Source organism: uncultured Tissierella sp. (assembly GCF_902479755.1).
In the GTDB taxonomy this organism is placed as follows: Bacteria; Bacillota; Clostridia; order Tissierellales; family Tissierellaceae; genus Tissierella; species Tissierella carlieri.
Genome location: NZ_CABSQO010000007.1, coordinates 1 through 57671, shown reverse-complemented (window position 1 = coordinate 57671; position 57671 = coordinate 1). Strand labels below are relative to the sequence as shown.

69 protein-coding genes (1 of these 69 running past the window's edge) are annotated in these 57671 nt (G+C 30.0%); 2 read left to right on the top strand and 67 right to left on the bottom strand.

Annotated elements, in window-relative coordinates; translation table 11 throughout:
• The 3 genes in view from lepB to RDK80_RS05585 are tightly spaced (at most 48 nt apart) and all read right to left on the bottom strand, a layout consistent with a single transcriptional unit that may run on beyond the window.
• Positions 1–129, bottom strand: partial view of a signal peptidase I gene (lepB, locus tag RDK80_RS05595; RefSeq protein ID WP_308523748.1) — the beginning only. Its footprint begins 516 nt before the window's first position; the window shows 129 of its 645 coding nt (coding positions 1–129); the start codon lies at positions 127–129; its stop codon lies off the left edge, out of view.
• Entirely contained in the window at positions 119–508 is a 390-nt protein-coding gene (locus RDK80_RS05590; RefSeq protein ID WP_216557303.1) for a DUF2500 domain-containing protein, read from the bottom strand. Before RDK80_RS05590 ends, lepB begins: the two co-directional genes overlap by 11 nt.
• Before the next feature lie 48 nt (positions 509–556).
• Positions 557–1171, bottom strand: a complete 615-nt coding sequence (locus RDK80_RS05585) for a hypothetical protein (RefSeq protein WP_216557300.1) — start codon at positions 1169–1171, stop codon at positions 557–559.
• Positions 1172–1468: 297 nt separating this feature from the next.
• Between RDK80_RS05585 and RDK80_RS05580 the strand changes: the two genes are divergently transcribed.
• Complete coding sequence (locus tag RDK80_RS05580; RefSeq protein WP_216557297.1) at positions 1469–1798, top strand: 4a-hydroxytetrahydrobiopterin dehydratase; 330 nt, start codon at positions 1469–1471, stop codon at positions 1796–1798.
• A gap of 54 nt (positions 1799–1852) precedes the next feature.
• On the opposite strand, the gene RDK80_RS05575 is transcribed toward RDK80_RS05580, so the two are convergent.
• The 31 genes from RDK80_RS05575 to RDK80_RS05425 all read right to left on the bottom strand — a co-directional run bounded on the left by RDK80_RS05575 (position 1853) and on the right by RDK80_RS05425 (position 27938).
• Positions 1853–3931, bottom strand: coding sequence for a methyl-accepting chemotaxis protein (locus RDK80_RS05575; RefSeq protein WP_216557294.1), 2079 nt, complete (start codon positions 3929–3931; stop codon positions 1853–1855).
• A gap of 128 nt (positions 3932–4059) precedes the next feature.
• The gene (locus tag RDK80_RS05570; RefSeq protein WP_094902242.1) at positions 4060–5238 is read right to left on the bottom strand and encodes an SAM-dependent methyltransferase; all 1179 of its coding nucleotides are present in this window, start codon (positions 5236–5238) and stop codon (positions 4060–4062) included.
• Between the two features lie 153 nt (positions 5239–5391).
• Positions 5392–6114, bottom strand: a complete 723-nt coding sequence (locus RDK80_RS05565) for an NAD-dependent protein deacylase (RefSeq protein ID WP_308523740.1) — start codon at positions 6112–6114, stop codon at positions 5392–5394.
• Positions 6115–6118: 4 nt separating this feature from the next.
• Positions 6119–6916 carry a cysteine-rich CWC family protein gene (locus RDK80_RS05560; RefSeq protein WP_216557290.1) on the bottom strand — a complete coding sequence of 266 codons (798 nt, stop codon included), beginning with the start codon at positions 6914–6916 and terminating at the stop codon, positions 6119–6121.
• A gap of 58 nt (positions 6917–6974) precedes the next feature.
• Positions 6975–7343, bottom strand: a complete 369-nt coding sequence (locus RDK80_RS05555) for a zinc ribbon domain-containing protein (protein WP_216557287.1) — start codon at positions 7341–7343, stop codon at positions 6975–6977.
• A 96-nt stretch (positions 7344–7439) separates the two neighbouring features.
• Positions 7440–8054, bottom strand: a complete 615-nt coding sequence (locus RDK80_RS05550; RefSeq protein ID WP_216557284.1) for a hypothetical protein — start codon at positions 8052–8054, stop codon at positions 7440–7442.
• 188 nt (positions 8055–8242) lie between these two features.
• Positions 8243–9325: an FAD-binding protein gene (locus RDK80_RS05545; RefSeq protein WP_216557281.1), complete on the bottom strand. Its 1083-nt coding sequence runs from the start codon at positions 9323–9325 to the stop codon at positions 8243–8245.
• Between the two features lie 32 nt (positions 9326–9357).
• Positions 9358–9750 (bottom strand): hypothetical protein, encoded by a 393-nt coding sequence (locus RDK80_RS05540; protein ID WP_216557278.1) that lies wholly within the window; start codon positions 9748–9750, stop codon positions 9358–9360.
• A gap of 71 nt (positions 9751–9821) precedes the next feature.
• Positions 9822–10418, bottom strand: a complete 597-nt coding sequence (locus RDK80_RS05535; RefSeq protein WP_216557275.1) for an AAA family ATPase — start codon at positions 10416–10418, stop codon at positions 9822–9824.
• Positions 10419–10654: 236 nt separating this feature from the next.
• Complete coding sequence (locus RDK80_RS05530) at positions 10655–11434, bottom strand: GNAT family N-acetyltransferase (protein WP_216556139.1); 780 nt, start codon at positions 11432–11434, stop codon at positions 10655–10657.
• Positions 11435–11582: 148 nt separating this feature from the next.
• Positions 11583–11795, bottom strand: coding sequence for a hypothetical protein (locus tag RDK80_RS05525; RefSeq protein WP_216556136.1), 213 nt, complete (start codon positions 11793–11795; stop codon positions 11583–11585).
• Complete coding sequence (locus RDK80_RS05520; protein ID WP_216556133.1) at positions 11795–12901, bottom strand: endospore germination permease; 1107 nt, start codon at positions 12899–12901, stop codon at positions 11795–11797. The genes RDK80_RS05525 and RDK80_RS05520 overlap by 1 nt, the downstream gene beginning before the upstream one ends.
• Positions 12902–14074: a Ger(x)C family spore germination protein gene (locus RDK80_RS05515; RefSeq protein ID WP_308523739.1), complete on the bottom strand. Its 1173-nt coding sequence runs from the start codon at positions 14072–14074 to the stop codon at positions 12902–12904.
• A 10-nt stretch (positions 14075–14084) separates the two neighbouring features.
• Positions 14085–15668: a spore germination protein gene (locus tag RDK80_RS05510; protein WP_308523738.1), complete on the bottom strand. Its 1584-nt coding sequence runs from the start codon at positions 15666–15668 to the stop codon at positions 14085–14087.
• 91 nt (positions 15669–15759) lie between these two features.
• Positions 15760–16218 (bottom strand): GNAT family N-acetyltransferase, encoded by a 459-nt coding sequence (locus RDK80_RS05505; RefSeq protein WP_308523747.1) that lies wholly within the window; start codon positions 16216–16218, stop codon positions 15760–15762.
• A 230-nt stretch (positions 16219–16448) separates the two neighbouring features.
• Entirely contained in the window at positions 16449–16985 is a 537-nt protein-coding gene (locus RDK80_RS05500) for a GNAT family N-acetyltransferase (protein WP_216556124.1), read from the bottom strand.
• 47 nt (positions 16986–17032) lie between these two features.
• Entirely contained in the window at positions 17033–17545 is a 513-nt protein-coding gene (locus tag RDK80_RS05495) for a GyrI-like domain-containing protein (protein ID WP_216556121.1), read from the bottom strand.
• A gap of 35 nt (positions 17546–17580) precedes the next feature.
• Positions 17581–18123 carry a GNAT family protein gene (locus RDK80_RS05490; protein WP_308523737.1) on the bottom strand — a complete coding sequence of 181 codons (543 nt, stop codon included), beginning with the start codon at positions 18121–18123 and terminating at the stop codon, positions 17581–17583.
• 22 nt (positions 18124–18145) lie between these two features.
• On the bottom strand, positions 18146–18751 hold the full coding sequence (locus RDK80_RS05485) for a histidine phosphatase family protein (protein ID WP_308523736.1): 606 nt from the start codon (positions 18749–18751) through the stop codon (positions 18146–18148).
• 60 nt (positions 18752–18811) lie between these two features.
• Positions 18812–19372: an AAA family ATPase gene (locus RDK80_RS05480; protein WP_308523735.1), complete on the bottom strand. Its 561-nt coding sequence runs from the start codon at positions 19370–19372 to the stop codon at positions 18812–18814.
• 10 nt (positions 19373–19382) lie between these two features.
• Positions 19383–20258, bottom strand: coding sequence for a GNAT family N-acetyltransferase (locus RDK80_RS05475; protein ID WP_308523734.1), 876 nt, complete (start codon positions 20256–20258; stop codon positions 19383–19385).
• 56 nt (positions 20259–20314) lie between these two features.
• Positions 20315–21115 carry a GNAT family N-acetyltransferase gene (locus RDK80_RS05470; RefSeq protein ID WP_308523733.1) on the bottom strand — a complete coding sequence of 267 codons (801 nt, stop codon included), beginning with the start codon at positions 21113–21115 and terminating at the stop codon, positions 20315–20317.
• A complete protein-coding gene (locus RDK80_RS05465; RefSeq protein WP_216556102.1) occupies positions 21096–21524 on the bottom strand; it encodes an NUDIX domain-containing protein in 429 nt (142 codons plus the stop codon). The genes RDK80_RS05470 and RDK80_RS05465 overlap by 20 nt, the downstream gene beginning before the upstream one ends.
• 163 nt (positions 21525–21687) lie before the next feature.
• Positions 21688–22446 (bottom strand): class I SAM-dependent methyltransferase, encoded by a 759-nt coding sequence (locus RDK80_RS05460; RefSeq protein ID WP_308523732.1) that lies wholly within the window; start codon positions 22444–22446, stop codon positions 21688–21690.
• A gap of 208 nt (positions 22447–22654) precedes the next feature.
• A complete protein-coding gene (locus RDK80_RS05455; protein ID WP_094902203.1) occupies positions 22655–23191 on the bottom strand; it encodes a GNAT family N-acetyltransferase in 537 nt (178 codons plus the stop codon).
• A gap of 41 nt (positions 23192–23232) precedes the next feature.
• On the bottom strand, positions 23233–23919 hold the full coding sequence (locus RDK80_RS05450) for a 5'-methylthioadenosine/adenosylhomocysteine nucleosidase (RefSeq protein ID WP_094902201.1): 687 nt from the start codon (positions 23917–23919) through the stop codon (positions 23233–23235).
• A gap of 47 nt (positions 23920–23966) precedes the next feature.
• Positions 23967–24536 (bottom strand): class I SAM-dependent methyltransferase, encoded by a 570-nt coding sequence (locus RDK80_RS05445; protein WP_308523731.1) that lies wholly within the window; start codon positions 24534–24536, stop codon positions 23967–23969.
• A gap of 196 nt (positions 24537–24732) precedes the next feature.
• Entirely contained in the window at positions 24733–25770 is a 1038-nt protein-coding gene (locus RDK80_RS05440) for a P1 family peptidase (RefSeq protein ID WP_308523730.1), read from the bottom strand.
• Positions 25771–25843: 73 nt separating this feature from the next.
• Positions 25844–26647: a bifunctional 2-polyprenyl-6-hydroxyphenol methylase/3-demethylubiquinol 3-O-methyltransferase UbiG gene (locus tag RDK80_RS05435; RefSeq protein ID WP_216556084.1), complete on the bottom strand. Its 804-nt coding sequence runs from the start codon at positions 26645–26647 to the stop codon at positions 25844–25846.
• A 290-nt stretch (positions 26648–26937) separates the two neighbouring features.
• Positions 26938–27678, bottom strand: coding sequence for a SagB/ThcOx family dehydrogenase (locus RDK80_RS05430; RefSeq protein ID WP_308523729.1), 741 nt, complete (start codon positions 27676–27678; stop codon positions 26938–26940).
• Between the two features lie 86 nt (positions 27679–27764).
• Positions 27765–27938, bottom strand: coding sequence for a hypothetical protein (locus RDK80_RS05425; protein WP_158220130.1), 174 nt, complete (start codon positions 27936–27938; stop codon positions 27765–27767).
• A gap of 163 nt (positions 27939–28101) precedes the next feature.
• Here RDK80_RS05425 and sfsA point away from each other — a divergent pair, with 163 nt between their 5' ends.
• Entirely contained in the window at positions 28102–28803 is a 702-nt protein-coding gene (gene sfsA, locus RDK80_RS05420; RefSeq protein WP_094902191.1) for a DNA/RNA nuclease SfsA, read from the top strand.
• Between the two features lie 85 nt (positions 28804–28888).
• Here sfsA and RDK80_RS05415 read toward each other — a convergent pair whose 3' ends face one another.
• The 33 genes from RDK80_RS05415 to RDK80_RS05255 all read right to left on the bottom strand — a co-directional run bounded on the left by RDK80_RS05415 (position 28889) and on the right by RDK80_RS05255 (position 57611).
• Positions 28889–29446 carry a signal peptidase II gene (locus RDK80_RS05415; protein ID WP_308523728.1) on the bottom strand — a complete coding sequence of 186 codons (558 nt, stop codon included), beginning with the start codon at positions 29444–29446 and terminating at the stop codon, positions 28889–28891.
• 13 nt (positions 29447–29459) lie between these two features.
• Positions 29460–29771, bottom strand: coding sequence for a hypothetical protein (locus RDK80_RS05410; protein ID WP_308523727.1), 312 nt, complete (start codon positions 29769–29771; stop codon positions 29460–29462).
• A gap of 36 nt (positions 29772–29807) precedes the next feature.
• Positions 29808–31316, bottom strand: coding sequence for a M3 family metallopeptidase (locus tag RDK80_RS05405; RefSeq protein WP_308523726.1), 1509 nt, complete (start codon positions 31314–31316; stop codon positions 29808–29810).
• 196 nt (positions 31317–31512) lie between these two features.
• A complete protein-coding gene (locus RDK80_RS05400) occupies positions 31513–32280 on the bottom strand; it encodes a Nif3-like dinuclear metal center hexameric protein (protein ID WP_094902183.1) in 768 nt (255 codons plus the stop codon).
• 33 nt (positions 32281–32313) lie between these two features.
• Complete coding sequence (locus tag RDK80_RS05395) at positions 32314–34077, bottom strand: S41 family peptidase (RefSeq protein ID WP_308523725.1); 1764 nt, start codon at positions 34075–34077, stop codon at positions 32314–32316.
• A gap of 59 nt (positions 34078–34136) precedes the next feature.
• Entirely contained in the window at positions 34137–35024 is an 888-nt protein-coding gene (locus RDK80_RS05390; protein ID WP_308523724.1) for a phosphotransferase, read from the bottom strand.
• A gap of 22 nt (positions 35025–35046) precedes the next feature.
• Positions 35047–35610 carry a histidine phosphatase family protein gene (locus tag RDK80_RS05385; RefSeq protein ID WP_094902177.1) on the bottom strand — a complete coding sequence of 188 codons (564 nt, stop codon included), beginning with the start codon at positions 35608–35610 and terminating at the stop codon, positions 35047–35049.
• 189 nt (positions 35611–35799) lie between these two features.
• On the bottom strand, positions 35800–36420 hold the full coding sequence (locus RDK80_RS05380) for an SDR family oxidoreductase (protein WP_308523723.1): 621 nt from the start codon (positions 36418–36420) through the stop codon (positions 35800–35802).
• A gap of 9 nt (positions 36421–36429) precedes the next feature.
• Positions 36430–36969 (bottom strand): flavodoxin domain-containing protein, encoded by a 540-nt coding sequence (locus RDK80_RS05375; protein ID WP_094902173.1) that lies wholly within the window; start codon positions 36967–36969, stop codon positions 36430–36432.
• A gap of 269 nt (positions 36970–37238) precedes the next feature.
• A complete protein-coding gene (locus tag RDK80_RS05370; protein ID WP_094902171.1) occupies positions 37239–37541 on the bottom strand; it encodes a hypothetical protein in 303 nt (100 codons plus the stop codon).
• Between the two features lie 17 nt (positions 37542–37558).
• The gene (locus tag RDK80_RS05365) at positions 37559–38155 is read right to left on the bottom strand and encodes a hypothetical protein (RefSeq protein WP_308523722.1); all 597 of its coding nucleotides are present in this window, start codon (positions 38153–38155) and stop codon (positions 37559–37561) included.
• 116 nt (positions 38156–38271) lie between these two features.
• Entirely contained in the window at positions 38272–39498 is a 1227-nt protein-coding gene (locus tag RDK80_RS05360; protein WP_308523721.1) for a B12-binding domain-containing radical SAM protein, read from the bottom strand.
• A 245-nt stretch (positions 39499–39743) separates the two neighbouring features.
• A complete protein-coding gene (locus RDK80_RS05355; RefSeq protein ID WP_308523720.1) occupies positions 39744–40718 on the bottom strand; it encodes an NAD-dependent epimerase/dehydratase family protein in 975 nt (324 codons plus the stop codon).
• Positions 40719–40765: 47 nt separating this feature from the next.
• Complete coding sequence (locus RDK80_RS05350) at positions 40766–41410, bottom strand: DUF1905 domain-containing protein (protein WP_308523719.1); 645 nt, start codon at positions 41408–41410, stop codon at positions 40766–40768.
• A 13-nt stretch (positions 41411–41423) separates the two neighbouring features.
• Positions 41424–42305, bottom strand: coding sequence for an AraC family transcriptional regulator (locus tag RDK80_RS05345; protein ID WP_308523718.1), 882 nt, complete (start codon positions 42303–42305; stop codon positions 41424–41426).
• 113 nt (positions 42306–42418) lie between these two features.
• A complete protein-coding gene (locus RDK80_RS05340) occupies positions 42419–43351 on the bottom strand; it encodes a N(4)-(beta-N-acetylglucosaminyl)-L-asparaginase (RefSeq protein ID WP_094902159.1) in 933 nt (310 codons plus the stop codon).
• A 17-nt stretch (positions 43352–43368) separates the two neighbouring features.
• Entirely contained in the window at positions 43369–44124 is a 756-nt protein-coding gene (locus RDK80_RS05335; protein ID WP_308523717.1) for a copper homeostasis protein CutC, read from the bottom strand.
• 241 nt (positions 44125–44365) lie between these two features.
• Entirely contained in the window at positions 44366–45829 is a 1464-nt protein-coding gene (locus tag RDK80_RS05330) for a sodium:alanine symporter family protein (protein WP_308523716.1), read from the bottom strand.
• Positions 45830–46001: 172 nt separating this feature from the next.
• The gene (locus RDK80_RS05325; RefSeq protein WP_308523715.1) at positions 46002–46838 is read right to left on the bottom strand and encodes a response regulator; all 837 of its coding nucleotides are present in this window, start codon (positions 46836–46838) and stop codon (positions 46002–46004) included.
• Positions 46835–48112, bottom strand: coding sequence for an ATP-binding protein (locus RDK80_RS05320; RefSeq protein WP_308523714.1), 1278 nt, complete (start codon positions 48110–48112; stop codon positions 46835–46837). The genes RDK80_RS05325 and RDK80_RS05320 overlap by 4 nt, the downstream gene beginning before the upstream one ends.
• Before the next feature lie 117 nt (positions 48113–48229).
• The gene (locus tag RDK80_RS05315) at positions 48230–49168 is read right to left on the bottom strand and encodes a dipeptidase (RefSeq protein WP_308523713.1); all 939 of its coding nucleotides are present in this window, start codon (positions 49166–49168) and stop codon (positions 48230–48232) included.
• A 128-nt stretch (positions 49169–49296) separates the two neighbouring features.
• A complete protein-coding gene (locus RDK80_RS05310) occupies positions 49297–50109 on the bottom strand; it encodes an N-formylglutamate amidohydrolase (protein WP_308523712.1) in 813 nt (270 codons plus the stop codon).
• 134 nt (positions 50110–50243) lie between these two features.
• Positions 50244–50807, bottom strand: coding sequence for a YdcF family protein (locus RDK80_RS05305; RefSeq protein WP_308523711.1), 564 nt, complete (start codon positions 50805–50807; stop codon positions 50244–50246).
• Positions 50808–50965: 158 nt separating this feature from the next.
• Positions 50966–51643, bottom strand: coding sequence for a DUF1905 domain-containing protein (locus RDK80_RS05300; protein WP_308523710.1), 678 nt, complete (start codon positions 51641–51643; stop codon positions 50966–50968).
• Between the two features lie 70 nt (positions 51644–51713).
• A complete protein-coding gene (locus RDK80_RS05295; RefSeq protein WP_308523709.1) occupies positions 51714–52706 on the bottom strand; it encodes an effector binding domain-containing protein in 993 nt (330 codons plus the stop codon).
• A gap of 118 nt (positions 52707–52824) precedes the next feature.
• Positions 52825–53712 (bottom strand): GNAT family N-acetyltransferase, encoded by an 888-nt coding sequence (locus tag RDK80_RS05290; protein ID WP_308523708.1) that lies wholly within the window; start codon positions 53710–53712, stop codon positions 52825–52827.
• A 49-nt stretch (positions 53713–53761) separates the two neighbouring features.
• Positions 53762–54265, bottom strand: coding sequence for a GNAT family N-acetyltransferase (locus RDK80_RS05285; protein WP_308523707.1), 504 nt, complete (start codon positions 54263–54265; stop codon positions 53762–53764).
• Between the two features lie 37 nt (positions 54266–54302).
• Positions 54303–54821, bottom strand: a complete 519-nt coding sequence (locus tag RDK80_RS05280; protein WP_308523706.1) for a CHAP domain-containing protein — start codon at positions 54819–54821, stop codon at positions 54303–54305.
• Between the two features lie 47 nt (positions 54822–54868).
• Entirely contained in the window at positions 54869–55738 is an 870-nt protein-coding gene (locus RDK80_RS05275; protein ID WP_308523705.1) for an alpha/beta fold hydrolase, read from the bottom strand.
• Between the two features lie 142 nt (positions 55739–55880).
• Positions 55881–56129: a TIGR04076 family protein gene (locus RDK80_RS05270; protein ID WP_235601413.1), complete on the bottom strand. Its 249-nt coding sequence runs from the start codon at positions 56127–56129 to the stop codon at positions 55881–55883.
• A gap of 65 nt (positions 56130–56194) precedes the next feature.
• Positions 56195–56635, bottom strand: a complete 441-nt coding sequence (locus RDK80_RS05265) for a GNAT family N-acetyltransferase (RefSeq protein WP_308523704.1) — start codon at positions 56633–56635, stop codon at positions 56195–56197.
• Positions 56632–56841 carry a hypothetical protein gene (locus RDK80_RS05260; RefSeq protein ID WP_308523703.1) on the bottom strand — a complete coding sequence of 70 codons (210 nt, stop codon included), beginning with the start codon at positions 56839–56841 and terminating at the stop codon, positions 56632–56634. The genes RDK80_RS05265 and RDK80_RS05260 overlap by 4 nt, the downstream gene beginning before the upstream one ends.
• Positions 56842–56936: 95 nt before the next feature.
• Positions 56937–57611: an NAD(P)H-dependent oxidoreductase gene (locus RDK80_RS05255; RefSeq protein WP_308523702.1), complete on the bottom strand. Its 675-nt coding sequence runs from the start codon at positions 57609–57611 to the stop codon at positions 56937–56939.
• Positions 57612–57671: the final 60 nt, after the last annotated feature.

The window sequence follows — 57671 nt, the reverse complement described above, 5'->3', positions numbered from 1 at the left end:
AAATATATTTCCTAAAACAAATAAAGTTACTATAATTGTAATTCCAATAGTCATTATCCACTCCAATACTTCCCTTAAAAAGCTCTTATTTGCTTTTTTATAACTAGTTATAGATAAATTATTCTTCATCACTTGATCCAATCCTTTCAAATCCATGATATCTAGTTCCCTGAAATGTAAGTTTTCCAATATCACCTTCAACTAACATTCCATATTCCTTACCTGATATATGAAACTCCATCCTATCTCCAGATTCAACTTCAAAGGTAGCATAATAAGATGTGCTAGTAGACGAATGCATATTATTATGGTTATTATGATGTGAAGTATTAGTTCTTTTAGTAACTAGTTTAGCTACTACTTTTAGAACTGGTTGTTTATTATTTGAACTCCATTCACTAATTCCTTTTATAATAGTAAATATAATAATACCAAAAACCAATAAAAAAAATATTGGGAAAATAGCCCCCATAATTGAGAATGTATCAAATGGTGAATATCTATACATAATACCCCTCCTAAATTTTCCTTTATTATATCATATTACTAATATAAATTATTGCAGCTCATGATAAATTCTTATTTCATTAGTAATTCCATCTTCAACTTCAAATACAATAAAGTTAGGTTCAACATCATCTTTAAATATATAAGCACAGTTATTCGAATCTGTTCTTCCATCTTTTAAGATTTCAACATTTCCATAAAGTTCTTTTATCCTATCTAACTTATCTCCTATAGTTAACCCCTTCTCTGTAGAATAATTTTCATTTGTAACCGTCATAGATAAAATCCAGAAACCACCATTTCCTGCTTTTTCTGGTGAAAACTCTTCTATTATTAAACCATCATAAGTTAAGGTTTTAATGCGAGAACCATTAAATGTATCAGATTCTTCACCTAATATTTCGATTTCTTCTGATATTGGAGTACCTAGTATACTACTTAAGTTGTTATGGTGCTCTCTTATTGATATATATTTATCCTCAACTTTAATAGAGAAATCAGAGACTATTTCATCAACTGAATCTTCCCTCTGAATAGATTTGTCTAAAGAAAAATTATTGGAATTTGATAGAAAATCATCTACATTATCTTCTGATCTTTTTATGATTCCTATTACAGTTGCTGTAAGCACAATAGCTACTATAATAAAAACTATCTTCTTCATCTTTTTTCCTCCGCGTATTCATGTAATTGTACAAATTATACCTAATTTCTCTTTATTATATCATATTGCTATTATACAAGATGTTACAAAAAAATTAAATCTTCTTCTGCCAGTAATAAATTTACATATTATAACTTTTCATAATCCATAGAAAAGTCTGATTTACTTTTAATTTTATGAAAATTCACCTCGATGGATTACAGTAAAACTACCTATAATCTTTCAATAGAAGCTTTTTATCTCTTATTATTGGGTATAGATAGAATAAAAGTAATTTCTTATGTCGGAGGTGTTTATATGAATGATTTATTATCTAAAAAGTGTATTCCCTGTAACATAGGTGCAGCTCCTTTAAATCAAGAGGAGATTTATGATTATTTGAAAAATCTTAAAGATGGTTGGCAAGTAATGGAGAGAAAATACATCGAAAAGACATATAAATTTAAAGACTTTATAGAGGCATTAAATTTTACCAATAAGGTAGGTGAACTAGCTGAAAAGGAAGGGCATCATCCTGATATATATCTTTCTTGGGGTAAGGTGGTTTTAAAACTTTGGACACATAAAATTAAAGGACTTCATGAAAATGATTTTATTTTAGCAGCCAAAATTGATAATATAGTTTAAGAAGAAAGCTGAGCTAATGGAAACTCTCTAGCTCAGCCTTTTTATAGCTTATTACTATAATTTAAATCTGTTGACTAATTCATTTAACTTTTGTATAGTATTGGATAAATTATTTGTATTATTAGCTACAGTTTCCATTGTTGCAGCCTGTTCCTCCATAGAAGCTGATAATTCTTCTGTAGATGCTGCAGTCTCTTCCGTTACAGAAGATATACTTTGAATAGCCAGTATTACATCTTCTTTTTCATTATCTACTACTTCTAATCTTTCATCTAATTGTTTTATAGCTTCCATAGATATTAATATGGCTTTATATATTTCATCAAAGCTTTTTTTAACTTGTTCTAAAGTATTATTTGCATCATTTAATGATTCCTCTGATTCATCCATACTTACCTTTGTGGTTTCAACTTCAGATTGAATTGCATTTAATATATCTTCTATACTCTTAGTAGCATGACCTGTTTGCTCTGATAATTTTCTTATTTCTTCTGCTACTACAGCAAATCCTCTTCCTGCCTCACCCGCCCTAGCTGCTTCTATCGCAGCATTTAAGGCCAATAGGTTGGTTTGTTCGGAAATACTAATTATAGTATTTAATATACTTCCAATGGATTGAGATTTTTCTGATAGAGAGTTGATATTCTCTGCAACCATAAGAGTAGATTTATTTGTTATATTGAATTTCTCTACCATATTCTCCATAGATTTCGAGCCTTCTTCACTTATTCTTTGAGCCTTTGCTGAGCTTTCTACTAATGTTTCACCGTTTTCTACTGCTGCCTTTATTTCATTAGCTAATCTATATAATTTTTCCGAACCTGTTTCTGCATCTTCAGCTTGTCCCATAGAAGCTTGTGCCAGTTCTTCTACAGTTTTAGCCATATCATTTATCGATTGAGTAGTTTCATGAGTAGCTGTAGTCAGGCTAGCAGTATTTTCTACAATATTTATTGTAGTATCTTCTATTGATTTTATTGCTTTTCTCATTTCTTCCCTCAAAGCTCCAGTAGCTCTAAATATAGAACCCACTTCGTCTTTTCTATTAAGTAGATCCCTTATTTCCTTAGTTTCTTCAATATGAGTTAAATCCAACTTAGATGTCGTATTCAATATCTCTGCTGAAAACACTATTGGATTAGAAATCTTTTTTCCCAAAACAAAAGAAATAAAAGTTGTTAATACTGCTGCTATAAGAACAACCCCTAAGATAATATAAATAGTATTATACATTTCCTTTAATATTTCGTCTTTTGGTACAGTCATGATTATAATTTTATCATCATATAGCTTTGAAAAAGCCATAACTTTTCCTTCACCTCCAAATTCAACATCTGTCACTCCTGCACCTTTACTCTCTATTTCATCTACGATATAACTATATTCTCCATCATTCATGGTTTTCAAATTACTACTACTATCTAATGTTGGATGAATCAAGTAATCATAATCCTTATTAAGCAAGAAAGCATATCCTGTATCATATAGCTTTATATTTTTAACAGTATTTACCAATTCCTCTACACTAAGGTCTATGCCTATTGCACCAATAGGTGTATTATTGATAATAATAGGCATCGAATATGTAATTACATTTAAGTTGGCATTACTAATATACATATCACTCCATAATCCCTTACCTAGTTTTATGCAATCAAAATACCAAGAAAATTTTGGATTATTTTCATCTTTACTAGTAAATCCTGTAGGCAGTGCCTTTTTCACATTTCCCTTTTCATCAAAGTGAGCCCATACTCCCTCTGTTCTTCCAGTATATTTAGAATCAAATGCTATAAATATTCCAAGAGATTCTTTAGCATCTTTGGACATTCTCGCTACTATTGGCCCTAAAAAGGTGTCACTATAGTTAGAAAGATATCCTTCTTCATGTAATCTATTTATATCAATAGTAGTATCAATATTTTGATATATAGCAGTTGCTGTCGTTTCATAAAAAGCTAAATTTAAATTATAATCTTTCATATAGAGTTGTGTCTGATAATCGAGGGCAGACTTCATCTCTTTTTCTATTACACTTGTACTCCTAAATATACTAGTCACACCAACTAGCATAGACATTGCTATAGCACAGCTTAGAACTGTTATTACGATTCTTGTACTAATTCTCTTCATTTTATCTCCTCTTTCTCTGATTGTATAAATGATTGTTAATATAATTACTATCGACATTATCAGACAATTATTTAGTTTTACAACTCTCTAAATAGATTAAAGACCCTAATATTAGGATCTTTAATAGTCTATTTATTTAGCTGTGACTCTAATCTCTCTCCAAACTCCTTTTCAATATATAAATCTCTTAATCCCCAGAATTCTTTAAACTTCATGTATTTATCTATATATTCTTTATTATCCTTATCGTTATTTTTTACTGCCCTTATCAATATATTTTTAGGCGTATGTTCCATATCTATGAATTCCAGCAATTGTACTTGATAACCTAAAATTTCTAAAACATTGGCTCTTAGACTATCTGTCACTAAAGATGCTAACTTTTCCTTTATTATTCCATGCTTTAACATTGGTTCTAATGTTACATTGTCAATTTTATCATAGATTTCATGCTGACAACAAGGTACCGAAAGAATAGCCTCTGCCTCCCAATTTACAGCCTTAACTAACGCTGCATCAGTAGCAATATCGCAAGCATGAAGAGTAACAACCATATCTACATTACTAAATGCTTCATAATCTTTAATATCCCCATAAACAAATTTTAATCTATCATAATTTAAATCAATTGCTACTTCGTTACAAAAATTAATTACATCTTCTTTCAAGTCAAGACCTATTATATTTACATCTAAACCTAAAATATTTACTAGATAATAATATAATGCAAAAGTTAAATATGATTTTCCACATCCAAAATCTATTATATTTAATGTTTTATCCTTATCTATCTTTGAGATAACATCAGCTACCATCTCTAGAAATCTATTTATCTGCCTAAACTTATCGTATCTTTTAGAAACTACTTTACCTTTTTCATTCATTACGCCTAGTCTTATTAGAAAGTCAACTGCTTCTCCATCTTCAATTATATAAGACTTTTTTCTATTATGTGATAGGTCTGCTTTCTCTTTTGTAGGCTTCTTTTTTAAAATAGAAGCTTTCCCTTTCTTATTTATCAATATCTGGTAATCTGCTTCCCTTGTAAAAATTACTCCCTGCCTAAAACTTTGTATTAATAGATTTTCGATTTCCTTTATCGCTTCCGAAGCATCGAGATTTTTATGCAATACTTTGTTTTTATATTCATACACGAATTGCAATTTTATTTCTTCTCTTATAAGTACAGGTTTTATGGTTACTTTATTAAAGCAGTCCTCATCTTTCTTTCTTAAATTACTAAGTACTCCATATATTATTTCATCACTAAAAATAATTTCCTCTAATAATTTTATGACTTGATTCATTGAAAATCTCCTTATATTTCATAATCAACTACTACTCTAGACTCTCTTACTTTTCTCATATATTCAGCTATTTTTACATGATTAGGATGTTTTTAATAAATATTTTATCATCTTCCCCTACTCCTTTATAGCGTTTTAATTTTAATCTTTATTTTATAATATACTGCCTAATACTTCTCCTATGCTACTATTAAAGTTAAGTAAAGCTCTTCTATCATATTGTGTCTCGGATTTGTTGATTAAAATTAATTTATTTCCTCTATAATATTCAACTAAACTTGCAGCTGGATAAACTGTTAGAGATGTTCCACCTACTATTAAAACGTCAGCATTCCTAATATATTCTATGGCTTTATTTAATATATTCATATTTAAGCTTTCTTCATAAAGAACTACATCTGGTTTTACGATTCCGCCACATATATCACACGTAGGTACTAGATGAGATCTAAGTACATAATCTAAGGAAAAGAATTTATTACATCTATCACAATAATTTCTATGCACTGAACCATGAAGTTCTAGTACATTCTTTGCCCCTGCCATCTGATGAAGCCCATCAATATTTTGTGTAATTATAGCTTTAAGATTTCCTCTATTCTCTAGCTCTGCCAATGTAATATGTGCTAAGTTTGGTCTTGCTTCTGTATATATCATTTTAGTTCTGTAAAACTCAAAAAAATCTTCAGTATCTCTTTTATAGCATGTATGACTTAACATATATTCAGGAGGATACTTTAAATTCTTAGAGGTATTATAAAGACCTGCTGTAGATCTGAAATCAGGTATATGACTTTCAGTAGATACTCCTGCGCCCCCAAAAAATATAATATTGCCACTATCATTAATTATTGATTTCAATTTTTCTATAGTCACATTATCAACTCCTATATTTATCAATACAAGATTTGCATATGCAAGCCTTTCCCTTCTTATCTTCAGGAATTATATCTAAAATTCCCTTTGGTATTACAACATTATGACACCAGCATTCTTTACTATGTCTACAGTTATTATTTTTACCACAAATAGGACATGTTACTTGTTCTAAATATTTTTCTATCACATCACTGTATACTTCCTCGATATCTTTATTATCTTTAGCTGCCTGTAGGAAATATCCAATTCTATTTAACTCTTTTCCAAAATCTATAGCTAAATTATTCGTTTCTCTCCATGTATTTAATATATCTTCCATTCTAGGATGTTTCCGCTCATATTCATAAGCAGCCTGTAATATTAGTTGGAAAACCTCTATCTCATCTTCTCCTTTTTTCGCGACTATTTTCTTATTTTTAATATAATCAAGTTTATCGTTTAATGATATAGCACCTGCAAATCTATCTTGTGCTCCGTATTGTATATTTCGTATATTCATCATAACCATTGTACCAAAACACATGGGACAAGGCTCCATAGTTGTATATAATATGTAACTTCTTATATCAGGATGATTATTCTCTCTCAATCCTAGCATTGCATTTATCTCAGCATGAGCCATATTAGTTCCTGCAATTGAATTGTCACTTATTTCATCAAAAATCTGATTTTTCCCTCTAGATACTATATTACCATCTTTTGATGTAATTACACATCCAATTGGTATTGTTCCTCTTTTATAAGCTTCCCATGCTAACTTAAAAGCTTCTTGCCATGGTTTATCTAATTTATTCCACACGGCTCTCCCCCCATATTTCATCTAAATTCATAATATCATATTTTCCTATAAAACCTTATTAAAGCTTTCTTCCGCATTTAGGACAATACTCAAAATCAGTATCAATTGAATAATTACAATTTGGACAAACTTGCTCCTTATTATAATTTATATTTATAGGATATAATTCAGATTCATCAATCCTACTCTTTTTCCCTCTTTCAATAGCTTTCCCTAAATCTTCATTTATAGTAAATAGACTACCACAGCAAGTACTTCTTACATAATATTTTTTATTCCATTTAAAAATTGGAATGAAAAACAAACTAAAATATGTATAAGTCATAAAAACTTCCAATCGTCCATAGGAACTACAATTTGGACATATCATAGTTTGAACAAAATCAATACTTTTTTCCTTTGTAGATATTCCAAATACAAAAAACATTTTCTCCCTCTTCTCCTATACTTTGAAATTTAACAATACTATCATTCTAAATGTGAAATATCAGCTTCCAAATATAACACTAGCTTTATTTGTCTTTTACTTCAATGTAATCTCTGGACCTTCATCATATGCCGAACCCATTATACAAAGTTTATCTAATACCAATGCAAATAGCATATATAAACTCTTAAGTCTCTCAATATCTTTAATTACTCCCATGGTTTGGAAATAGAGTTCATCAACTCCTTCTGGAAAATCTGTACCAAACCAACCTTCATCATTTTTTACTTCAAGATATATATTATCTTGAGAACTTATAAGTTCACGAATCTTATCACTTGAAAATAGTTCTATTAGTTTTGCCTCATCATTTCCTTTTATAATAAATTTCTCATCAAATTCTGGATATCCTATTTCTACATCCTGCATGCCTAAAGTTTTTCCTATTTCACTAAACCATCCACTTTTATATATCTTAAAATTAAACCCATCTTTATTTACATAAGGTGCTCTTATCCTAGTGTATGTTGTACTTGTTTTTCCGGTGGATTGTGTATATGTATCCAATGTAACTACCCAATTTTCAAATCTAGCAACTACCTTTTTGGATTTCCAAAATCCCTCATTTATAAAATCTGCTCCTATCTCATTTGCAAATTGACTCCATATTTCTTCTTGACTTGGTCCGAAAATACTTCTTAATAGACTCATAATATCACCTCTGCTTTATTTTATACCCTATATCTGGGCTACTAAAGCTGCTTTCCTCTGTTTTTTCCTTTATTTCTTTTTAAAAACATATGTCACTAAAAAGCCTCTCTCACCTTCATTTTCAATGTATTTAATAAGTTCAAAGGAACTCTCTAGTACTTCAAAATCTGTTGGTTGAATTAAACCTTTTAATATCTTTTTTCGAAATTTTCTACTTTAACGCTTAGCACTCCTGTCTTCATAATAAGATTTCTTAAATGTTTATTGTACATAGCAGGGATCTTTATATTCTTCATTCTAATATTCCATAGCAATGATTTAGTGTAGGAGTTATATAATATATTATATTTGGAAAAATCTTCTCTTAATGCCTTTGCAAGTGCTAAGGAACTTCTAAAAGCATAACTTAATCCCTCAGCAGAGCTAGGGCTTATAAAACCAGCAGCTTCTCCAATTAATGCAATTTGATTGTTACCAGTGCATACTTGATTTGATTTCTTAGGTCTTAATAAATGTGTTCCTTCTATCTTAATACTATTCTCTAATCTAAATCCCTGTTTTTTTAATTTTTCCTTTAATAATTGAAACTTTTTATGCACATTGTCATTTGGCTTTAATGCAGAACCTACAATCAGATGATCTTCTTTTGGAATAGTCCAAGAATAAAAATCAGTTATCTCCCTATCAAAGATTGCACCATAATAATCTAAATCACAATCAGTCTTAAACCATTCTTGTATAGATATGTAAATGTTAGGATCGGGGAAACTCTTAAATCCTTGTTTCCTGACTTTTGAAAATGCTCCATCTGCACCGACTATTATCTTTGCCTTCTCTTCACATTCTTTTCCATTGTAAATAAACTTTACTATAACACCATCATCAGTAGTCTTATAAGATTTATACATACAATTATAGATAATGTCGGTCTGGGATGGTATCAAACTAGCTAGCCATTTATCAAATCCTTCTCTATCTATGTTAATATAGTTTCTCTGATAATATCTTTCATTGGAATTGTCAAAATCTAAAACACGAACTGCAAATAGCTGAGGACTCATAAGAACAGACTTAGGCACACCTAATCCAAACTTTGCCAGCATTAATTGAGCGTCTGGTGCTATTAATCCGCCACAGGGCTTCACTCTGTTATATTCGTAACTTTCCTGAAAATCTCTTCTTTCTAATACTAGGACTTTATAATCTTTTCCAATTAACCTTGCTAATGTTGCTCCTGCTGGTCCGCCACCTATGATTATAATATCATACACACTATTACCTCCATTTACCTATTACATTTTATTTACAGAAATTTATTAAATAACCTATCTATTTCTTGGTTATCATCATAGAAAAGTATTTTTTTAGATATGCCTTCTAATGTCTCAGATATATCTGACCCCTGTTTGGCTAGGGTAATAATCGGTATACCTCGCGCAAAAGCATATCCTGCTTCGATACCTAGACCTACTCCCTTTTCACTTAATTCAATAATAACTAAATCACATTCATTAATTTCTTTAAAGGTTAATTGCATTAGCTCATATGGACTATATTCAACTTGGTCATTGTTTTGTATATCTCTGACAATACAACTAGTCTTATATCCTATCTTTTCAAGAGCTACTAAAATCTTATCAATAATTGCCCTATTTCTATAATCTTTATAATATTTAATTCCTACATATGCTTTCATATAGTTCCCTACTTTCTATAATTTTACAACAATTAATCTTGATTGAGCAACCATTCTAGGATTTTATAATGCTACTTCAATAGTCTTATATGTCTAACCCATATTTTAAACTTATCTAGTTTTTTCCTAGTTAAGTTTCTATTATCAGGTAACAAGTCAATTCTACACGATTTACCTATATAATCAACTACTTCATAAACTGTCATTTTATTTGTATCAATATGCTCTTTAAAAATAGGATTATCTAAAGAATTTATGCATCTGTCTATTTGCTTAGCAGCCCATGAATTCTTGCCATCTCCTCTTTTTCTTAATCTTCTAATCAATATTTCTTTATCAGCCATCAAAGTAAAGTGTTTAATATTAACACCTCTTTGCCTTAATCTTTCCAGTATTTCATTATAATATAAATCACTTGTCATTGTCATGGGTACAATGATAATACCATTATAATGTTTGCTCATATATTCAAGCATTTGATAATTAAAGTCTCTCCAAATTGGAAAGTCTTGAAAATCATCTAGTTTCAATTCTTTAGGTATATTATCTCTAATAAAATATCCTATTTCTTCTGGATCATATACATATGAACTCTCTATCCGTCTATTTAATTCATATGCTACATTGGTTTTTCCGCTTCCAAATGCTCCATTAATCCAAATTATCATAAAAGTTCCTCCAAATATATAAATTCTATAAGAAAATCTTCTAATAAAGCATTATAGGTAACTCTTCTTGCCCAGTGCATAAGCAACTTGCACGAAATCAAAGATTTCGGCAATCTGCTTAAAACTCAATTAGGTCAAGCTTAATATAGGGCATTAAAGTAGAGCTTTCCTACTCGTTATGAAAATATTGCTATATCACTAATAATCTCTCTCCTTATTAATATAGTTCATCTATGTCATCTTCTCATAATATGCCAAGTATCATCTCCAACAAACCCACAGCTTCTGTATAGTCTTTCCGGATTGGTTATGTTATCTACTTCTCCTGAGACTATAGTAAAGTCAGCATATGGTTCTAACCGTTTCAATAGCTCTATAACCAATACCTTACCTAGTTTATTTCCATGATAAGATGGTAATACTTGGATCCACTCTAATGCTCCTTCTTTAATATTCATATCTAGTTCAGCAATTCCAAGTGCAACTGGCTTTTCTATTTTTTTCTCTATTATCCATATCCATAAATTATTATGAAATACAGGATGTTTCGTCCATTTTAGTACTTCGTCCACATTTGGCTTGATATCATCATAACAATTACATATTAAATCTGAAACCATTTGTATCTCTGTATTAATATCAACTTCTCTAATATAATAGTTTTCTGGTATATTGATATCTATAATATCTTTATTATTATGTAGCAGCTTGAAATATGATTTTTTATTAGGGAATTGTTCTTTTATATTGTCATTAAATTGAGATTGATGAACCAGAATCATATTAAATTGCCCTAAATCTTGCTCATCTATATAATTTTTATTTGTATTCCAAAATGTATGTAACATTCTTTTATTCCAAAGCTTTAAACTTTTCACCTCATCTTTTTCTATTGTAAAATTGCTATGGAAATTACCAATTTGTTCAAGTGTTTTCCATAGAGCAGTAGCCTGAATTCTACATGGATTATCAATATAAACTTTAGTCAATGCCTCTGAAAAGGTTTCTATATTCATTAGAATCTCCCCCTTAACAAACTAAGATAGCAGTCATTGTCTAAATTATACAATATTTTGGCAATACTTGCTGAAGAATTTAATAAAAGTAGCTAAAAATAAATAACTATAAAATTTGATATCAAGAACCAATTTTTATAGTTATTTATTAATACCCTAATCCTAACACTTCTCTGACAAATTTGTCTAATGCAAGCATGGGGCTAGGCAATCTATAATCTAATGCATATAGAGTAGATAAAATGAAAGCTACAGCCATTACTAAAAGAGTTACTTTAAATTGTTTTTTTTTATTTGATTTTATTAATCCTCCCAAATCCATAAATCCTATTATTATAAATACTACTAACACATATAACATTAAATCATTCCTTTTTTCAATTTAGGTAATTTTCTAATTCTGGCAACCATTATGGTAATAAGCGGTAAAATGGTTTCAAACATAAACCATTCAAACGGAGCTGTTTTACTTGCTGAATTAATATGTGCTATTATAGAAGGATATATATTAAAGGAATATATTATAATAATTATTCCTACACTTATGACCAAAGATTTAAATGATTGTAGTTTAAATATATATGCAATGCTCATAACTGTAACATAGTATAATATACAAATTTTAAAAAACATAAGCATAATTAGACTAACTGCAAAAAGAACTTCCACTCTACTCAGTGCAGAATGTATACTTATCAGCCGAAGAGTTTCAAAAGGTGGTAAAGCAAATATCTTTATTGTATTTCCTAGTACTGCCGTATCTCTAAGAACTATAATTAATAGAGTCAGACCTCCGACTATAAATCCATAAAAAAAATATTTTCTTCTTTTCTTAGGCTCAATTTCTAAGTTTGGATTAATCATTAAAAACACTATAAGTTCTCCAAAAGGAATAGTTGATATAATATGAGTCCCCTGAATATATACCATTTTAGGTTGTTCTAACATAGGTAAAAAATTATCTATTTTCATTTGGTTTATAGTAAAAAAAATTGTCGATAGAACTATTAATATTGCAATTAATGTAAAAAACATACTATATCTAGTCACAACTTTTACTCCGTTTCTTACCGCCCAAGCACATAATAAAATAAATACTACTAAAATAATTATGGGGGGAGTATTTTGCATTGTTGTTTTTTGTACAAAGTCTCCCAAGTCCTTTGTATTTAAAGCGGATAATGTTAAGAAAAACCATAAATACAGAACTGAAACCACTTTTCCTATAATAGGACCGAAAACTATATTATTAATCTCCATTAAATTTTTATCTGGAAATATTTTCATAATGTATGTGTATATCAGTAAAGAAGGTATTGACATTACAAAGCCTAATATCACAACTATCCACGAGTCTTGCTTTGTAATAGATGTAAAAAACGATGTCAGCAAAGATGAAGATTGTATAAAACAAGCTACAGTAAACATAAATTGAATCCCTGAAATTTTCCCTTTGTCTATTTGCATCTAATTTCCCTCTTTCATATTTAAAGAATTTACAATCTTACCAGTATCTATTAAATTTAATTTAATATTTGTAGATAATTTAATTTCTGGATACATACTATCCCAATCATTTTTTATTTGCTCTGATTCTTTAGGAAATCTTTTATAGAATTCCACACCGAATCTTAGAAAATCTGCGTTTAACTCTTGACTTTTATTCAAACAAGCTTGTATCTCTTTATTTATTGTTTTTTTCCCTTCTTCCACTAATATGTCTGTTACCTCTTTCACAGTCATATTATTAAATCCTTGTATCTCAGAAATTATTATATCTCCAATAATCTCCAAGGATATCACTAATTCACCTCCATTTCTAATTTCAGGTTTCATCTTATGCTTAATATTGGTTATATTCAGGTTTGAAAAACCCTCTTTTATATTTACCTCTATAAAAGTTATTTTAAATTTATCCATAATCCAAGTATATCCCCTAGTTTCGGTTTCATTTAATTCACCAATGAGTTTTCCATCATTAAGAACAGCCAATCCAGATAAAAATAGCCTTGAATATTCTCCATTATCCTGTAATTTCACTATGGGAATTACAGGAGCTGTAGTTTTATCAATTATCATAGAGGTAAGATCCAATATTCTAATTGAATAAGATTCATAATATCTATTAGCCGCTTCAACCATTCTGGTAATTCCTAAAGAAGATATTTTTTCCTGCTCCATAGTGTTATGAAGAATATCCTTAGCCTTACCTTCTGCCATAAATACTAAGGTTTCCATTCGCATATCATGTTGTCTGAGAAGTGCATCTATATAAGGCTGAATTCCTTTTATTGTCTGATCTTTTCCAAATATAACTACTTGATTATGATGCATAAATAAATCTCTAGTAGTTTGCTTCTGAAGCTTATCTATGGCAGATAATATGCCTTTATCTTCTGTTGCTAAAATTATTGAATCATCAGTAACACTTTCACTTCTAAATGAATCGGAATTACTTTTGTTTATTTTTCCTATTTGCAATATAAGATCAATTTTATCCTCATCATTTGCTGCATCTATACCAACACCAGTTACTATTGAAATAGTATCCAATTCTTTATTATCCCAGCACCCTACTAGAATAAATCCAATTGATATAATTATAATGATTTTAAATAATCTTGTTTTCTTAGTTTTCATATACTGCCCTCTATTTTTCTTTATTATTATTTTCTCCGTCTGGAGGGATAAAAGTTTTTTTCCTTTTCTTATCTATATAAGTTAATTCCTCTGGTCTATCCTCCATGATCCAAAGTGGTAATCTAACAAAACTATCCTGTTGATCTTTTGAAAATTCTATAGATGCAAAATATGGTATACCAAAAGGTTCCAATATAGATAGATGTACAAGCATACCTAAAAATCCTACGGCTATCCCAAATCCTCCCAACACAGATGCTAGTATCATCATAATTATCCTAAGTATAGAGATAGAATCTGATTGTTCTGGTATTATAAATCCAGCTACAGCTGCTATTGCAACAGTTATAACCATAGGTGCCCCCACTATTCCAGCAGATACTGCAGCATCTCCCATGACTAAAGCACCTACTATACTAATTGCTTGACCTACAGGACGAGGTAATCTCAAACCAGCTTCCCTCAATATTTCAAAGGATATTACCATTATTAATGCTTCCAATAGAGCTGGAAATGGGGTTCCCTCTCTAGCATTTGCTACTGTAAATAAAAGAGTTGTTGGAATCAATTCTTGATGAAAAGTCGTTAATGCAATAAAACCTGGAACTGCAAATATTGCAATGAAATATGCAAAGAATCTCATCATTCTAATGATAGATGCATATATTGGTCTTACATAATAATCCTCTGCTGTTTGAAAACTTTCCACAAATAGCATTGGAACTGTCAGTACAAAAGGACTTCCATCTACTACTATAGCAATACGTCCTTCAAGTATTTTGGCAGCAATCACATCAGGTTTTTCACTATATCCTATTGTTGAAAATATTGAAAATGGATAATCTTCTACATATTCTTCTATATAACCTGAATCTATTATAGAGTCCACATCTATATTCCTTAATCTATCTCTTAGCTTTTGAAGCACTTCTGGTTTTACTGTTCCTTCTATATACGCAATGCATATATGTGTGTATGTTTTTTTCCCAATTATCATATTTTCCATTTTGAATCTAGGACTTTTAATTCTTCTTCTTAGAAGAGAGGTATTTGTCCTAAAATCTTCAGTAAAGCCTTCCCTTGGTCCTCTAACTACAGATTCTGTCTGAGGTTCTGTAACACTTCTTTTCTCCCATCCTTTTGTACTAACAATTAATCCTGTAGATAACTTATCTACTAATAATATTGTATTTCCTGAAAGACATCCTTTAAATAAATCTGAATATCTGTTGCTTTCCCCAATATCTCCTGAACAAATAATACATTTTTTAAAATCTCTTATCTTTAAATTTTCCATCATATCTTCTTTAAAATCTTTATTTAATATAATAGGTTTTAATATGCTCTCTGTAATTTCAAGATTATTTACAAGTCCATCAATATATATTAGTGCTCCATTAAACTCACAGCAATCACCAAACATGAATTCATGTATTTTTATATCATTACTATTACCTAAAATCGCCTTAAAAAATTCTATATTTTCTTCTAAATTACTTGATATGTCTTTATCTAAATAATCCTCATTATCATGTTCTCGATTATTATGATTTTGCCAAAATACAATTTTCCTCATAAAATAACTAATCAGCATTTATAACAACGCCCTTCCCATTATGTTATAAATATTGTTAGCACTTTCATCTTCATTATTCAATAAATAATAAAAAAATAGATAGCAATTGCTATCTATTGTGTTGTCTATAAAAATCTTCTCTTAGAATTCCATAACTCTTCAAATCTATGGATACTCCATCTTTAATAACATTCTGTCTACGGATTCCTTCATACTTCATCTTTACTTTTTCCATTACCCTCCATGACCCAGCGTTCTCTACCATTGCTAGGGCATATATCCTATTCAGATCTAATTCTCTAAATCCAAATTCAATAATACTTTGAGATGCCTCTGTACAATATCCTTGACTCCAATAAGGAGCTCCTATCCAGTATCCTAATTCTGCTTTTTTATGAGTTTTATTTAGCATAAGACTTATAGATCCGATTAATTCATCAGTATCTTTTTTGACTATTGCATAGGTAATATTTTTTCCACTATTTAGATTATCCCTATGGGTACTAATCCATGATTCTGCTAAGCCATCTTCATAGGGATGAGGAATATTTAATGTTGTTTTAGATATTTTTGAATCTCCAGCTAGCTCTTATACTCGCTTTGAGTGTGATAACTCAAATGGTCTTAATATTAGCCTTTCAGTTTTTATTATTGGTTGTATTTCCATTATATTTCCTCCTTATAATCTAAAGCAATTATCATTCTATTCATTCCTTTTATAAAATCCCCATCTTTATTATGTTATAAAATGCTTCTCTAACTTTGCACTAATTTCTTCAATTTTGAGTTTGTATATCATCACTTTAACTCTAAAATATAGGAATATCCATTTTTATTTTCTTTGTACTTTCTAAATCCTGCTTTTTCAAAGGTTTTTTGTGATGATATATTATATGAATATATTTCATTAACATATATTTTATCATAATTCAGTATCTTTGCTCTCTGTATTAAGGCCTTAATAACTTTGTATCCTATTCCTTTCCCTCGATAATTTTTATTTCCTATTACTATTGGCATATCTTCTTTCCAAAATGTCACATCTCCTATTGGGATATATTCATTGCCCATATTAACTTCAATAAAATACAGTTCTCCCTTATCATTTAAATAATCATACATCCTTTTAAGTCTATCAGTATCATATAACTCAGCATCTTTTCCATCTACTAGTTTCACTGTTTCCTCGTCTTTATACCATTCCAAGGCAAAATCAAATTTACCATCAAATTTCCTTAAACGTAGACCTGTATCTATATCTATATATTTAGGCTGATTAGTCTTTTTATTATTTATATTGTTACGTATTTCCACTACAATCATATCCTTTCGCATGTCTTGCTCTCAATATCTAAGAATATAGGATATTTCTATTATATAGTTTATACTGTCTCACAGGGTATATAATAATCTAAAATTATTTCTCCATTATCCATTGGAGTTGTAAATCTTGGGCAATTATATAGTTCCATACACCAAGAAGCAGATTCATCTAACCTATATCCTTTTTCTTCCATTGCTTTTTGTGTAAACTCGTGGGATACTGGATAAACATCCTTTTCCATTCCTTGAATCCATCCTATTGCTACTTTTGAAGAAGGAATATCTTTATAAATAAATCCCTCTGGTACAGGAGCTCCTAGTTTCATAAGCATGCCGCAAATATATGTGAATTTTCCATTGTCTATTCCAAAATCACCCATCCAACCGACATAAGAACTGTCAATATGATATTCTTTTAGTTCTTCTAATTTAGTAAAAGTACCATCTTCAAAGCACTTCTTCCAAAATTCAGGAATAGGATTTTCTTTCATATCCATCTTCAGATATATAACTTTACCTATGATTTTAGCCTCTGGAAGTTGATTAATTTGCAGATTAACTAACTTTGCCATAATGTAGCCCCCTTGTAAAATTTAATTTAGTAATGCTACCTATTCCATTCTCTTCTCAATATTCCATAGACAACACAGTCTACATAGCCATGATTAAGCAATTCTCCATCTCGGATTACACCCTCCTTAGTAAATCCAAGTCTCTCTGGAATAGCTCTGCTCTTAAGGTTATCTTCTGCACATCTAATTTCTACTCTATTTAATTCCAAGGTATTGAATGCATAATCAACAAATTCTCTACATGCTTTTGTCATTATTCCTTTACCTATATATCTTTCATCTAACCAATAGCCTATACTCACTTCTTTTTTACTATGATTTATATCGTGATATCCTATAACACCTGCAAACTGTCCCTTATACCATATACCAGCATTAAAACCATTATTTGCAGCATATTGCTTTTTACTGCTTTCTATAAATGCTTTCGTATCATCTGAAGATTTAGTAATATCAACCCATGGTAAATATTTTCTCAAATGTTCTCTACTTGAATCGATTGATTTAAACATATCCTCTGAATGATCCCTGTCAACTAATCTTAATTCAATATTATCATCAATTACATGCCTAAACATTAATTATCCCTCCATTCTCCCATTACTCTAGATGGGAAGTATCAGCTTCCAATATGATATTGATTTCGTTCTCTTCCACTTCAACTATAGTAAGTGAAGTACCTTGTAAAAAAGGAGGAGTCCATAGCTCTTCTAAAGGATATTTTTTTATAATAGCATAAATTGCCTTAATAACAACTGCATGAGATACTATTAAAACATTCTCTAATGATGAATTGCTAATTATCTGATTTAATACACCTTTCACTCTTTCAAATAACTCCTCAAAACTTTCTCCTTCAATTGGACTATATAAATGAGGTCTGTTCCAAAAATTAAAATGTTCTGTCGGATACAATTCCTTTATAGTATCATGCCCCATTCCCTCCCATTTTCCAAATCCCATCTCCCTAAGAGAATCAACTAAAATTATTTCTGTATCTTTATCTTGTCTAATATGCTCTGCTGTAGCTACAGCCCTACCTAAAGGACTGCAATATATACAATCAAAATCAATATCTCTTAATCTATATCCAAGTTTTTTCGCACCTTCAACACCATTTTCGATTAAGTCAGAATTCTGCCATCCCTGCATTCTTCCTTCTTTATTCCATTTGGTTTCACCGTGTCTAGTTATATATATTTTCAATTATGTCCCTCCATTCTTTCTGCTAAGTTATAATCTTAACTATATTTATACTCAGTGCATTTATAATTCAAACCTGTTTTTAATCATTTGGGCTACTTCTAATGGACTTAACTCTGTATTATTTATTCTAATATAATTTTCCTTTTTAATTTCATCCTCTATTGAATTCAGCCTATGTTTCTCCATTGTGCTTATTAAATCTCTTTCTGAAAACTCTATATCTCTCTTAGTTGGTTTATGTTCTAATCTAAGAGGACTTCTATTCCGCTCTAATCTTTCCTCTAACTCTGCATCTAGCTCTACAAAGTATACTTCGCCACCTCTAGATTCAAAAATATTACATACCTTATCTATATAATCCCAATCCTCTTGCATATCAAATGCCCATACATAGGTAAATATTAATCCTTCCAAATCACTCTTTGCTACTTCTTCAAATATTTCTTGGCGAAATAAACTGACTAATCTTTTTCCTTCTTTTGAACCATAGCTAAAAAAATGGGATACCAATTCAATTGTCATATGATTATGAAAAAGTTTTAGTCCAGTTATTTTTTCAAGTTCCTGTCCAACTGTCATTTTTCCAACTGCTTGTGGTCCAAATATTAAAACTAATTTCATGTAGCTCCTCCTATTCCCTCTTTATGAAGTAACTTAACTGGTGTTTTTCTTTAAAACCTGCCATTTTATATAGATTAATTGCCTTTTCATTTTTTGAATTAACGCAAAGACTAATCGAATCTATAGAATTAAATGAAAATAGCCATCTTAATGCCATGGTTAATAAATAACATCCTATTCCTTTACCTCTTTGTGATTCATTCACTGCAAAAAATTCAATATTTCCTTCGCCAAATTCAGGCTCAGCCTCAACATAAATATATCCAGTTAATTCCTTAGCTTCTTTACAGACAAATACTTTTCTATGATTATTTAATCGTGATATTATTTCTTCTCCACTATAATAGGTATTGGGAAAAGTTTTATCATGAAGCTCTTTCATAGCTTCAAAATCCTCTACAGCCAATTCTATCAAACATACTTCATCTAAATTATTTAAATCACTCTTTTTAAATTCCAATATGATTTCTTCACTATTTTTACTAAAACCAAGGATATCTGCTAACCCTAGGCAATTATAATTTTTATTATTGACAAACATACTAGTCGTTACTATTCCTTTGGGAATCAATTGTAACATCTTGTCCCACATATCAGTTGCAATGCTCCATTTCCCCTTCTCGATAAAAGGTCCCCAGATTTCAGCATTATTTCTTTCCATATCTGCATCAAATCCTAATACACCAACTATTTCATTTTCTTCTGTAGCGATTACAAAACTTTTATCAAACTGAATATCTGTTATATCTTCTTTTAATGAATTCTCTATTTCTTCACTATCATCGCCACAATAAGCAATATGACTTTCTTCTTTTCTATTCAATTTTGCTATAAAATTACTGATTTTATTAATATCTTCTTCTTTAGCTAAAGTAAACTTCACCATATTATATCTCCCAAGCATTTATTATTTTTACCTAGCATAACATTAGGCAAATTTCTTTACTTCTTAATTACTTTCTTCCATATATACACAGGATATCTCTCTAATTTTTCAAATCCAAGTTTTTCTGCTACCCGTAAAGACGGTATATTGTCTTCCCTAGTTTCCCAGAGTGGTTTCATGCCTTTATTTTTTTGTTTTTTTATTAGTTCATATGCTACTATTGATGCATAACCTTTTTTTCTTTTTTTTTCATTAAAAGTATCAAGGTCTATAAAATATTTGCTATCATATTCAAATCCGTTATTTACACACTGAGATACTGTTTTCCCTTCAACTATGAAAATCATACCCTCTGTTTCTTTATTCATCCCAGTTATTTTAAAATGATTCTTATATTCTTCTGGTATAATTGGAAAACTCTTTTCCAGTACATCTCCATCAATATTTTTCAGGTCTAATCTATTAAATTTTTCTTCATTTAAGATAAATGTATTTTCATAGTGTTTATTATATAGGCAAAATCCTTCTATTTCTTCTTCTAATATTTTATCATAATCATCATTCAGGGAATACACTTCAAAATACTGCTCTTTTAAGCTATCTATAATAGGTGCTATTTCTTTTATCATAAGTTCTTTAAAAAATTTCCTATTCCTTTTTAAATTTTCTAGTTCAAAATACGCATAAGCCCATCTTGATATAGCCCACACAATTATCCCTTTAGGATTTTCTTTATTATCTACATAAATCTTTCCTGGAAAATCTTTATTGATAACTGCTACAGCAGGAATCTGAAAATTAAAATTAAAATATTTTCTTACAATTTGATACTCATCCTTATCTAACTCTATATACATAATTTCCCCCTCTAATTTCATCCCAATTCCAATTTAACATTCTTATTTTAAAATCATCATACATCATTTGCAGTGATTCCTCATCTGTACTAATCCATTTAAATGCATCATGTTCATCTGATAATCTCACTTCTCCTTCTTCAAATTGACATAAGTAAATGATGCCTGCAATTTGATAGTCTTCTCTAATTAAGCTCCATGTGTCTAGTAACTTTATTGGCTTAACTGCTAATCCGGTTTCTTCTAGCATTTCTCGTTTTAAAGTTTCTTCTGCTGTTTCACCAAATTCCATACGTCCCCCTGGTAATTCCCATAGATCCTCTTCTACTCCTTTATTATGCATCACTAAAAATTTATCTTCATTAAAAATTAATGCTTTAACTCCTATATCTATTCTCTTATCCTTCATCATTTTCCCCCCATTTTAAAATCTGAATATTATATCAATAACTTACTCCATTGCTTGCTACTACTAAATTCATCATTATAATATTGAATTATATCTATCTAAGTACTTCAAAGACTTAGCCTTATCTAGCTAAGCCTTTGAAAGTCATGTTAATTTTCCTAAGTCATTGTTTTTCCGCTATTAAAAAATACCTATGTTCTAATATTTCTATATATCCTCGTTTTTCTAGCTTAGCTTGTAACTCAATAAGTTTATCAAAACATCTTTCTACTGAAAAACCTGGAAATTCCCATTCAATTATTCTTGCGTAAAATACAAATGCTCCTATATCGTGAAAATATGTTTTTGGAAAATATTCTCCTGCATCAATAATTTTCATTCCAGTATTTTTTGCTTCCATCAAGATTTTATCAAGATTCAATTCAATATCAGTTGTATTAGGATACTCTCCTAGTAAAAACTTTGATATCTCTCTATTATTCATACCTCCGACCTGCTGAGTAATAAAAATTCCATCTGGTTTTAAAATACGATTAACCTCTGATAGACAAAAAGATTCATGTCTATTTATTACAATATCAAAGTAATCATCCTCAAATGGCAAATTGCCGTCATCATAAACTGGTCTTACCTCAATCCCATGAGGAGTTAATATTTCTTTGCAAAGTTCTATATTAGGAAAATAACTTTCTGTTGCATAAGTTTTTCCTTCTGTTGGGTTTAAAGATAAAAGAAATTCCCCTCCACCAGTTCCCATATCAAGTAATATTTTTTCTTCATTAACATATGACTCAACTATTTTTTTATAGTCCCATGGTAGTGTTTCTTCTTCCATACGATTATTTATATGAGAGAAATCCCAACCTTTAAATGAATATTGTTCTTCATATCTCCAAGTTTCTTTTAATTTTTCTAAATTCATAAAACTACACTCCTTTTAAAATATATTAAACGTTTTCTAAAAAGTGCAGTTTACTGATAACTAATTAATCTGCTCGATACAATCTGCTATCAGATATTATAAACTGCACCGAGCAATTACCGAATTTAAGCTTCATCCTAATCCTTCCTTTACAATTTATTTTAAATTTATATATAAAGTAAATCACTAACGCTAAAGATCATAATATCTAATCAATTTCCAATCCCATAAATATAGAGCTATAGTACTTACCGCCGACATGGAAATCCCTAGATATAATCCCTTCTTTTTTAAAGCCTAATTTTGTATATAGATTTATAGCTGTTTCATTATCTTCTCTTACTCTTAAATTAATTTTTCTCACTACATTACCTTTTTTAGCCCAATCTATCATATATCTAATTAACTCTTTTCCTATTCCTAGTCCCCAGTATTTTTTAGCAACACTAATTCCAAATTCTCCCGTATGCTTAGTCCTTTGCCGAATACCTCCACTATAATTTAAACTTCCGACTATTTTATTTTCAATTTCAGCTATAAGGTATATCTTATTTTCTCCATCTATATAACTTTCAAGTATAACTTCTTCTTTCTCAATGGATATATCAAATTCATTGTCACCAAATGTAAGAAAATCTGATTCTCCACCTATTTTATTTATGTAATTTATTAGGTTCAAGGCGTCTTCCTTCTTTGCTGTCCTAATAATTAAATTCTGTCCATTTTTCAGCTTTAATTGTACCATTATATTTCACTCCAATTTTTATACTTAGAAATATTTCTTGCCTACAACATTTGTATCATACTTAAAACTATCTCTGCTGATTTATTAGCTGCAATAGTTTCAAAGGCATTATAACTAATTGTAGCCTCATCATCAGCGTTATCTGATATACTTCTGATGACCACAAAAGGTATCTTATTTATATAAGCAACATGTCCTATTGCAGAGCCTTCCATTTCAACACAATGTGGTGAATAGTCTCTAAGTAGATTTTTCTTTATTTTACTATCTTGAATAAAGCTTTCTCCACTTACTATTCTTCCAACATGATAATTCCAGTCTTCACTATGATGTGATTCACATGCTTTGACAGCAGATTCAATTAACCTTTCATCAGCTTGAAAACACTCCCTATAAGGAAAACAATTTTCCATCTGGGCCTTTCTTACATCGTGATGTGTCACATTACTAGATATTACTACATCACAGATTTTAACTGACTCATGTAATCCACCAGCAATCCCGGTATTTATAATACTATCTACACCAAATCTATCGATTAAAATCTGTGTACATGAGGCTGCATTTACTTTACCTTCTCCGCAGCGAGTTATGATTACATCTTTATTATCTATATCACCTAAGAAAAAATCAAATCCAGCAATATTTTTACTTGTATTAATGTTTATATTGTTTTTTAACAACTCAATTTCCAAAGCCATAGCACCTATAACACCAATTCTTTTCATAGTTTTTTCACCTCTTATCTTTTATTAATCTTTCACCTATCATCTTTCTATTTTCTAAATATTATTTTAAATACTTTATCTTGAGATTGTACTTTTATTGCTTCAAAGCCAAGGTTTTCTCCAATACTGATGAAATATTCAACATCTTGATCTTTATCCTTTCTTGAAATCCCATAGCCAGTCTTAATTATTTTAATGGGGGTATCTATTTCAAGCTGGATTACGAAAATATCTTTTATACTGCCATCATATTCTGGTATTATGGCATCCCATAAAATAAATTCTCCATTATCCTTTAATACTCTATATATTTCTTTAAATACCTTTTCATGATCATCTTTATTAATATACATCAATGTAAAAAATGACGTTACAGCATCGAATGAATTTTTTAGAAAAGATAATTCTCTTGCATCCATAACTATTTTTAATGGTCCATCTGGTGCTTCTTCTAATTCATCTTTCCTTGGATCGATGGCAATTACCCTATCTCCATAACATAAACCCATTATACCTTCTCCACCGCCGCCAATATCTAGAATTCTTTTTCCAATTATCTCTTCTTCTATTGTTATCTTCTGATTTCCAACAACATACATTCTTTCCTCTTGGTTCAATTCCCTTCCCCCATTCCGCAATAACTTTAGAGTGTACTATATCCTTATTCCTAATCTATCTTTTATTTTAAATCTAACATAGGTTATATTTTTTATATACCATATGGAAGTTCTCACTTATTTTTCATTTTTAAAGAAAATTTAACCTACATGAGTTTCAAAAAACTATCTTACATAGTACTTTTAGAGAAATTTCTTATATTAAATCTTTTAAGGAATACACTTGTTTCCCATCTCTGTCAATGGAACTAGTAGAGCATATTAATGAGTTTAGTATAGCCTCTTCAGTGGCCTCAACTGTTGCTTTGAAAATTTTGTTTATCTTGTTTTCATTAATTACTCTAATATCAATTACATCATTCTCTTCATAATGCTTGATTATATTAGCTGTTGAAAATCCTATAACCACTTCACCACTTCCATTACCTGTATAGCTTCCAGTTCTAGATATTCCAGGATAAACTCTTTTTATTATTCTCTTAAGTTGTCTGGATGAAAGAGGGATATCTGTGGCTAATATTATAATTATAGATCCCTTATCTTCTGTCGTATCTATCTCTTTAGTCTTTTCAACTAGTTTAGGACCTATATGGTCTCCATTTAAAACAAAGTCTTCCAAGGAGCCAAAATTACTCAAGACTAGCACCCCTATTGTATATTGAGTATTTTCTAGTTCAACAATTCTAGAGGATGAACCAATCCCACCTTTTAATCCATAACATACCATACCTGTGCCAGCTCCGATATTTCCTTCAGCAAATTCAATATTACATTTTTCTATAGCTTCATATATATGTTCCTGTTTCACATGAAGGCCTCTAATATCATTTATCACTCCATCATTACACTCACAAATAACTGGATTTACAGTACCAGTTGTACTGCCAATATCATCATTCTGAGCTAGAATATACCTTACTAGAGTTTCATGAGCGATACCAACACTAAGTGTATTGGTAAGAATAATAGGTGTTTCTATAGTACCTAATTCTTCTATCTGAATAAGACCAGTAGATTTACCAAATCCATTTATCACATGACAGGCTGCTATTAACTTATCTTTAAAAATATTGCCTTCATGTGGCAATATTGCAGTTACTCCAGTCTTTATAACTCCATCATCTAAAGTTGTATGTCCTACTTTTACTCCCTTTACATCAGTAATAGAATTATTACTTCCTGTTGTGAAATTACCTATATTAATTCCATAATCTCTTATTTTCTTATTTGTCATTAAATATCACCTCTCCTAATATAGAAATTCTTTTGTTGTCCTTTAAAAGCTTAATTAATTTTAATTTCATAGATTATTTCTCTACAACAATTAAGAAATGTTCTGTAGTATTTCTATATTGCTCTTCTTCGCTATATTCAGCTGCCTTTTTTATGAATTTATTGTATAAGTTAATGTCTCTTTTATATAAATCCTTTACATCCATTATTAATCCAGATAAAAAGCTTTCAGCTCCTGCTGTAGATATTATCTTAAGTTTACTCTTTGACACTTCTACGATTGCATGTTCAGCTGTAGTAAAAAAGGTTTCTGTAAAACTTTCTTCCTTACTAAACTTTATATTCCCATTTAGATATCTATCAAAATGGCCTATATCCTCAAAAACATCTGGGAATTCATAAACTGCTGCCTTTAGTGCTCCCCAAGTATTTATATAAGCTATTATAGCTCTACCACCAGGCTTTAAAATTCTATATGTATCATTTATTACCTTGAGCCTGTCCTCTTCATTGTGAAGATGATATAAAGGGCCTAAAACTAAAGCATATTCAAATGCATCATCTTCTATAAAATCAAGTTCAAGTGCAGATTTACAGAAATAGTCATATTTTTTATTAGATATATTTTCTATATTTTTTTTGGCTATATCAAGTAAGTTTTGTGATAAATCCAGTAGTGAAACATCAAAACCTCTTTTTATAAGCTCTATAGAATATCTCCCTGGTCCAGAACCTATATCAATAACATTACTTATATTCTTAAAATATTTATCTATTAAATGAGTTGTAGTAGTAAATTCAATTCTTGAGTAAGGATTATCAAGTCTATCCCACTCCAAAGTAGAATTTTCATCATAATAAGCTTTAACATAATCCATATTCCTCATCTCCTATTCATACTATCTAATTAAATTTAATACCTTTTTACTTCATAAAATTTAGATTTTAAAAAGTAAATTGTCTTATAATAACATATGGATATCACTAAATGCAAGACTTTTTTCTAAAGTTTGCCATTATTCATAATAATAAGGACAATTCCTATTATTGCAGAATATTATCTCTCTATAAAAATTGTATTTATCACTTATTTTCCCAATTTAATATATAAATCTTGAATAATTTAATACTATCCCCCAGATATTCTCTGGGGGATATAATATTATCACTAAATTCTACCTACTGGAGCCATATATACTACAAACTCATCTTCTCCATCTACTTTTATCATTTCATCCATAAAGTCTTGATCATATGCAGCTATAGCACAAGTACCTAATCCAAGTGCCTCACAGGCAATATATAACGCCTGACATACATGGCCAGCATCTATAAGCATAACCTTATGAGCAAGTTTATCATATCTCCATTCCCCTCTATAAGGCAAGCAGCTCCAGATAAAATTAACTGCTGCAGTTCCAGCAAATTTTTGTCCTAAAGTTCCAGATGTTATTTTCTCTGCTATTTCTTCCCTTTCATATAAAAATAAAAGCTTATGCTCCAGTGCAAGATACCTATAGACGCCCTTTCTAAGCCCTTCTACATTTTGAACAGCTAAATAAGTTTCAAAAGGATGTCTTGCCCCAGCTGATGGAACAGGCCTGACTGTGGCATAATTATCTCCCCTGATTTCTTTTACTCTTTGAGTTGCCCATAAAAGATATGATAGTTCATCTACTGTTAAAGCTTTTTTGATGTATTCACGATGAGTCTTCCTATCTGATATACACTTATGTACATCTTGCTTTAATACTATATCTTTATTTATACTAGGTAACTCGAATACCTTGAAACCATCCTCATAAGGTTTTTGTAGTGGTGGTTGAGGTAATTCTTTTTCCTGGTCAGAGAATATATCTTCTGCAAAACCAGACTTCATAAAATTTCTGTTTTGTGTAAATCTTTCCATTATAGTCTCCTTTATCATAAATTATATATTACTTTATTCTACATTTTTTGCTAAATTCCTTCTTTTATCCAGCAATATTTTTTTAATTATTCCTTTCCTCTTTCTAAATATGAAACTATTGCAAAGTATAAATTTCCTTCTTGGTTATATTCTATATCTATAATTTCTAGTATATTTTCTTCATTTTCATTTATCCATTCATTAACCTTTTCCTTAAGTGTAGATCCATCTTCATAATCTACGATATACATATATTTCATTTCCCTCACCCCTAATATAATAGTTATAGATATTATATTAACTATGGGAACAGAAGTTGCCTTCACTCTTAATAAATTTCCTTGTTATTGGGAAAATTGATATATATTGTCCTTAATGATACAATAAATAATAAATGAATTTTAAAGATAAAGAGGAGAACATATGAAATATAAAAAAATTATAGAAGGAGTCTTTCTAAAAAGACCTAATAGATTTATAGCACAAGTACTAATAAATGGAAAAGAAGAAACAGTCCATGTAAAAAATACTGGAAGATGTAAAGAGTTACTTTTACCAGGAGCTAAGGTAATATTAGAAGACTGTACTCATAATCCTAATAGAAAGACAAAATATTCTCTTATATCTGTTTGGAAGGAAAACATGCTAGTAAATATAGATTCTCAAGTTCCTAATTCTGTAATCTTCCAAGCACTTAAGGAAAATAAGATTAACGGATTTGAAAGTCTAATAAGTTTAAAAAGAGAAGTCACCTTTGGAAATTCTAGATATGATATATATTTTGAATCTAAAGATCAAAAGGGCTTTATTGAGGTAAAAGGTGCGACTTTAGAAAACAACTATATTTCCATGTTTCCAGATGCACCCACGGAAAGAGGAACTAAACATGCCTTAGGGATGATTGAAGCAATAAAACAAGGATATAGAGGAATAATTCTCTTTCTAATTCAGATGAAAGGTCCCACTATATTTAGACTAAATTGGCAAATGGACAGTAAATTTTCTGAGGCTGTTAAGCTTGCTAGTGAAAATGGTGTAGAAATATTAGTTTATGATTCTATTGTAAAAACTAATAGTATAGAAATAGGTGGTCCTATAGAAATAGACCTTAATACCAAATCTTAATCATATACAAATTCAAAGGATTACTGCCTAACTATTGAATCATAGTCAGGCAGTAAATTTTTAATATAATTAATAAAATTTTTAACTACTCTCCTCTTGATAGAAAATCCTTTTTGATAAATCCAATATAATCCTTTAACAACTCTATCTCATTTATCTTGGAAATTTTCTTCCAATTTTTTATTGCTAGCATAATTACTAACACTTCAAAAACAGTTAAATAACAATCCTTTAAGTCAAAAACGAAAAATCCTTTTAATAATATATAGTCTAAACTCCCATTCCAAAAAATTTTATCTATTAAGGAAGATATAGCTCCTGAGAATAAAAATATTTTTGATATTTTTATCATTGGATTATTTATAGTCTTAACTTCTAAATATTTAAAGGCATAGTAGCTAAAAATCAACACAAATACTACTATAGTTATATGAAAATACCTATTCCACCCAAGATTAAATAATGAATTTATATATGAATAGTTGTCATTTAAAACAGGTGCAAAGTATAATATATTTTCTATTATTGGAATTTTTACACCATAGTAACCTTTGACTATTATCTTTATGACCTGTTCAAGTATAATTAATGCTATAATCATGATTTGAGTAGTTCTGTTACTGCCTTTAATTGATCTTTTCATAGTATTCCCTCATCTATTCGCTCTTTAACCAGTTTATTAAAACTATTGTAATAAATACTATTGATACAATTATTAATGAAATCCCCAAGCTGACAATACCATAGGTACAAGCATAGATTAGTTCCCTTGAAGTCTCCCAAGAAGTTGCCCCATATGGTCTTGAAAGACTTAAGCCAATGTCAGCCCCTTTTGCCAATCCTAAAAATATACTTATATTACCTAATATAAATAATCCAATGCTGATTATACTTACTTTTTTTAGTTTGCTGAATTTATTCCAATACGCAATAGCTTTTCTTTTTCCTGCTCCCCCATTATACTCCATAGTAACACTCCTATATAATCTTAATTTCGCTTTGATTTATTCCAAATACCATTTCAGAGAAAACCCTTCTCCACTTATTCTTGCAAATAATTCTTCATACTTATATAATCCTGATGGATCAATTACTTTATTGATTAAAAAGTCTCCAAATTCCTTTGGTTTCTCCGTTACACTATTTACGCCGTATTTTTTACAGAAAACCTTTCTAATCATCTCGCAGGTCACATCTCCCATGAAGTAGTTATGCATATATATTGGATGAGTTGTATAATGGATTCTATAAGCAAATGGCGGTGCATCATCAAATGGTTTATCTCCGAATAAATCTTCAAATACTTTAAAATATAAGTTTTCTATATCTTGTAATGAATTAATTTCATTTCTATATAATTCATGGTCAAAGAATATACTCCCTATAAATCTTAAATAATTTAGCTTATTATATTCAGCCAGTTCCTTAAGTTGTAATTCTACAGATTTATCAAAGAAATTTCTATAAAACATTTCATCATATAAGAAGCCTCCAAATAAATTAGCTATACCCTCTGCAATAATTCCACTTACTCCTTGATTTAATAATATCTCTTCTGGTTTAAGCAGAAAGGAATGTATTCCATGTCCAGTTTCATGAAGCAATACCTTATATTCATGGTATTTATTCTTCACATTTGCAAGGATTCTAGAATCTACACCATCCTTTATAGGAAAATTATATCCCCATTCAGATTTGTTCTTTCTTGAGAAAATATCATAAGTAATATTAAACTTATCTAAATCTAATCCAAAGTTTAGGAAGAATTTTCTTAATGTCTCATAGTAGTTAGACATATCTACTGTTCTATTTTGAATAGGAGCTATCTTAGCCATTATATAATCTTCATCCCATGGCATCATTTCATCACCATTTAAAAACTTCCTTGCATATTCTTGCCTTTTACTATTTAATTTATCGATATAAGGCTTTAGTTCATTTTCCCAATTGTTAAATATAGTTGGACTTAATTCATTTTGCTTTAAACTATATTCTACAAAATCTTTATCTCCATAAAGAGTAGCATATTCTTTCCTCATATTAATTAAATCTATAAATCCGCCCTCTACCAAAGGTTGATTGATTTGATTTCTTGCAAAATATGCCTTCTTCCTAAGTTCTCTATTGTCTTCATTAGATAGTATTTGAGTTAACTCAACACTGGAAACTTCTTTTCCATCTAATTTAAATCTAAAAGTATTAAGTATCATAGAAAGTTCATTGGTCTTCTTTTGAATCTTTTCATTTAATTCATTTAGCTCGTCACTTAGATGGTATGATCTAATGGTATTATAAAATATTTCTACTCTTCTTCTATTCACCGGATCTAGATCTCTTTTCATATACTCTGATACTAGCTCATAGTTATTTTTGTCCTCTAAAAAATCATTTATTTCTTTATAAGCTTTCTCTATTCCAAAATCATATCCTGATGTATATTGAACCCATGATAGCTTACTTAAATTTGTCTGCATTTCATCTAATCTAGCTGCTATTTCAAATAATTTTTCCATGTAAAAGCCCCCTTATTTTTGATGTATATATTGTCTTATCTATATTTTAAAAAATGTATCTGGATACCTTAACCCTCCCTTGATTCTATCTAGTTTACCATCTATCAATTCACACACCATGAATACTTCATCAGATACATTAAATTGTTTTAACTCTAGTTCATATCGCCTAAATTCTTATATTTAATTTAGGTATCTATATCGAATTTCTGACTGCTTCTAGATGTTCTTCCTTTAATCTAACTATCTCTATATCCTTATACTTATCTTTTATTTTCATAGCCAGACTTTCAACTCCAAATACTTCCGTAAAAGTATGACTTCCTACTATTAAATTGATACCTGCAAGCTTTGCATATTCAATAGTATATAGCACCTTTTCACCTGTTATATAAACATCACAATTTCGCTTAACTGCTTCTCTAACAGCTGTAGTAGAACCTCCACCTCCACAGACTAAACCAATTCTTTTTATTCTTCTATCCTTAAACTTCCATGACTGTACCGGCTCTTCTAATATATTCTCTAGTTTTTTAACTAATTCTTCGAATATAACCTCTTCTTTAAATTCTGCTATTCGTCCACAAAAGAATCCGTCTGCTTCATGGGTTCTTTCAACTATTTGTAATCCTAATTTCTCAATTAAAGAATTGTTAGTTCCAAAATCACAGTCATCTAATGGAAGATGATTAAAATAATGTGAGATATTATATTCCAAGAGTTTTTCTTTACAAGTTTCTTTGAGTCCATATATGAACTCCCAAGCATCATGATGTGTTATCATTAAGTCAACATTATTTCTTCTTGCTTCTTCTATGGTATCAAGTGTTAAATTTGTACAATATCCAATTCTTTTTACATCCTCTGTGCCTCTTACAGTAATTCCACTTTCTTCATAGAAATACTCATTGTCTTTAGTAGTAAATAACTCTAATATATATTGTTCTATTTCTTTTAGTCGCATATTTATTCCCCTTTAAAATAGTTTTTTTGTTTTTTATTCCCCATTTATGATTTCAATTGCCTTTTCTAATAGTTCATCTCTACCTTCTTTTATTCCTTCAATAGTTGGATGTATTTCTATATCGGGGACTATACCTATTCGCTGTGTTTCACCACCATCAGGATAATATATTCCTATTCCGCTTATCATTGTATAAATCCCTCCTGGAAGATAAATCTCTGATACATTACCATCTGCTCCAGCTGTAGTACTGCCAATAACTGTTGCGTTAGGTGCTGCTCTAAATGCCATTGCAGTATATTCAGCATTACTCTGAGTAGTTTCATTTACTATTATAACTACCTTTCCTTTATAATAGTTTGGATTATTCTTCCCTACTTTCAAAGGCTGCTTCATATGAAATACACCAGGCTCATATATATTACCCTGAGTAAATTTTACAAATTCACTGCTTTTAGGCATTAAATAACTACCTAAAGTAAATACAATAAAGTCTGATGGATAACATCTTAAATCGATTATCAATCCCTTTGTCTCTTTTACTTTAGACATTACCTCTGGTATATATTCATTTTTTATGGCTCCGGGATAAATATAGCCAATATTAGAATTTATAAGTTTAAAATAATCTTTATTCAATTTAGGCTTATTGTCAAAAATTTCATCTATAGGATAACATTGAAGTTTAGATGATTGTTTTTTATCTCCACGGATAAATTCAACATTTAAAAAGTCATCATTAGTCATAAATAAATCACTGCTCATATTTCTTAACTTTGTAGGATAATTAGATGCAGGGTAATATTTCAAATTATCCTCAACTATATTTTCAATAGTTCTATTATTAATTCCAGTAATTATATCTCCTAATTCAAATCCAGATTTTTTCCCTAGAGCCTCATTGTAATATCCTACAACTACTGGTCTGCCTTCTATAAAATTTATTTTCACTGGTGCAAGATTTTCCCCAAAATAATTTTGTAATGTAGGATTACCAAAGATATCTGCGTGTGTATCATGAACTCTTTCTATTAACTCTAAAACAGTAAGATTATATTCTAATTCATTTGAAGAATTAATAAATTTAGGAATAAATTCCCTTAAAACATCATCCCAATTTTCATCTATTAAATATTTGTATGGAAAATAATATTCAATTATATTCCAATACCTATATAAAGATAGCAATCGATAACCAACATCAGGGTATTTCATTGCCTCATATGACCTTTCATTTTGAAAATTTGGATTCCCAGCTCCCCAGTCTAAACTAACATAACGATTAATTCCTTTTCTTTCTGCATTTTTAATATTAGTAAGCTGTATGACAAGATTATTTGATAAATTTGAGTTTGTTATCCAGTCTAAATTTGCAGCTACTTTGATCTCTTCTGCTACTGGCTTGACTCTATCTCTAATTTTAAAATCCCCTTGGCTCTCTATCCAATCATATAAGCTTTTATCCCTAGTGGATTTATCTGCATCTATAACCTTAGGCAGAATCCTAAATAATTCATAGTCCCAATTATATTTTCCCTCTGCAACATTAGGATGATAATATTTTAAATATCCCCATACTTTTCCTAATAAAACTAGATTATTTATACTTTCCTCAGATACTATTATCTTTTCTATCTTTGAGCCATTATCAAATTCACTATTATTTTCTTGTTTCCCTTTTATATCATAAAATATTTGATTTTTACTTACAAATTGTGAATTACCATAAACTTGATTTATAGGACTGCACACCATAGTAATAATACATAAAATAATAACTATTCTTATTTTTTTCATTTAATTACCTCCTCAAATAATCATATCTTTTAACCCTAAACTTTTCTCCCTCCTATATATTAAAGTATTTTTAAAATTTCATTATACAGCTTCCCATTATTGACCTTATCCAGTGCTTCCTGTGCCCACTTTGGAAATATATCTCTTTCACAAGCTTGTGCTAAACTAACTAAAGTTGAAATAACATCATCTATATCTTTCTCTTCTTGATTTATTCTGCCATATTCTTTTATAAATATCTTACTAGCTTCATCTGATAAAGAAGAACAAACATTTCTTACATCATTATATCTAAATCCTATACCAAGCATGTTGTAATCAAACATAAAGGCTTCTTTTTTGTCCTTACTAACCACTAGATTAGTCCAATAAAAATCATTATAGGTAAAGGTTTCTTCAAATTCTTTGATTTTTAAAAACATTAAATCTAAATTATCCATTAAAAGTTTCCATACTTTATTATCCTTAGTATTTGTCTTATTCATGACCAATTCTATATTTTCTTTTGTGATATAATCTGTTTCCTTATAGAATCTTCTATCATTATTTTTTAAGAACTTTGCTCCCTTATGATGCAACTTTTTATACCATAATGCAAGAGCTTTTGCTACCTCTATATCTGAAAGATCAGATTCAATCCCTAACCGATAATATAAACTCCTATCTAAATCCTCTAATAGCAAAGTGTTTTCTGTATATCCTACTACTTCTATTGTAGGTATATTTAGGTTTTTTAATATTTTATAATACTCAATTTCCCTTCTAAATTCGTCTTTTTCAAAATACTTAATTACTAAATGTTTACCGTTATATTTCATCCTATAAAGATAAATCCCATTTTTATCTCTAATCTCTTCTAAATCATTTATTTTATCATGGAATAGTCCTAGTAAGGACAATTCTTCATAAATATGCTTTAATACATTCAGATAACCACTTCCTTTCATATCATCATTTTATACTAATCTATTAATCTTCCTCTATAAAACCACACCATTGAAAATTTTCATCATATTCTACTTCAATAATTCCACAATAGGGTACCTGTCTTTCAAATTTAAACTGTCTCATTAGCATACCATGACTTATAACAATGATTTTATTATACTCTAAATATTTCTTTAGACTATCGTTAGCTCTAATAAACAAGTTCTCTAGATTCTCCCACTTCTTTTCTATATTCTCAGGACATATCCCTTTATGAACTGCACACTTTCTACTGGCATTTATTGCAAATTCATCTGAGTCAAATGTAAATGTTAAATCCGGCAGCCATTCATGTAAATCTAGCTCTATCTCAATGTCTAAGTTTCGTTCTTTAGAAATAATTGCTGCTGTTTGTAAAGCTCTTGTATATGGAGAAGAAACTATCAATTCTGAACCATCTAATAATCTATCTCTAGCTGCTTTTCTAGCTTGTTCTTTTCCAAGTGGAGTTAATTCTGCTAAATCTCTTCCATGTCCTATATATTTCCGTTCACTTACCTTTGAATAATCTGGCTCTCCATGCCTAACAAAAATTAATTTTGTCATTAATGCACCTCTTTTCTCTTGATTTCTTAGTATAAAATATTACCTAATTTTTACTTTAAATCTGTTTTTGCTTTCTTCGTCATTTTCACAAGCATTCTTCCCATTGGCAATGAAAAAGCATAACTAAGTCTCACTGATATTTTATCACCAAATGAAGGAGTAATGATGAATTTCTTGCCGTCTATGTTTTTAACAAACCCTTTTTCCTACTTTCTCAGGGGATGATTTAAATTCTTTTGGGATTGGAAGTGGTGAAGATGATTCTGTATCAGTCAAAGGAGGATGCATTATATGAAATGTCACACCACTATCTTCATATTCAATATTCATGCATTTAGCAAAAGCTTCTATTGCTCCCTTACTAGATGCATATGAGCTTATGTCTATAAATCCAGTGATGCCTACACCTGAGCTTGTAAAACAGATTTTACCTCGTCTTTGGCTTTTCATGATAGGGATTACAGCTTCTGTTAGATTTATGGCTCCATAAAAATTTACATCGATTACTTTACTAAAATCTTCCTTACTATGTTCTTCAAAGCTCTTAAATAAACATAAACAAGCATTATGCACAGCATAATCTATACTACCAAATTTAGCATTTGTATCATTAACTGCAATCTTTACTGAATCTTTATTACATACATCAGACTCAAAAGTTAGGAGAGATTCTGGATAGATTTCTTTTAACCTGTTAATATTACCACAACTCATGTCAAGTACAGCTGCATAATTCCCATTCTGTAGCCATTCCTTAACCATATAATATCCAATTCCATTATTGCCACCTGTTAGAAATAATGTTTTCATCTTTTCCCCCTAATTAATTTCTTTGACATATGATACTAATGGCTCTATGGCTTCTATATTGGTGAAATCAACCTTCTCACCATATGTTTCTAACATCATTTTATCTTCTGTTGACAATTCCTCTGGCTTTTTATTAGCTACCATTCTCTTAAGCATTGCCATCATGGATTTATGCAAAAAATTTAATTTGCTATAATCAATTCCCCCACGCAAATGAAAAATTTTCACTTCCTTACGCATTTCTTCTGTAAGATTCTTTTCAATAATTGGTTTGAAAATGTCTTTATCATCTGTTGCAGCAAGCCCTACAGTAAAGATAATAAGGTTTTTTGATTTTAAATCCTGAAAATTCTTTGTAATAATTCCTATACCATTAATACCACTGGCATAAAGTCCACCACCAAATATTATTGAATCATATTCAGATAACTTTTCGCCTTTTATCTCTGAGGATTCAAATAAATCAGCCTCTAATTCCTTAGCAATCCACTCTGCATATTTTTTTGTGCTACCATATTTTGATTTGTATACCACTACTATCTTGTTCATATAATTCCCTCCTTGCTTTTTCATTCTAACTAAATTGATATTTGCCTATCATATCAGATTCGTTTATAAATAACAAAATAATAAGTAAAATCATCAGTAAAAACATAACAGTTCTAGAATTATTCCTAATCGAAAACTCTATCTCTATTTATCTTATATAAATATTCTATAAATCTTACTGAACTCCTTCTTTTTATAGGATTTTTCTTTATATATAAAAATAAGATAGATAGCTCATGCCATCTATCCTTAAATTTCTTCCCCTATTCTTAATCTCCTTTTCTCTTTTTTCTAGATAGAGATAATCCGCCAAATCCACTTATTATAGCTACATAAAATCCAAAATCATACCAAAATCCAGTATTTATTGACTCATATATTCTAATATTATTCTTGCCTATTGAAAATATTAATGAGATAGGTGCTATCCAGCCATGCCATATACCTGACAAAAAGTTAGCTGGTTTCTTTAAACTATATGAGCCATCCCCTGGCATACAGCCTGTTAAAACCAATAATACTAATATAATTATAATAGATAATCTTAATCTTTTAGATAAAATCTTATTCATTGCAAATCCCTCCAAATTTATTTCTCTGTATACCAAGTAGAAAATACACAATCGCTTCCATCTGTGGCATGTGTCTCAACTATATCCATATGACATGCCTTCTCAGGAAGTACAAATTGGTAAACGCTATATAACGTTCCTTGACAGCATCTACACCACGTAATTGATTCTGGCTTATCCCATCCGTTTTTAACAGTAAAGCAACCACAAGAATTTTTTATTCCTATATGAGTAATTATTTTTCCATCTACGAATTCCACCTTTTGTCCAATACGAGGTCTGCCATTTAGAAAATTTGCAACAGCTTTTAGATATTCATTTTCGTCCGTATTATTTTCACGCAGCTCTTTAAAATATTTTTTGTTATATGCAGAGTATTTATTGGTTTTAACGCAAGCACATTCTTGTCTAATTAGTATTAGCTTCTCAGAATCAATATTATCTTCTAATCTGCTAATCACGTCATTTGCCCATTTTGCACATTCTTGGGGAGTTTCCTCCCCAGTAACATTATATAAATCTGAGAGGATTTCTCTTCCTTTACCCTCTCCAACATAAAAATCAATTTGCTTAACTAATCTCTCACAATGCTTTTTTATATTATCTAGCTCCATAATATTAATCCTCCTATATAGAATGTAATTTATATTATTAAATAAAAATATATCAGTGTCTTGTAATTTGGATTATTTCAAAACTTGGTTTGACTAAAACAGACTATAATAACTCGTTAAGTATTGTACCTGTTTACATCAATATTGTTAAGTCTTGTTTCCCTTATAGAAAACTTATAGCCTAAATTCACTATAAAATTATATATTATATTTGTTTTTGAAGCTGATAGTCTTTTAATTATTGATTTCATAGAATAAAATTCTTTTCTAAACCACATATACCCATTAAACAGCTCTTGTGGTGTCATATTTTTAGGCTTAAACGCTACTCTTGTTTTTCCATTAAAATACATCCAATCCATTGATATCAATCTATTTTCTTTCTTCAATTGATCATATATGGGTGTTTTAGGTAGTGGAGTCAATATACTTACAGTAACGCCATCAATACCTAACTTATTGCATGCTTCAAGTGTTTTTTTAAATACATCCTTTGTGTCTGTATCAAAGCCAAATATTATTCCTGATTGAATGGAAATTCCATTTTTATGGATTAAATCTATTATTCTTTTATACTTATCTACATTATTAATTGTTTTATTAACACTTGCCAAGCTCATTTCAGAAAATGATTCCAGTCCAACAAAAAAATATATACATCCTGATTTTTTAGCTAATTTTAATAGTTCTTCATCTTCACATCTCTCCAATGTAACTTGGGCTGCCCATTTCTTATTAAGTCTGGATAGTTCTTTCATCAACCTTTTAGCATATTCTATATCTCCAAAAAAATTATCATCCCAAAAAACAAAATATTTCTTATCTATACTTTTTATATCTTCAATAACTTCTTCAATTGGACGAACCCTAAAAGAATTAAAATATATTTGTTTTAAATTACAATAACTACATTGATAAGGACATCCCCTTGTAGCAAAAACTGCTCCTTTTGTAAAACATCTTCCTTTTATAAGATCTCTCCTTGGAAAAGGAATTCCTTTTAACGCTGTTGCATATTCAGCCTTGTATTGTTTCTTTGCTTTATCTTCATAAAAATCTTCTAAAAACTGAGGCCATGTTTCTTCAGCTTCTCCTATTATAATATAATCACAGTAATTTATTGCTTCATCGGGCATAAGAGTTGAGTGAGGACCTCCAAAAACAACTTTGCATCCTTTGTTTCTAAATTTAGTTGCCACTTCATAACAATGAGAGGCGTTAGAGGTATTTACTGTTATAGCTATTAAATCAAATCTATCTTCAAGAGGTATTTTTTGATTATATTCATCTATAAGAATAATATCGTATTTTGACTCATCAATAAATCCTGCTAAATAAGGCATAGTGATTTGAATAAAATTATTGACTTGTTTTTTTCATAGCACACTCCTATCACTATCTATATAACCTTCATAATTTACAAACCGATTCTTTCGCAAGTATCCTTATTATTCTGCCTTTAATACTTATTCTACAAATTTTTCTAAATTCCTTCTTTTATGAATATTTTTTTACATACAAAACAAGATAGATGGGCTTCCCCATCTATCTTAGATTTAAACTTTCTACGTATTCTTCATTATTTAAATTATTTAATACCATTAATTTCTAATTCTCTAAATATTTCATCTTCGTTATGTATAATATTTTCTTTAAAAAATATACTATCCCTATTTTCTAAATACCAATCATAACTATTCCTTAACCCCATCATAAAGTCCGTTTCTTCGATATAAATGCAGTTAATTTTACTTACATCCAATACATTACTATAGTCAAAAAATGGAAAGAAATCTCTCTCTTTTCGTCCTTTAGCTTTATAATCATATTCAATTATTTTAGCTTCTTTACCAACTACTTCTGCACAATATTCAATCCATTCTTTAATAGTAACTGGCCTCTTATTTCCAACATTAAAAATAGAAATATTTTGTTTTTTTGTTTTAAGTAATTCTATAATAATATTAGATAAATCCGTGGTGTAGATAAATTGAAGATATGTCTTGGGATTTGGGATGATAATTGGTCTATCTTTACAGATATGATCAAAAATAAAGCTCTCCCTTTGAGCATAGTTATTTTCTCCATAAACATAAGGAGGTCTTAAAATAATAAGATCTGTAAAGGAATTTTTAAAATTGTTAGTATAGTAATTTTCAGCTTCTATCTTATGTTGTCCGTAAGATGTCCAATAGGCATTTTCTTTTAATGAATCATTTTCTTTAAAAGGAAATACCAAGTTATCTACATCATATACAGCACTTGAACTAATAAATACAAAAGATTCTAATTCTTGTTTATTTAGAGATTTGAATAGTATTTCTGCCTGTGCTTTATTTAAGGCAGATACATCTACAACAATATTAAACTTATATTTAGAAAGAACCTTTTCCATTTGCTCACTATCATTTCTATCACATATTAAATTATATACATTTTCATAATCCTGTTTTTTTGTTCCACGATTTAAAGTGAAAACATTATATTTATTTTCACAAAAAACATCAACTATTTTTTTACCAATAAAATAACTTCCACCCATTATTAAGACTTTTTTCTTCATATATATTATCCTTTCTTACGAGTAAGTTAAAAGATTCTCCTAGGTTACTACAATATTATTTCTAAGTATCCTGTTATTTTATTTAAATCAAAGTCCTCCAATATTCCTATACTCGAATCGTAATATTTCCCGTCATAGAAAAGTATCAGATGTCCACTTGTATTTATAATACAACATTTTGGAAGTTTATGATCTTTCTTTAGTTTATAAACCATTTTATCTGAATGTCCAATTCCATAATAATCTAATGCCTCTATTACCTTACTTAAAGACGTTTTTGCTTTCATTAAAATAATAACTTCATCTATAGATACTCCTGCAAGCATGGCAACGCAACCTTGTCCGCACAATCTATCTCCTGATTTAATAATCTCAATTCTATCTATCTTTCTTATTGGATCTTCTATACTGTATGGACTATTATTATTGATGCGGGCCAAATGCGATATAACTTCAAAAGATATATCTAATTCTTCACTTGAATTAATAATTTTCAATACATCCTTTACAATTGGTATATAATAGTTGCCATTTCCTTTAGGAACTAGTTTGCATTCAAAATTAAAATCATTTATTGTTACATTCACAGGTATGAGTCCTTTTTGACCTAATACCTCCCATACATTGAAAGGAATACTTATAAACGTCTTTGCTCCCTCTTTCAATAAACTTCCCCTAAATGTGTATTGCATTTCCTTCCTCCCGCTATTTAAAAGTTGGCTTGATTGCTATCCATACTTCTTGTCTATTATCCTGTAAATAAGATTCTATTACAGGTAAATCATCTAAATCATAACCTGAATTAGGCAGCCATTCTGTATAAAAACTTTTATAAGTATTCTGAATAGAATCTGGTAATGCTCCATTTGCTTCAATTATTACCCATGTAGCTTTAGGCAATCGTAATTCAACCATATCTCCAGGAGTAATGACCTTCGTACATTCAGCTACATCTACATTAGTAGTTACCCCTAAATAATAATCCATTTCCTCTGAATCTCCCCATTGTCCTCCTGCACTAATCCCAAGGAGTCCTACGGGACGCATATCTGCCTGACTCCAAAGCTCAAATAATCGTTTCATTGTACCATCTCTACCTGCCGTTTCCCATATTTGGGGAACTATTTGAAAAGCCTTTTCTGTTTCTATTCTTTTTCTTATTCCTGAAATAGTAAATGCTGGCCATTGTTCAATTTGGTAATTCATATGATTACCTCCTTTAATCGTTATTTGGAAGGAAATCCTCGGACATGTCTTGAGACTAACCACCTCTGTACGTACTTTAGATGGAAGAACACCATGAAATTTTCTAAAAGCTCTGGTAAAAGCATCTTGGGAAGTATATCCGTATTTCATTGCTATATCGATTATATTTTCCTTACTATTCAAAATATGAAAAGCTGCTAACGTAAGTCGTCTGTTTCTAATATACTCACTTAAAGATTGGTCTGCAATATAGGAAAACATTCTCTGAAAATTATATACAGAACATACTGCAAGTTTTGCAATTTCATCATAGGAAATTTCTTTATCAAGATTTTCTTCTATATAATCAACTACATTGTTAACACGTTTAATCCATTCCATCCTACTTATTTCCTCCTTTAGACTCTAGAATATACTAATTTAGGAAAATAATCTCGATTTTTTTTGCCCTAATTTATCGATTATAATTTCATATGGAGATCCTCTTTATTATCCTACTCCGTATGAGTGTCGATCCATTCTTGAGTTGCTTTTACGTAGGTTGTTTTTCCATCTGAAAATGAGGCGATATATACTGTAGGTTCTTCCGTTTCAGTAGCCACTACAAAGGAAAATTTATTTATATTTGTTGCCACACCCCATTCTCCCTTATTATTCATACATACTACGGAAATATCTTTTGCTCCTCCTCTTTTAGAAATTAGCTTTTGGTTTAATTTATTTACAGCTTTTTCCGCAGCCTCCTGCGGATGAAGTCCCTCTTCCATAAGACGCACTATCTCATATGATATGCAGCCTTTCATTATATCTTCACCTACTCCAGTGGCACTAGCAGCCCCTATTTCGCTATCTGCATAAAAACCTGAACCAGATAATGGTGAATCTCCAATCCTCCCAGGTCTTTTCATAAAGAGACCGCTGGTAGATGTGGCAACAGCCATCTTTCCATTTCTATCTAGCCCAACTATTCCAACAGTATCATGTCCATCATATGCCTTAAGTTTATCTAACTTAATCTCACTTTTCTTTTTTTCCCACTCCTTCTTAGAATAATCTGTAAGCATATTGGTTCTCTGGAATTCCATTGTATGTGCGTATCTCTCAGCGCCTTGTCCTACTAAAAATATATTATATCTTTCATCCATAAGTTTTCTTGCAATCGAAATTGGATTTTTAAAATCCTTAATACTTCCTACAGCCCCAATAGAAAATGTATCTCCATCCATAAAAGCTGCATCAAGTTCAACCTCACAATCTCGATTTGGTAATCCCCCATAACCTACAGACCTATATTCTGGACAATCTTCTACCATTTTTACCGCAATTTCAATAGCATCTAAGGATGACTTCCCATCTTTTAATAATTTTTGTGCTTCTATTATTCCTTCTAAAGCCATTCTCCAAGTACCTATTATTCCCCAACTCATTATGGACACCTCTCATATCATTTTATATTATTTAATATCTTAGTTATATTCCTCACAGATTCTTCACAAGTAAAATAATTATCATATTCAGAAACTATTAAACTTCCACCCATATCTACTCTGTCATTTCTATACTCCATGATACTTTCTATTCTTTTTTTTGCAGATAAATGAATTTCTCCTGCCCCTGTACTGTCGATTATGAGCCTTACATTTTCCTCGCTGACCCCTGATCCCGGCATAATAATTATTTTATCTTCTGCTCTTTTGACTAATTCTCTGATTAAATCTATACCTTGCATAGCCTTGCTTTCTTTCCCAGATGTTAGTATTCTTTCTACACCAATGTCAATAAGTATATCTAAAGATTTAAAAGGATCTTTAGTCATGTCAAAGGCTCTATGAAATGTAACAGCAAGAGGCCTAGATAATTCTATTAGTTCTTTCATTATATTTATGTCTATCTCACCATTAGGCTTGAGCACTCCTATTACTATACCCTTCACACCATACCTTTTAGCAATCTCTATATCCTTCTTCATTACCTCAATCTCTAAGGGAGAATAACAGAAATCACCACTTCTTGGACGAATCATCACATTTATATCAATGGTTAGATATTTCCTAGCTAGTTCAATCATCCCTGCACTGGGAGTAGTTCCTCCTCCAATTAAATTGTCGCAAAGTTCTATCCTACTAGCTCCTCCATTTTGTGCTGCTAAAGCAGATTGAATGGAATCTACACATATCTCAATTTTTATTTCTTTTTTCAAAAAATCACCTCCAAGTCTATAGCTCAAACTCTATGTAACTTTATCTTAAATTTAGCTCTCTACTTACTACTATACTAAAACTAATTATATCAAATCAATAAACCAATTCCTATATCATCTCAATAGTAAGACTAAACAAATAAATACAAAAAGGTAGATAGCTCTTGCTATCCACCTTTTTGATCTGGGATATTAAACCTGTGTAAGTATCCTTCCGGATATCCCTGTGTCATAATATTTATTATTTTAAAATTGTAGTACTCAATCCTTTTCTTAATACTGATTTTTTCTTGTCCTTCTTTTCCTCAAGATTTTGGTATTCATATTCCCAATGGATATTTCCTCTTAGTACCTTTGAATCATAGTCATCAAGAATAAATTTGACTTCCTTAGATAATAGAACTAAGGCTATTATATTAGGAACTGCCATTATACCCATAGACATGTCTGCCAATTCCCATACAAATGTTGGATCTATTAAAGTACCTATTACTAAAGCTGTAAGTACTATACCTTTAAATGCATTTATTGTTATAGAATTAGTACTTAATATATTTTTTACATTTGATTCAGCAAAGAAATACCATCCTACTATTGTAGTAAGGGAGAAGAATGATAAACATATTGATAAGAACATTCCTCCAAATGTACCAAATCCTGCTGCAAAACCATTTTGAGTCATTATTGTTGCACCTTCAACCATCTGTGCTGCTGGAATATTTCCATTATAGGCACCTGATGCAAGATTTACCATTACCGTTGATAAACAAATCAGAAATGTTGATATAAATACTCCTATCATAGCAGTAAACCCTTGTTCTGCTGGATGCTTAGCATCAGCTACTGCATGTGAATGTGGTGTTGAACCCATTCCTGCCTCATTTGAAAAAAGTCCTCTAGCTAAACCAAATCTTATAGTCTGTTGTACTGTAATACCAAGTACACCTCCACCTATTGCCCCCGGTGAAAATGCTCCTATAAAAATACTCTTTACTGCTGGAACAAAATTTCCAATATTCATAAATATAATTACCAAACTTCCAAGAATATAAGCACCAGCCATAATTGGAACTACAGTTTCTGCAAAGGATGCTATTCTTCCCATTCCACCCATTAATATAAGTGCCACCACAATTGCAAGTCCAATGGTAACTGCAATTACCGGCACACCAAATGCACTACTAACTGATCCAGCTACTGAGTTTGATTGTACCATTATACCAACTACACCTAATGCAATGATACAAGTTATTGAAAAAAATGTTGCTAAACCTTTAGATTTCAAACCATTTTTTATATAATATGCAGGTCCTCCTACTAATTCTCCATCCTTGGTTTCTCTATATTTTTGTGCTAAAACAGATTCACTAAAAATTGTAGCCATTCCAAAGAATGCAGATATTAACATCCAAAAGGCTGCTCCTGGACCACCTGCCGCTATTGCTGTTGCTACTCCGACTATATTTCCTGTACCAACTTGAGCCGCTACAGCTGTTGATAAAGCCTGAAAAGGCGTCATTTTACCTTCTTCCACTTCTTCCTTGTTAATTATTCCTTGAACCATCTTCTTTAGAGCAGGAAATAATCTTGTAAACTGTGGAAATCTAAGTCTTATTGTCATAAAAACACCCACACCTATAAGTCCAAATATCAATACATAGTCCCACAGAATAGTATTTACAAAACCTACTAATTCTTTAAACATTTTAATAATCAGCCTCCTATATTGATTTTATTAAGTATATATTAGGCTAATTATAACCTGTGACCTTCAAATACCCATGGAAAGTTTCAAACGGAAACAAGAATTTTTTCAAAGAAATATATGTAAATTAAAAAAATTAGATAAAATTACTAATCTTATCTAACTTTTTTTATTAAATCTTACTATAGTAAACTATTCCATCTATAAATTTTTTTATGTTTACTTTCCCTCTCTTTTTACCCTTTCCTCTAATGAAATCCATCTCTATTTTTAGCTGTTCAAAATTATATAATCCATTAGAGTATTCTGTAAATATTTCATTCATATAATCTTCTATTCCTATGTTTGCAAGATTAATCATCCCAATGGTTGCTGTTCTTCTAATTCTCTGCTCCATAGTTTTAGGATTATCAGTGAAATGACCACAAATCTCTTTGACTGTAAAATTAGCCATAGTCTGATTTGTATCAATTAAATACTTAACTACATCAAGAATATCTTGACTACCTGATTCTCCAATGATACCAATTCTCTGCATCACTCTTTTTACTCCTAGCATATTATTAGCTCCATTATTTTCCACTTTAGTATTTTCAGACTCACCGGAAAATAAGCTTTGTATTTGAGCTAGCTTCTTATTCATATCAATTTTTTCTTTAACTTTATTAATTACAGTTTGTACCTCGATAGCATCAATAGGCTTTGAGATATAGTACTCTACTCCACTTTGATATGCTTTAGAAATCATATCCTTGGAAGATACTTGTGAAATCATAATGTACTGAATGTCAGGATGTATAGTCTTTGCTTCCCTTACTAAGCTAATACCATCTTTGCCTGGCATCAGCAAGTCAACTAATACAATATCTGGCTTCGATAATTCTATTTCTTCTAAAGCAGTTATTCCATTATCAGCTCTTCCTATTACGTCTCCTAATCCTTTATCCATTATTATCTTTTCTAGAATTCTAATAATATTAAAGTCATCTTCAACTATAAATATTTTCATTTTAAATTTTCCTCCAATGTTCTTCTTGGAATGGATATATAAAAGCTAGTTCCATTTCCTATCTTGGAGCTAACATTTACCTTACCCTTCAATTGCTCCTCTACTATATATTGAACTATGCTTAACCCAAGCCCTCTATTTACTTCGCCTGTATTATAGTTTATCTTAGTTGAAAAACCAGGTGAGAAAATATGCTTTAACCCTTCTTCATCTATTCCAGTTCCATTATCAGATACTATAAAATGATGCTGTTCTTGGTCTATTTCATGACTTACAATAATCTTAGCTTCTTTTTGAGAATCAGGTATTGCATCCATGCTATTCATAATGAGATTCCTAAGCATGGACATAAGATAGTAATGTTTAGAAGTATAAAAGTTTTCTCCTATATTAAATACAAGATTTATATCCTTATCTAATCTCCTTATTTCTCTCTTCATAGTCTCAGAAAGTATACTAATAATATCTTTAAAATCCATACCCTTATCTTTAAGCTCATTTTCCGTAATTTCCTTCATACCACGGATTACCAATCCATTCTCTTTCTTTATCTCATGCACATCTCTAGCAATAGTTAGAGCTCTATTTGCCCAGCTTTCATTATCTTCATTAAGATTTATCTTCTCAAATAATTCATATGACTCAGACATAACCTTCTCTATATGGTCCATATTCTTTTCAATCCAGTACATTTCTGTTCTTAGCTGAGATGTCAACCATAATAGTTTTTTATATCTATTCTCATGTTCTTCCTTCATAAGAAACATTCTATAGTATTTAAGTGCATTTAATACCAGCCATACTATAGCAGAACGAACTATACTTACAAGAAACAATGTAGTACCAACCTTCCATGGAGAAGGAGATGTATCTATTGTCACTCTTACAAATATTTCTATAAGGTTAGCACCAAAGTCACTGATAACCATAATAAAAAATACAAAATTTATATTATTTTTATTTCCTTGACCTATTAGTAGAGAATAAATAATAGAATAAAAAGCATAAAATAATATTTCTAGCTGATATGAAATTATTACATCATTAATATGACCTTTTGATATGTAATAAACCATCAATCTTAAAATATATACCATTATACCTGATAATATGCCCGTTGGAACTGGTCTTAACTCATGATAGTAAAAAAGAAATACTACAAAGAATATTATTCCTGCTGAGACTCTAAAATCACTATTTATTAGACCAATATTGACCTGTGATGCTAATGCAACTATTAAAGAAACAAAAATCATCTTTTTATAATCCTTCAAACTAAGTCACCTCACCTATTAGTATATATTTAACATTATTTCATGTCTATACTTCTATACTAATATCTTCAACTTAGCCTTCAAATATACTATTTCAAAATACACTATCTTCTAGAACTATAACACGTCTTTAATTACTCTTAGTGCATTTTTATAAAATATTTTATCTATTTCATCCTCTGAGAATTTGTTATCCTTTAATGCAAATATAAGCTTCTCTATCTCACCTATATTGTTTATTTCACAATTTGGATGAGAACCATCATAATCAGAACCTAATGCTATTACATCTATTCCTCCTATATTTCTAATATGCTTAATATGTCTTATTATATCCTCTATTCTGGCATTCTCACTTTCACCTAGAAAATCTCTTTCAAAACATATACCCGTTGTCCCTCCACTTTCTGATAGAAGTTTTATCATATCATCTGTCAGATTTCTAGAATGTTCTTTTATAATCCTTGAATTTGAATGAGATGCTATAAAAGGTTTTGAACTTAATCTTACTACATCATAAAATCCTTTATCGGAGAGATGGGAAACATCTATAAGCATGCCTAATTTATTCATCTCATATACTATTTCTTCACCAAAACTAGTTAATCCTCTATCTCTATAGTTCTTTTTTATATTAGGGTATCCTATTTCATTGGCCGTGTTCCATGTAAGAGTTATTGCTCTTACTCCTATTCTATAGAAATTTCTTAAATTATGCATTTGTCCTTTAATCGCTCCACCTTCTTCTATAGCAAGAACAGCAGAAATCTTTCCTTCATTATCATTTTTTATTATATCCCTATAGTTAGTTGCTAGACAAATATTGTCTGAGTTTTTTTCAATCTCTATATAGAATTTATCAATCATCTCAAGACAAGTTTCCAAAGGATCAGCTGATTTTTTTAAATCTATCCACATGGCAAAGAATTGAGCTAATGAATTTCCCTTTTTTAGTTTCTTAATATCTATACTTAAGTGATTTTCATATAATTCTAGGTTTTCTTTATCATCCATCAATCTTAAAATTGTATCACAGTGCATATCAATTGATCTCATTCTTTTCACCCCTTTAAATAATTTAATCCTTTATTATATATAATAAATCTAGTATATCTTTGTTTGAGAATAGTTTCCACCTAATTACTTTTTTCATAATTGATAAAAATCAGTAATTCATACTCAATCTATTTTTCAACTATTTTCATGATATTTTTCAAGACCCTCTCTAAACGTTCTTTGGTTTTATTAAATAGAATATCATCTTTATGATATACCTCTTCTTCTCCAAAATACCTATCCTCTATATAAGTGGTATACCGTATCTCAATTTGTATAGCTTCAACATTTTCTATTGAACTATAATGTGATACTATATATCCTCCTTTAAGACCCTTTTCGTCAACCTTCACAGTGAAACCTTCATCAACAAAAGCTTTATAAACACTATGAAAAAATTCATATGAACATGTACTTCCACCACATGTCCCTAGCACAACATCAGCTGTGGATTGTGCATAAAAACTATGTAAATCAAGCAAATAGACTTTATCCCATTCTTTCAAGCTATTATTTATTTCATTTAATAAACAAGTATGATATGGTTCATAAAATTCTTTTATCCTATTCTCAACTACTATATTTGGTAAAGAATTTTCATAAATATTTTTACTAAATGTGGTTTTATGATAAATTAAAGATTCTGTATAATCTCCTTCTATATGTTTTTTATTAATATTTCTATTAACATCAACTACATATCTGCTATAATTAGCTGATATTTTTATAATATTTAGCTTATATAGAAAATCATAAAGATCATTTAAAAACCAATCATTATTTGTAAGTAATGCATTTTGTATCATACTATTTTTCATTTCGGATGTAATACAAGATGATCCATGGGGAATGCTAGCAATTACAGGAGATAATATTTTTGGTCTTTCTATATTTACTGCTTCTATATTACCACTCCTCTCTATTGTAGTATTGTTAGCCATATTATATAATTCGGTTCTTAGACTTACATTCTTTAGATTTTCTCAATAAATAAAACTTTTTTATTATATTATACTATACTTCACAATCCTATAAAGCATATTAGTAATCTTCATCTTTTAATATTAATTCATTATCATTCTTCTTGAAACTTTTTAATGTACTGCCTGAAATATTTACCTACCTTTACCACTTCACCCATAACTATGTCTATCTTTTCTTCATCTAAAAACCAATTATCTTTTGTGATTTCTCTTTTGTCTGGAACAGATGCGACAAAAAATTCTATATCCTTTGGGAATACTAATTGATATGTTAGAAGGGCACGCCTTGAATGATATTCTTTACAGACTAAAATAGCACTTTTCACTGACAAATTATTCTCTTTTATTACTTTCCATGAAAGTTCTGCATTGTCAAAGGTATGTTTTGCTTGATCTTCCTTTAATATTTTTTCTTCTGGTATGCCTAATCTTACCCCTATTAATCTCAAAAATTCCCATTCTGAATTATACTCTGGTATTTTAAAATTGAAACCTCCACTTGGTAGTACATATGAAGCTAACCCATGATTATATAATTCTGCTGCTTTCTCCATCAATTGCGGATGACTTCCCCCTGATACTAAGATTATATCCGACTTCTGTATTTCTGTTTTAACAAAAACTAATTCACTTATACAATCAAATGGGTATCTCATTTTATAACCTCCATTTACTTTTAACGATTTTTCCATATATCTATTTTTCTTCTATAGTTAAACCTTCTGTACAATGCTCAACCATCACTTCTAATATGTCATATAATAGTTAATTCATAGATTATTCAGCGAAGAGACAAATGTACTTCACTAAATTTTTAATCTGTATATATCTCCAAATATGATGTTATTTTACCATCTGGATGACACTCTTCAAGAACTCCAAATTCTGGATCATAAAACTTACCTTTGAAATGCAAAACCCAATGACTATAATTTGGCATATGGACAGTTAAAATACATACTTCTGAATAGTTTGGATTTTTCTTAGAAATTCTCTTGTTGGTACCAGAATGTTTTATTTTATAATAATCTAAAGCTTCGATTAATTGTCCAATACTTGTTGACCCTTTAGTATTCATAGCCTTCATTACATCTTCCACATCTACTCCTGCAAGCATAGATATACATGCTTGTCCACAGGCTCTGGCATTAGGTTGTTCAACATAATTTACTGATTCAATCCTTCTATATTCGCCTGATTCATTAACTTTTGGTCTATTGTTTTCATTATTATCAGCTAATTCCATATTTATATTCAAAGTATCTCCTACACTTATTCTTGATTTTTCAATTATCTTTTTACTTATGGGTAGTAAATAAACACCATTTCCTCTTGGAATAAGAGCACATTCATACGGCACTTCATTTATACTTTCTTTAACTCTCATTGCACCTTTTTTATTAAATAAATTCCATACATTGAAAGGTAATTCAATAAAAACTCTACTAGTTTTCTCATAATCTGGCATTGTTATATTAAATGAATGTTTCATCTTTATCCTCCTAAAATTTATTTTCAAATATACAATAGTATAGCGAGGGAGTAAATGCCTCCCTCATATCCTATTTTTGCTCTTTCAATTTTATTGGAAATAGTAAATCAAGCTGATGCTCATCACTTTCCGGCCAATTAAGGTTACAATAGTAAAGGTAATTAAGATGTTCCTCAAGCAATCCTCCCATACATTCTCCACCATCATCAGCATAATTTGCTTCATATTTAGGATTGTTAATAGTAACCCAATTTAATAGCCACTCCCACTCATGAAAATTTCCTAGAATTATCATATGTGCTGCATATAGTCCACCAGTGAAATGTTTTTTCTCAAGGGGGGCCGGTACTTCCATATCTTCAGGAATCGTGACCCACACCTCATATCCATAATCAGGTCTATCCTTTGACGGGTTAGGATGATTAAATCCAAATACACGGGCATCTGGTTTAATTTCATAGAGATTACTTGCTTTTACAAACTCCTCTAGCTGCTTTCCTGCATTTTCCTCAGGATTTTCACCGATATAATGACTTGCGGCTACTGTAAATGGCGGTAAGTGAACAATCCTAACATTTTTAAGTGTTGATAAACTTTCTGCTGCCTTGTTTAAATCTTCCATTGACTTTTCCTCCTTAAAACTAACTTTTTGTAAGGATAAGGAATCAATTGCATCAAGTATATAATCATCACTTAATATGCCAAGTTTCAATTTAACCTTTGTTTCCTTCTGCAAAGTCTCAATAAGACGGTTTAGAATCACTTTGATTGTTGATAATGCCGCTATTTCATCTTCTAAATTAGTTATATTTTGTTTAAATACCTCAATGGCTTGAACAACATCTTCGTTATTCAATATATCGCCAATTTGTTTTAATGGAATACGTAGCTTTCTCAAAATAACAATTTGCTGCAAACGTAAAATTGCCTCCTCATCATAGCTGCGATATGCATATCCTTCTTTTTTGGAACTGGTTAAAAGCCCTATTTGTTCATAATATCGAAGTGTTCTTGTGGAAATTTTAAAAGCATTTGAAACTTGGCTAATAGTTTTTAATTCCATATAAATTCCTCCTTACTTAATAAATAAGTATAGGGTACGACACGACGTCAAAGTCAATGAATCTTTATGAAAAAATATAAAGGATTAAATAGTTTATACTATGCTTTAATTGAAATTATTACAATTCCTTTTTCATAATGCATAGTTCCTTTATTTCCTTAACTTTCTTGTAACCCTTTTTTTCATATAGTGATTTAGGCTGCCAATTATGTTCATCTGGAAATGACAATACTTCTATTGATTCATATTTTCTATTTTTTACTTCTTCTTCAAGATATTCTATTAATCTTGAAGCTACACCATATCCACTCATTTCTTGGCGAACAGAAAGGCAGGTAATCATAACACCATTAGTACTTTTACTTGATATTGGAAATCCTAGCATTCTTGATATCTCTAATGGAAATGCCTCAATAAATCCTACTGGCTCGTCGTTATAGTATTCAATATAGCCAACTAAGCTACCCTTCTCTAGATTTTCTTTTAAAAAACTTCTCTTTAATTGCTCATATTTAGCCCAATTCTCTGGAAGATATGATTTTTCATCTAGATATGGATTGTATTTTGTACAAATAATACAACTATCCCTAAGGAGTTTTCCATCATATTTCTTAATCTGAAATTTATCTATATCATATTTAAGTCTCTCTTTAGTGATCGCTCCATAATCAAATTTGTAATCTTCCTCTTCGAAGGATATACCGTGTTCTCTTAAAGCATTTGATATAAATTTCTTTGATGGAGGAAAACCTTTTATTTCATTACCTTGAATAAATAACTTTCCAAAAAGAAGTGGGGATGTCCCATTTTCCCTAACACTTTCTATTATTTCTTCTTCATTAGGAAACCAAGAATATAATGATTCAAATTTACAATCAAAAACATTAAATGATTCAAAATCAACCTGCTCTTTATACTTCAAAAATAAATTACGAAGACGATCTAAAGAAGCAAATGACTCTGGACAAATTGGAACATAGAAATATCTTGCCACGATTTTTTTCACTATAAATTCCCCCTATCATAACAATTTTATATGGCTATTCTTCTTATTCTCATATATCCAATATATATCTTAGTTCAATAGGTTTATTGGAGAAATGACTATGCTTTTTAGTGCCATCAAATATGAAACCGTACTTTTCATAAAATCCCCTTGCCCTTACATTCTCTTCATAAACCCATAGTGAAGCCCTTTCGCAACCCTCATCTTTCAATATACTTATAACTACATCCATTATCTTAGTAGCTAATCCTTTTCCCCAGTATTCTTCAAGGAGATATATTGAATAAATAGAGCCACACTCTTCTAGCTTCTCATCATTATCTTTATTTGCAAATGCTAAACTACAAGGTATCCCGTCGTAAATTCCAATCAAAACAATTTCTCCATCCTGAATAAATCTTTCAAACTGCTGTTGTCTTCTTTGCTTATCTAGGAATTTGGTTATTTCATTCTCGGGTATAATACTAGAATAAGCTGACCTCCAGCTTTCAACGATAATATTCGCTAAAGATTCAGCATCATCTATCATAGCTCTTCTAATCTCATATTTCAATAGAGTCACCCTTCTTCAGATAATTTTCTAGCTTTTATTATTTCACAAAATTATAATCATCAGGTATTCTGATATATCCTCTTATATTTTTATTTTTATCTCTTTTTACAGTTCCAGATACATTATTGATATTTCCTTCAGCGACAACTATATAGCTATCATAATTTTCCAGAACTATACCAATGTGATCATGGGGTTCATTTAAAAAAACATTATTAAATATTACAATGTCTCCTTTACTTGGAATAAAACTATTATTTTCAGCGGGATAATAAAATTGATTTTCAGGCAGACTGCCCCATGATTCCCATGCGGAGCAACCTGCAAAATTACATTTTATATTTTCATCGGGGAATTTTACTGGAATATTAAACCCAGCCTTCATACAGCAGTAATAAACAAATGCAGCACACCATTTTCCATCCCAATTTTCTAGCGACCATTTAGGAAATAAATTAATTATTGGCTCAATGTTGGACTCAAGCCCCATAACATTTCCATGAAAACATTTCTGTGCTTCCAATTTAGCAATTTCACCTAGCTTGTCTCTTTTCATAAAGCCCTCCTATAAATGACAATATTTACTTTTTCTGCCTTACTCTTTTAAATTAATGATTTTAAACAATCCATCACCACATCCGGTCTATCTATATATATTAAATGATCACTATCCGAAGCAATTATCAATTTTCCTTGATCGGATAGTAATACCAGCTCCTCCTGCAACTCACGCCACTTATTCTCATGCTCAACAGCTTCTTCCTCTGGTATCTCATATTTCATCCAATTTCTGACAGATAAAATCTTATCTCGAGCAATTACTCTTAAAGGAACATCTGGAAATATATCTATGCTTTTAATATCTTCTCCATCATGTATCCAATTTGCAAATTCATCTGCTACTGTCTTATAAAGATTTGGATTTCCAAAAAATTCTACAACATCTTGTAATTCTTCACTTGTTACACACTTCTCATATTTAGAAGTTATATCTGTATTTTGACTAATAAGTTCTTCTCTGGACTTCAAAGATAATTCATTAACTAAAGAAACCATCTTATCTATTGATGTTTGAGAATTTATTGTTGGTGTATCAAGACTTTCCAATTGTTCTAAATTATATGAAGTTGAGTCCAATAATACTACAGCCTTAATTTCATCAGGATACATTTTTACATATTGCTGTACACATAATCCACCAAAGGAATGTCCCATCAAAATATACTTTTCTTTAATTCCAATTTCTTTAAGCATTGTATTTAATTCATATGCTATATTTCTTGTTGTTCTAGAGGATTTTGGAAGACTACTATTACCATATCCTTGTCTATGATAAATAATGACTGTAAAATAGTCCTTTATCTCTTCAATGAGCGGATACCAATCATAAAATGAATTACCTATTCCTACCTCTATGACAAGTATTGTATTCCCATTGCCAATAATTTTATATTCATAGTTTATATTATCCACTTTTATCTCTCCTATCAATGGTAAGTATTCATCTCAAAATTTTAAATATATTTCATCTGCTAAAGCTATCCTAATACATATATTAAATTACAGATTTTATATTTATACTGAATATCTTCCTCAATAACTTTTATGATAATCATTAAGCTTCAACAACTTCTCCATATATTAAAACTCTACCGTTATCTGGACATCTCATTTGAAATTTCTTTTCTCTTATATTTCCATAATCTAAATCACCATTATTTAATAATGTATAGACACTGGGATATATACTCTGCCACAATTCATGACAAATTGGAGGGCAGATATCTCCTACTATATAAGTGTCACCTATCTTATGGTAATTTCCTCGACACTTACTTTCTAAAATAGTTAATTTAACTTTCATAATGCCCCACACCTTTCTTATACTTAAAATGTCTTAAAACGATATGTATTTAAACATTAATGATTTTACAATTCTTGTACATAAGTATGCTCTACAAAACAAGCCATTTCAATAAAATCATTTCTTTCATATAATTTTTTAGCACCAGTATTTGATTTCGCAACTCGAAGTCTTATATTCTTAATAGATCTGTCTACTGACATATTTCTAATACAATGTGCTATTATATAACTTCCATATCCTTTATTTTGAAATATTGGTTTGACAACAATATCCATTATATAGTTTTGCTCAAAAATATATGCACCTACTAACTCGTTGTTTAACCAAAATGAACGCACTTGACTAAGTTTATTCAAATCATTAAGCTTTTGATAAAATTTATTTTTATTTACAGCATAACTATTTACCTTCCATTCATTATCTATATTTAATTGAAAATATGAACTATCAAACAAGTCAATAAATTCTTCTAGCATGTCCTGCTCAAAACCTTTTTCAATCAAATTATTTTTTTCATTTGTGGAAGTTCTCTACCAGTATACTCAAGATGATATCCTTCCATATCTGATTTAAAGTGTAATTTTCTTACTAAATCAATTATTTTTTCATTTTTCCCATATATGTTAAAGCATAATTCTTTTGAGCTTATTCTTGAAATATATTCTTTAGTCTTGTCATTAATTGCCCTTAAAATATCTTCTATATGCATTACTTGAACACAAAGCCCTTTGTAGGAAATGAGAACCTAGTCTTTGAAAAGTCAATTTCTTCCCTTTTTTTATGCATTTACTAACATCATCTGAATCATATATCTTTTTTATTTCTAGCCCTTTCGATTTCCTTTAGGATATTTTTAACTAATGGATTTAGCCTATTTTCTATATCATTCCAATCATATTCTTGTAATGGAAATATTGAATACTCCACCTTTTTAACATTTCTCACTGGTAATAAAACTCCTTTTATCTGTTCATTGTTTCCACTCACTATATTCATCTCTATAGGATAAGATAACGCATTACAGATTGAATCTATTACTGGTCCTTTATAATATCTGATAATTTCTTCTGTTCCTCCTCCATGTCCTATAATCCCAACTGGCTTTCTATATAAGGGAGAACGATATGATTCATTATTAAATCTTTTTAAAAATGCTAATTGTTCCATTTTCTCAAGTAGCATAGCTAGCTTAGATGGTATTGGAGCATAATGAGCAGAAACCATAAATAAGGCTTCTGCTTTTATAAGTTTCTCATATATACTATTGAATTCTTCATCTAAAACACACTTATCCTCATTAAAACATCTGCCACAGCCTATACATGGTATAAGTTCTTTTTCAACAAGTGAGACTACTTCTACAATGATCTCTTCATCATTTTTTCTTTGAACCATCTCCTTGATTAGTTCACAAATCTTTAAAGACGTACTATTTTTCCCCGCATGTTTTATATTTGAAGCTGATAAACAAACTATCACCTTACTCCTCCTCGTATAATATAGTTACAGTTTAATAACTGTATCTCTTTTCTATCTCAC

Coding starts and splice junctions, on each gene's coding strand:
- RDK80_RS05520 (WP_216556133.1), bottom strand. CDS start 12,901: ATGCAAATAGACAAAGGGAAAATTTCAGGGATTCAATTTATGTTTACT.
- RDK80_RS05460 (WP_308523732.1), bottom strand. CDS start 22,446: ATGAATTTAGAAAAATTAAAAGAAACTTGGAGATATGAAGAACAATAT.
- RDK80_RS05295 (WP_308523709.1), bottom strand. CDS start 52,706: ATGGAATTAAAAACTATTAGCCAAGTTTCAAATGCTTTTAAAATTTCC.
- RDK80_RS05380 (WP_308523723.1), bottom strand. CDS start 36,420: ATGAAAACATTATTTCTAACAGGTGGCAATAATGGAATTGGATATTAT.
- RDK80_RS05475 (WP_308523734.1), bottom strand. CDS start 20,258: ATGGTGAAGTTTACTTTAGCTAAAGAAGAAGATATTAATAAAATCAGT.
- RDK80_RS05310 (WP_308523712.1), bottom strand. CDS start 50,109: ATGGCTAACAATACTACAATAGAGAGGAGTGGTAATATAGAAGCAGTA.
- RDK80_RS05395 (WP_308523725.1), bottom strand. CDS start 34,077: ATGAAAAAAATAAGAATAGTTATTATTTTATGTATTATTACTATGGTG.
- RDK80_RS05590 (WP_216557303.1), bottom strand. CDS start 508: ATGTATAGATATTCACCATTTGATACATTCTCAATTATGGGGGCTATT.
- RDK80_RS05455 (WP_094902203.1), bottom strand. CDS start 23,191: ATGGTACAATTAAAGCTGAAAAATGGACAGAATTTAATTATTAGGACA.
- RDK80_RS05555 (WP_216557287.1), bottom strand. CDS start 7,343: ATGTTTTTTGTATTTGGAATATCTACAAAGGAAAAAAGTATTGATTTT.
- RDK80_RS05465 (WP_216556102.1), bottom strand. CDS start 21,524: ATGAAGGATAAGAGAATAGATATAGGAGTTAAAGCATTAATTTTTAAT.
- RDK80_RS05330 (WP_308523716.1), bottom strand. CDS start 45,829: ATGTTTAAAGAATTAGTAGGTTTTGTAAATACTATTCTGTGGGACTAT.
- RDK80_RS05370 (WP_094902171.1), bottom strand. CDS start 37,541: ATGAATAAGATTTTATCTAAAAGATTAAGATTATCTATTATAATTATA.
- RDK80_RS05570 (WP_094902242.1), bottom strand. CDS start 5,238: ATGAATCAAGTCATAAAATTATTAGAGGAAATTATTTTTAGTGATGAA.
- RDK80_RS05540 (WP_216557278.1), bottom strand. CDS start 9,750: ATGAAAGCATATGTAGGAATTAAATATTATAAAGATTATAGAAATAGG.
- RDK80_RS05530 (WP_216556139.1), bottom strand. CDS start 11,434: ATGAATATAGAAACCTTTTCAGAGGCATTGACTAAAGTTTATATTGAT.
- RDK80_RS05300 (WP_308523710.1), bottom strand. CDS start 51,643: ATGAAACATTCATTTAATATAACAATGCCAGATTATGAGAAAACTAGT.
- RDK80_RS05580 (WP_216557297.1), top strand. CDS start 1,469: ATGAATGATTTATTATCTAAAAAGTGTATTCCCTGTAACATAGGTGCA.
- RDK80_RS05270 (WP_235601413.1), bottom strand. CDS start 56,129: ATGAAAGTTAAATTAACTATTTTAGAAAGTAAGTGTCGAGGAAATTAC.
- RDK80_RS05430 (WP_308523729.1), bottom strand. CDS start 27,678: ATGGAAAGATTTACACAAAACAGAAATTTTATGAAGTCTGGTTTTGCA.
- RDK80_RS05480 (WP_308523735.1), bottom strand. CDS start 19,372: ATGAAATTAGTTTTAATATTTGGACCACAAGCAGTTGGAAAAATGACA.
- RDK80_RS05525 (WP_216556136.1), bottom strand. CDS start 11,795: ATGTTATATGTGTTAGTAGTATTTATAATAATAGGATTTATGGATTTG.
- RDK80_RS05550 (WP_216557284.1), bottom strand. CDS start 8,054: ATGAGTCTATTAAGAAGTATTTTCGGACCAAGTCAAGAAGAAATATGG.
- RDK80_RS05585 (WP_216557300.1), bottom strand. CDS start 1,171: ATGAAGAAGATAGTTTTTATTATAGTAGCTATTGTGCTTACAGCAACT.
- RDK80_RS05515 (WP_308523739.1), bottom strand. CDS start 14,074: ATGAAAACTAAGAAAACAAGATTATTTAAAATCATTATAATTATATCA.
- RDK80_RS05305 (WP_308523711.1), bottom strand. CDS start 50,807: ATGAGATACCCATTTGATTGTATAAGTGAATTAGTTTTTGTTAAAACA.
- RDK80_RS05355 (WP_308523720.1), bottom strand. CDS start 40,718: ATGAAGAAAAAAGTCTTAATAATGGGTGGAAGTTATTTTATTGGTAAA.
- RDK80_RS05385 (WP_094902177.1), bottom strand. CDS start 35,610: ATGACAAAATTAATTTTTGTTAGGCATGGAGAGCCAGATTATTCAAAG.
- RDK80_RS05425 (WP_158220130.1), bottom strand. CDS start 27,938: ATGAAATATATGTATATCGTAGATTATGAAGATGGATCTACACTTAAG.
- RDK80_RS05535 (WP_216557275.1), bottom strand. CDS start 10,418: ATGATAATTTGGATTAATGGAGCATTTGGAAGCGGAAAAACCAATGTA.
- RDK80_RS05490 (WP_308523737.1), bottom strand. CDS start 18,123: ATGTTTAGGCATGTAATTGATGATAATATTGAATTAAGATTAGTTGAC.
- RDK80_RS05260 (WP_308523703.1), bottom strand. CDS start 56,841: ATGCATATAGAAGATATTTTAAGGGCAATTAATGACAAGACTAAAGAA.
- RDK80_RS05400 (WP_094902183.1), bottom strand. CDS start 32,280: ATGCGACTAAAAGAAATAGAACAATATATATTAGAGTTATTTACTACT.
- RDK80_RS05340 (WP_094902159.1), bottom strand. CDS start 43,351: ATGAGTTGGGGAATAATAGGTACTTGGAGAATGGCTTTAGAAGGAATA.
- RDK80_RS05415 (WP_308523728.1), bottom strand. CDS start 29,446: ATGAAAAGATCAATTAAAGGCAGTAACAGAACTACTCAAATCATGATT.
- RDK80_RS05280 (WP_308523706.1), bottom strand. CDS start 54,821: ATGAAAAGAGACAAGCTAGGTGAAATTGCTAAATTGGAAGCACAGAAA.
- RDK80_RS05435 (WP_216556084.1), bottom strand. CDS start 26,647: ATGGATTATGTTAAAGCTTATTATGATGAAAATTCTACTTTGGAGTGG.
- RDK80_RS05410 (WP_308523727.1), bottom strand. CDS start 29,771: ATGGAGTATAATGGGGGAGCAGGAAAAAGAAAAGCTATTGCGTATTGG.
- sfsA (WP_094902191.1), top strand. CDS start 28,102: ATGAAATATAAAAAAATTATAGAAGGAGTCTTTCTAAAAAGACCTAAT.
- RDK80_RS05375 (WP_094902173.1), bottom strand. CDS start 36,969: ATGAACAAGATAGTAGTGGTATACAAATCAAAATATGGTAGCACAAAA.
- RDK80_RS05575 (WP_216557294.1), bottom strand. CDS start 3,931: ATGAAGAGAATTAGTACAAGAATCGTAATAACAGTTCTAAGCTGTGCT.
- RDK80_RS05325 (WP_308523715.1), bottom strand. CDS start 46,838: ATGAAAATATTTATAGTTGAAGATGACTTTAATATTATTAGAATTCTA.
- RDK80_RS05450 (WP_094902201.1), bottom strand. CDS start 23,919: ATGAAAAGAATTGGTGTTATAGGTGCTATGGCTTTGGAAATTGAGTTG.
- RDK80_RS05315 (WP_308523713.1), bottom strand. CDS start 49,168: ATGAGATCAATTGATATGCACTGTGATACAATTTTAAGATTGATGGAT.
- RDK80_RS05345 (WP_308523718.1), bottom strand. CDS start 42,305: ATGGAATGGATTAAACGTGTTAACAATGTAGTTGATTATATAGAAGAA.
- RDK80_RS05360 (WP_308523721.1), bottom strand. CDS start 39,498: ATGCCTTATTTAGCAGGATTTATTGATGAGTCAAAATACGATATTATT.
- RDK80_RS05440 (WP_308523730.1), bottom strand. CDS start 25,770: ATGACAAATAAGAAAATAAGAGATTATGGAATTAATATAGGTAATTTC.
- RDK80_RS05500 (WP_216556124.1), bottom strand. CDS start 16,985: ATGCGAAAGGATATGATTGTAGTGGAAATACGTAACAATATAAATAAT.
- RDK80_RS05405 (WP_308523726.1), bottom strand. CDS start 31,316: ATGGAAAAATTATTTGAAATAGCAGCTAGATTAGATGAAATGCAGACA.
- RDK80_RS05510 (WP_308523738.1), bottom strand. CDS start 15,668: ATGCTGATTAGTTATTTTATGAGGAAAATTGTATTTTGGCAAAATCAT.
- RDK80_RS05390 (WP_308523724.1), bottom strand. CDS start 35,024: ATGAAAGGAAGTGGTTATCTGAATGTATTAAAGCATATTTATGAAGAA.
- RDK80_RS05350 (WP_308523719.1), bottom strand. CDS start 41,410: ATGCAATACACATTTAGGGGAAGTTTATTGAAAGAGGGAGCAAAGACG.
- RDK80_RS05495 (WP_216556121.1), bottom strand. CDS start 17,545: ATGGCAAAGTTAGTTAATCTGCAAATTAATCAACTTCCAGAGGCTAAA.
- RDK80_RS05365 (WP_308523722.1), bottom strand. CDS start 38,155: ATGGAGCTAGATAATATAAAAAAGCATTGTGAGAGATTAGTTAAGCAA.
- RDK80_RS05470 (WP_308523733.1), bottom strand. CDS start 21,115: ATGTATATAGAGTTAGATAAGGATGAGTATCAAATTGTAAGAAAATAT.